This is a genomic window from Egibacteraceae bacterium (assembly GCA_035540635.1).
Lineage (GTDB): Bacteria > Actinomycetota > Nitriliruptoria > Euzebyales > Egibacteraceae > DATLGH01.
The window spans coordinates 1-57,671 of the sequence record DATLGH010000092.1 but is presented as its reverse complement, the minus strand read 5'-3'; the positions used below and the strand labels follow the sequence as shown (position 1 = coordinate 57,671).

Annotated in this window: 40 protein-coding genes and 1 tRNA gene (1 of these 41 running past the window's edge); 19 read left to right on the top strand and 22 right to left on the bottom strand. The window is 71.0% G+C overall.

Features of this window, described 5'->3' with window-relative positions:
• The 10 genes from VM324_14555 to VM324_14510 form a co-directional block, all read left to right on the top strand.
• A protein-coding gene (locus VM324_14555) for a hypothetical protein (protein HVM00511.1) crosses the window boundary here: on the top strand, nucleotides 1–771 show its 3' end. 1,029 nt of this gene lie to the left of the window's left edge; 771 of the gene's 1,800 nt are visible here — the last part of the coding sequence; the start codon falls outside the window, past its left edge; its stop codon occupies nucleotides 769–771.
• A gap of 209 nt (nucleotides 772–980) precedes the next feature.
• Nucleotides 981–1,262 (top strand): helix-turn-helix domain-containing protein, encoded by a 282-nt coding sequence (locus VM324_14550; GenBank protein ID HVM00510.1) that lies wholly within the window; start codon nucleotides 981–983, stop codon nucleotides 1,260–1,262.
• Nucleotides 1,263–1,539: 277 nt separating this feature from the next.
• A complete protein-coding gene (gene dcm / locus VM324_14545; protein ID HVM00509.1) occupies nucleotides 1,540–2,790 on the top strand; it encodes a DNA (cytosine-5-)-methyltransferase in 1,251 nt (416 codons plus the stop codon).
• Nucleotides 2,787–3,641 carry a hypothetical protein gene (locus VM324_14540; GenBank protein HVM00508.1) on the top strand — a complete coding sequence of 285 codons (855 nt, stop codon included), beginning with the start codon at nucleotides 2,787–2,789 and terminating at the stop codon, nucleotides 3,639–3,641. Before dcm ends, VM324_14540 begins: the two co-directional genes overlap by 4 nt.
• Before the next feature lie 147 nt (nucleotides 3,642–3,788).
• Complete coding sequence (locus VM324_14535; protein HVM00507.1) at nucleotides 3,789–6,203, top strand: hypothetical protein; 2,415 nt, start codon at nucleotides 3,789–3,791, stop codon at nucleotides 6,201–6,203.
• Nucleotides 6,193–7,128 carry a hypothetical protein gene (locus VM324_14530; GenBank protein HVM00506.1) on the top strand — a complete coding sequence of 312 codons (936 nt, stop codon included), beginning with the start codon at nucleotides 6,193–6,195 and terminating at the stop codon, nucleotides 7,126–7,128. Before VM324_14535 ends, VM324_14530 begins: the two co-directional genes overlap by 11 nt.
• The gene (locus VM324_14525; GenBank protein HVM00505.1) at nucleotides 7,125–12,695 is read left to right on the top strand and encodes a DEAD/DEAH box helicase; all 5,571 of its coding nucleotides are present in this window, start codon (nucleotides 7,125–7,127) and stop codon (nucleotides 12,693–12,695) included. Before VM324_14530 ends, VM324_14525 begins: the two co-directional genes overlap by 4 nt.
• A 2-nt stretch (nucleotides 12,696–12,697) precedes the next feature.
• Nucleotides 12,698–13,849: a PD-(D/E)XK nuclease family protein gene (locus tag VM324_14520; GenBank protein ID HVM00504.1), complete on the top strand. Its 1,152-nt coding sequence runs from the start codon at nucleotides 12,698–12,700 to the stop codon at nucleotides 13,847–13,849.
• 272 nt (nucleotides 13,850–14,121) lie between these two features.
• The gene (locus VM324_14515) at nucleotides 14,122–14,820 is read left to right on the top strand and encodes a hypothetical protein (protein HVM00503.1); all 699 of its coding nucleotides are present in this window, start codon (nucleotides 14,122–14,124) and stop codon (nucleotides 14,818–14,820) included.
• Between the two features lie 224 nt (nucleotides 14,821–15,044).
• Entirely contained in the window at nucleotides 15,045–16,766 is a 1,722-nt protein-coding gene (locus VM324_14510; GenBank protein HVM00502.1) for a hypothetical protein, read from the top strand.
• An 84-nt stretch (nucleotides 16,767–16,850) separates the two neighbouring features.
• Here the strand turns inward: VM324_14510 and VM324_14505 are convergent, their stop codons facing one another.
• The 4 genes from VM324_14505 to VM324_14490 are packed head-to-tail and all read right to left on the bottom strand — an operon-like array spanning nucleotide 16,851 to nucleotide 26,323.
• Entirely contained in the window at nucleotides 16,851–21,977 is a 5,127-nt protein-coding gene (locus VM324_14505) for an FtsK/SpoIIIE domain-containing protein (protein HVM00501.1), read from the bottom strand.
• Between the two features lie 43 nt (nucleotides 21,978–22,020).
• Complete coding sequence (locus VM324_14500) at nucleotides 22,021–23,676, bottom strand: hypothetical protein (protein HVM00500.1); 1,656 nt, start codon at nucleotides 23,674–23,676, stop codon at nucleotides 22,021–22,023.
• Nucleotides 23,673–25,502 (bottom strand): hypothetical protein, encoded by a 1,830-nt coding sequence (locus VM324_14495; GenBank protein ID HVM00499.1) that lies wholly within the window; start codon nucleotides 25,500–25,502, stop codon nucleotides 23,673–23,675. The genes VM324_14500 and VM324_14495 overlap by 4 nt, the downstream gene beginning before the upstream one ends.
• Entirely contained in the window at nucleotides 25,499–26,323 is an 825-nt protein-coding gene (locus VM324_14490; protein HVM00498.1) for an XRE family transcriptional regulator, read from the bottom strand. The genes VM324_14495 and VM324_14490 overlap by 4 nt, the downstream gene beginning before the upstream one ends.
• Nucleotides 26,324–27,095: 772 nt before the next feature.
• Here VM324_14490 and VM324_14485 point away from each other — a divergent pair.
• Nucleotides 27,096–27,278: a helix-turn-helix domain-containing protein gene (locus VM324_14485; protein HVM00497.1), complete on the top strand. Its 183-nt coding sequence runs from the start codon at nucleotides 27,096–27,098 to the stop codon at nucleotides 27,276–27,278.
• 94 nt (nucleotides 27,279–27,372) lie between these two features.
• On the opposite strand, the gene VM324_14480 is transcribed toward VM324_14485, so the two are convergent.
• The 9 genes from VM324_14480 to VM324_14440 all read right to left on the bottom strand — a co-directional run bounded on the left by VM324_14480 (nucleotide 27,373) and on the right by VM324_14440 (nucleotide 39,838).
• Entirely contained in the window at nucleotides 27,373–28,692 is a 1,320-nt protein-coding gene (locus VM324_14480) for a hypothetical protein (protein HVM00496.1), read from the bottom strand.
• Nucleotides 28,693–28,959: 267 nt separating this feature from the next.
• A tRNA-Met gene (locus VM324_14475) sits at nucleotides 28,960–29,033 on the bottom strand.
• Between the two features lie 48 nt (nucleotides 29,034–29,081).
• Entirely contained in the window at nucleotides 29,082–32,072 is a 2,991-nt protein-coding gene (locus tag VM324_14470) for a UPF0182 family protein (protein HVM00495.1), read from the bottom strand.
• A 58-nt stretch (nucleotides 32,073–32,130) separates the two neighbouring features.
• Entirely contained in the window at nucleotides 32,131–33,702 is a 1,572-nt protein-coding gene (locus tag VM324_14465; protein ID HVM00494.1) for a DivIVA domain-containing protein, read from the bottom strand.
• 72 nt (nucleotides 33,703–33,774) lie between these two features.
• A complete protein-coding gene (locus tag VM324_14460) occupies nucleotides 33,775–35,094 on the bottom strand; it encodes a hypothetical protein (protein HVM00493.1) in 1,320 nt (439 codons plus the stop codon).
• 103 nt (nucleotides 35,095–35,197) lie between these two features.
• On the bottom strand, nucleotides 35,198–37,909 hold the full coding sequence (locus tag VM324_14455; GenBank protein ID HVM00492.1) for an ATP-binding protein: 2,712 nt from the start codon (nucleotides 37,907–37,909) through the stop codon (nucleotides 35,198–35,200).
• Between the two features lie 84 nt (nucleotides 37,910–37,993).
• Nucleotides 37,994–38,992: a rod shape-determining protein gene (locus VM324_14450; protein HVM00491.1), complete on the bottom strand. Its 999-nt coding sequence runs from the start codon at nucleotides 38,990–38,992 to the stop codon at nucleotides 37,994–37,996.
• Between the two features lie 9 nt (nucleotides 38,993–39,001).
• Nucleotides 39,002–39,328 carry a hypothetical protein gene (locus VM324_14445; GenBank protein HVM00490.1) on the bottom strand — a complete coding sequence of 109 codons (327 nt, stop codon included), beginning with the start codon at nucleotides 39,326–39,328 and terminating at the stop codon, nucleotides 39,002–39,004.
• Nucleotides 39,329–39,409: 81 nt separating this feature from the next.
• A complete protein-coding gene (locus VM324_14440; protein ID HVM00489.1) occupies nucleotides 39,410–39,838 on the bottom strand; it encodes a molybdenum cofactor biosynthesis protein MoaE in 429 nt (142 codons plus the stop codon).
• Between the two features lie 18 nt (nucleotides 39,839–39,856).
• Between VM324_14440 and VM324_14435 the strand changes: the two genes are divergently transcribed.
• Nucleotides 39,857–40,927: an AsnC family transcriptional regulator gene (locus VM324_14435; GenBank protein ID HVM00488.1), complete on the top strand. Its 1,071-nt coding sequence runs from the start codon at nucleotides 39,857–39,859 to the stop codon at nucleotides 40,925–40,927.
• Nucleotides 40,928–40,984: 57 nt separating this feature from the next.
• On the opposite strand, the gene VM324_14430 is transcribed toward VM324_14435, so the two are convergent.
• Together VM324_14430 and VM324_14425 are read right to left on the bottom strand one after the other, a co-directional pair.
• Nucleotides 40,985–41,446, bottom strand: coding sequence for a DUF4190 domain-containing protein (locus tag VM324_14430; GenBank protein HVM00487.1), 462 nt, complete (start codon nucleotides 41,444–41,446; stop codon nucleotides 40,985–40,987).
• A 16-nt stretch (nucleotides 41,447–41,462) separates the two neighbouring features.
• Nucleotides 41,463–42,506 carry an NAD-dependent epimerase/dehydratase family protein gene (locus VM324_14425; protein ID HVM00486.1) on the bottom strand — a complete coding sequence of 348 codons (1,044 nt, stop codon included), beginning with the start codon at nucleotides 42,504–42,506 and terminating at the stop codon, nucleotides 41,463–41,465.
• A gap of 110 nt (nucleotides 42,507–42,616) precedes the next feature.
• Here VM324_14425 and VM324_14420 point away from each other — a divergent pair, with 110 nt between their 5' ends.
• The gene (locus VM324_14420; protein HVM00485.1) at nucleotides 42,617–43,861 is read left to right on the top strand and encodes a zinc-dependent metalloprotease; all 1,245 of its coding nucleotides are present in this window, start codon (nucleotides 42,617–42,619) and stop codon (nucleotides 43,859–43,861) included.
• A 333-nt stretch (nucleotides 43,862–44,194) separates the two neighbouring features.
• On the opposite strand, the gene VM324_14415 is transcribed toward VM324_14420, so the two are convergent.
• Nucleotides 44,195–45,001 carry a YhjD/YihY/BrkB family envelope integrity protein gene (locus tag VM324_14415; protein ID HVM00484.1) on the bottom strand — a complete coding sequence of 269 codons (807 nt, stop codon included), beginning with the start codon at nucleotides 44,999–45,001 and terminating at the stop codon, nucleotides 44,195–44,197.
• Nucleotides 45,002–45,141: 140 nt separating this feature from the next.
• Between VM324_14415 and ccrA the strand changes: the two genes are divergently transcribed.
• A complete protein-coding gene (ccrA, locus tag VM324_14410; GenBank protein ID HVM00483.1) occupies nucleotides 45,142–46,491 on the top strand; it encodes a crotonyl-CoA carboxylase/reductase in 1,350 nt (449 codons plus the stop codon).
• 8 nt (nucleotides 46,492–46,499) lie between these two features.
• Here ccrA and VM324_14405 read toward each other — a convergent pair whose 3' ends face one another.
• The 3 genes from VM324_14405 to VM324_14395 are packed head-to-tail and all read right to left on the bottom strand — an operon-like array spanning nucleotide 46,500 to nucleotide 49,356.
• Nucleotides 46,500–47,180, bottom strand: coding sequence for a hypothetical protein (locus VM324_14405; GenBank protein HVM00482.1), 681 nt, complete (start codon nucleotides 47,178–47,180; stop codon nucleotides 46,500–46,502).
• On the bottom strand, nucleotides 47,177–48,589 hold the full coding sequence (locus VM324_14400; GenBank protein ID HVM00481.1) for a HAMP domain-containing sensor histidine kinase: 1,413 nt from the start codon (nucleotides 48,587–48,589) through the stop codon (nucleotides 47,177–47,179). The genes VM324_14405 and VM324_14400 overlap by 4 nt, the downstream gene beginning before the upstream one ends.
• A complete protein-coding gene (locus tag VM324_14395) occupies nucleotides 48,586–49,356 on the bottom strand; it encodes a response regulator transcription factor (GenBank protein HVM00480.1) in 771 nt (256 codons plus the stop codon). Before VM324_14395 ends, VM324_14400 begins: the two co-directional genes overlap by 4 nt.
• A 95-nt stretch (nucleotides 49,357–49,451) precedes the next feature.
• On the opposite strand from VM324_14395, the gene VM324_14390 reads away from it, so the two are divergent.
• Nucleotides 49,452–50,648, top strand: a complete 1,197-nt coding sequence (locus VM324_14390; GenBank protein ID HVM00479.1) for a trypsin-like peptidase domain-containing protein — start codon at nucleotides 49,452–49,454, stop codon at nucleotides 50,646–50,648.
• Here VM324_14390 and VM324_14385 read toward each other — a convergent pair.
• Nucleotides 50,552–51,016, bottom strand: coding sequence for a hypothetical protein (locus VM324_14385; GenBank protein ID HVM00478.1), 465 nt, complete (start codon nucleotides 51,014–51,016; stop codon nucleotides 50,552–50,554). The genes VM324_14390 and VM324_14385 overlap by 97 nt on opposite strands.
• Nucleotides 51,017–51,149: 133 nt before the next feature.
• Between VM324_14385 and VM324_14380 the strand changes: the two genes are divergently transcribed.
• The 3 genes from VM324_14380 (at nucleotide 51,150) to cysS (ending at nucleotide 53,476) form a co-directional block, all read left to right on the top strand.
• Nucleotides 51,150–51,842: a ribonuclease HII gene (locus tag VM324_14380; GenBank protein HVM00477.1), complete on the top strand. Its 693-nt coding sequence runs from the start codon at nucleotides 51,150–51,152 to the stop codon at nucleotides 51,840–51,842.
• Between the two features lie 21 nt (nucleotides 51,843–51,863).
• On the top strand, nucleotides 51,864–52,133 hold the full coding sequence (locus VM324_14375; GenBank protein ID HVM00476.1) for a GlsB/YeaQ/YmgE family stress response membrane protein: 270 nt from the start codon (nucleotides 51,864–51,866) through the stop codon (nucleotides 52,131–52,133).
• 203 nt (nucleotides 52,134–52,336) lie between these two features.
• A complete protein-coding gene (gene cysS, locus VM324_14370) occupies nucleotides 52,337–53,476 on the top strand; it encodes a cysteine--tRNA ligase (GenBank protein HVM00475.1) in 1,140 nt (379 codons plus the stop codon).
• Nucleotides 53,477–53,665: 189 nt separating this feature from the next.
• Here the strand turns inward: cysS and ettA are convergent, their stop codons facing one another.
• Nucleotides 53,666–55,345 carry an energy-dependent translational throttle protein EttA gene (ettA, locus tag VM324_14365; GenBank protein ID HVM00474.1) on the bottom strand — a complete coding sequence of 560 codons (1,680 nt, stop codon included), beginning with the start codon at nucleotides 55,343–55,345 and terminating at the stop codon, nucleotides 53,666–53,668.
• A 281-nt stretch (nucleotides 55,346–55,626) separates the two neighbouring features.
• Here ettA and VM324_14360 point away from each other — a divergent pair, with 281 nt between their 5' ends.
• Nucleotides 55,627–56,706 (top strand): transglycosylase family protein, encoded by a 1,080-nt coding sequence (locus VM324_14360; GenBank protein ID HVM00473.1) that lies wholly within the window; start codon nucleotides 55,627–55,629, stop codon nucleotides 56,704–56,706.
• Nucleotides 56,707–56,737: 31 nt separating this feature from the next.
• On the opposite strand, the gene VM324_14355 is transcribed toward VM324_14360, so the two are convergent.
• Nucleotides 56,738–57,671 (bottom strand): hypothetical protein (locus VM324_14355; GenBank protein HVM00472.1); only part of this gene is annotated, 934 nt, incomplete at its 5' end.

Below are 57,671 nucleotides of genomic sequence, written 5' to 3'. Positions count from 1 at the left end.
GCGCCGAGCACCCAGGCGGCGTGGTGCGAGGTACGGCTGCTGGGGCCGATCCAGGTTGTTCGCGACGGCGTACGCGTGGAAGGGCTCACCCCCGGGACGCTGGAGATCCTCATCTACCTCGCCACCCACCCCGACGGCGTCACCAAGGAACGGCTCGACGACGTCATCTGGGCCGGCCACGCCGCCCGCCCAGGCACCCAGCGGGTCACCTCCGCGCTCACCAAACTCCGCAAGGTCCTCGGCGACGGCCCCGACGGGCAGCCGCTCGTCCCCCGCCGCAGCGGCGACGAGCCCATCGTGCTCTCCGACCATCTCGGCACCGACCTCGACCGGGCCTTCGCGCACCTCGCCGTCGCCCGCGACCTGCCCGCCAAGCTGCGCACCCGGGAGCTGACCGCCGCGCTCGAGCTCGTTCGCGGCGAGCCGCTGGAAGGCCGCGCGTACTCGTGGGCCACCGACATCTGCCAGCGGGCGATCGTCCAACTGCAGGACGCCGCTCTGGACCTGTCCCGGGCCTGCCGCGAGGCCGGGGACCTCGACGCCGCCGACAGGGCGATCGAGCAGGGGCTGAAGCTGCTGGACCCCAACGGCTGGCTGTACCTCGAACGCGCTCAACTGGAACGCCTCCGAGGACGCCCCGAGCAGCCGCCACGGATCTTCGAGCACTACCGCCGCAAACTCGCCGATGACGCCGACGAGATCGCCGGCACCGTCGCCACCCCACCACCCGAGATCGAACTCGCCTTCCGCGAGTTGATGGTCCGCGCCTGAACCTTCGGCGCACCACCCTGAACGCTCGGCGGCGCGGGCGTGTCGTAATCCCGGCGACGGCGCGCGCGCCCCGCTCGCCCGTCGTTCGTGCCGGCGCGTCGCGGCGCCTCAGGCGGGTTGTCCCCAGCTGCCGCTCCCGGACGTCACAAGCGCGGCCTCCGCAGGAGCAACTCCCTGTGCGTCAACCGAGTTGACGAGGGAGCCCGATCATGACAACCAACTTGACACAGCTGCGGGCGCACGAGCGCCGCGAGACCCTCTGGCAGATCGCGGTGCTCGACATCCTCCGCCTCCTCGTCCGCTCTGGGACCGATCACCTCGACGCCGCCGCCACCTGGTCGGCCGTCGCCGCCGAAGCCTCACGCCGCGCCGCCAAGCACGCCGCCTACGCCATCGCCGAAGGCGACTCCTACGCCGAGGTGGCCCGAGCGCTCGGCATCTCCCGCCAGGCAGCCGCCAAGCGGTACAGCAAGGGACTTGACACCGTCTGAGGTACCGGGTCCACTCGCGCCGCAGTTGTACCTGAGCCCCATTTGGAGCCCTACCGTTGAGCCAAGCCGGAGAGCGGAAGATCCACATTCGCGTCGCAGGCGAACTCCACCGCCTGCTCCGGATCCGCTGCGCCGACCTCGACGTAACCATCCAGGACTACGTCGTCCGCCTCCTTGAGCAGAATCTCCGAAGCGTCTCGCCACCCCTCGCTGGGAGGACGACTGGCGGCCCAAGAAGGCGCAACCAAGGCAAGGTCGACAGGAAAACGGGGGCGGCATGAGCCTTACAGGCGCCGCTCCCTTACGATGGCCCGCGGTAGCCCCAGAGCCCAAGCACACCGCGGTAGAGCTGTGCTGCGGTATGGGCGGCATCGGAATCGGCCTCGCCGCTGCCGGTTACCAAGTGCTCAAGGCCTACGACTCTTGGCCCGACGCGGTCGCCATCTACAATCACAACGCTCGAGAGCCGGTCGCGAGTACGTGCGACATCCTTTCCACTGAGGGTCGAGCTGCCATCTCGAGAGTTCGCCTACGTCTTGGCGAAGTTGATCTCTTTGCAGCCGGCCCGCCATGCAAGGGCTTCAGCCAGATCCGCAACGGCCACCATGACGCGCCGAACAAGCACAACCAGGTTCTGTTGGCGATGCCAGAGTACGTCGCCATCTTCCGCCCGAGGCTCGTGCTGATCGAAAACGTGCCGGACCTCGCGCGCCATCGCGGGGGTGAGACCTTGCGCAACCTGCTCGGAGCCCTAGAGCGACCGGGGCCGCGCGGGCTTCGGTACCGCGTCGAGTACGGGGGGTACGATGCCGCGCTGTTTGGGACGCCCCAGGCGCGTCGGCGCATCCTGATCCTCGCCGTCCGCATCGGGTCGGGCGAGGAGCGGCTACCAGACCAGTCTCCGGATCTTGCTCCCCTCTACGCGGCGCTCCGGCACGGGGCTGAAGTCCCGGACCGGATGAGGTTCTACGCGGATCGTCTGGCCGATCCAAGCGACCTCTCGATGACCTCGACGCACCAGGCGCTGTCCGACCTTCCACTTTTGGGCGCCGGCGAGCCCGAAGTCCTTAGGGCCTACGCCTCGGCGCCGCTCAACAGTTATCAGCGGGCAATGCGGACCGCTTCACGAGACGTTCTTACCAACACACGCACGCCAGCGGTCCGCGACGAGACCGTCCATCGCTTACAGTTGATCCCGCCGGGAGGGTGTGCTCGGGACCTGCCGGCGGACAAGCTGAACGGCCTGTCTCGTCGCTTCGACTCGGCATACAGGCGACTGCACCCCGACGCTCCATCGACCGCGCTCTCGACGAAGTACGACTGCGTCTACCACTACCAAGAGCACCGCTCGTTGTCGGTCCGCGAGTACGCGCGCCTGCAGGGTATTCCCGATCACGTCTCCTTCCCGGACGAACTGGCTTGCCGCCGGCACGCGTACGAGATGATCGGAAACTCCGTGCCACCGTTTCTGGTGTACGGGATCCTGGCGCAGTTGGGCACGCCGGGGCAGCGCAGGAAGGCCCGATGACCGCGGGATTCCGGTTCGCTCCCGGGGGCCGGCAGAGGCTGCGCCTGGTCGATGACCTCCTCGATGCCGCGTACGGGGCACCGGAGGCGGTGTTGGGTAACCAGGCGAATGCTCTCGACGAGGCCGTCTACATCATCCTGAGCTTCCAAACCGACCTGCCGCGTTTCCGGAAGACCTGGCAAAGCCTGCGCTCGGCGTTCCCTCGATGGGAGGACGCCGAAGGAGCATCGGTCGACGACATCGCGGCCGTGTTGCGCGCGGGGGGTCTTCACCGGCAGAAGGCTAGGTCGATCAAGGATCTCCTCGCAGCTGTACGCGATGGGTTCGGAAAGCTGTCGCTCGATGCCCTTCACGAACTGGGCGACGCTGAGGCGGAGCGCGTCCTCACACGGCTGCCCGGGCTCTCGTGGAAGGGGGCCCGCTGCGTGCTCCTCTACAGCCTTCGGCGCGAGGTATTCCCAGTGGACGGGAACACCTTCAGGATTCTCTGGCGGGCGGGTGTGATACCGCGATCGGCTGTCTACCGCCGCCGGTCTCTGCACGACACGCTGCAAGCGGCGGTCCCCGCGGACCGCAGGCGGCCCTACCATGTCAATCTGGTCGTGCATGGCCAACTGGTGTGTCTGCCCGCAACTCCGCGCTGCGGAATCTGCCCTGCAGTAGATGCCTGCCAGAGGCGCGGCTTGGCACCGCTGGACGGGCCTCGAGGCGATTCGCCCCCCGAGCACGCGGTGAGGGGGCCGGCGTCCGACCTGGGTGGTCCTTCTGCTGGGCAGCACGCGGAACGGCCGTCCACCGGTTCCCCTGGCTCAGCGCCGCCCGAAATCCGGCAGGTTGCAGGTAGGGGCTGATCTCGTATGCGCCTGGTCCTGCGAGCCATCGTCTCCGTACTTCGTTCGTGGTTGAGTTCCGTGCGCGGACAGCACGCCGCGGAGCGGCCTGAACGAAGGGTTGGCAGCGAGCAGGATGGGGGCGGTTCGCGGGGGACCGACTCGGGCGTGGAGACCGCCGAGACCCAAACCACCGCTGATGTACCTCCCACCGAGAACATGGGCCGGGCCGGACCGCCAGCGAAAGACGCCAGCGTCCCGAGAGCATCCGATAACGAGAGTCGGGAAGAAGTCCCGGCGACCAGCGCTCAGGACTCCGCGACCAGTATCGAGTCGAGCGAGCTGGCGGTTGACGGGCGAGGCGAACAGCATGGGGTTGATGTAGGCAGCGAACAGGTCGCGAGGGGGCCAGCCCCCGCGGATGCAGCGAGGAGGCACGGCGGAGCAGCACGCGCCGCAGAAGTCCGTGAACGCCCCGAGCCGGACAGATCGGGCGCAGGAACCCTGGGCGCCGTGGCATCCGGCACTACGGACGACGAGCAGTCGCACATCGCCGCCAACGCGGAGTCGCACGCCCCTGGAGAACCCACCGGCGAAGGCCAGGGAGGGTACCGAGCCCTGGCGGACCAAGTAGCGGACGGCCCCGGCAAGCAGATCGCCGATGCGGCGGCAAGCATCGAGGTCGAGGACGTGCCTACCGGCGAGGCACATGACGAGACCGGGACCACTGGACAGGCTGACGACGCGTCCGACGCCGCCCAGCGTGCACGTCCTGCTGGAGTGAAGGCTGGTACAAGTTTCGAGGCCGAACTTCAGCAGGCTGATGAGGAAGAAGCCGGCGACGTAGCTGAGACTGGGATCCCTGTTGGACATGTCGAGGAGACGCCAGAGAGCGACGATCCGATTGATAACGTCGACAGGCTGCCCGATGCGACGGGGAACGAGGAGATAGCGGTATCGGGCGGCGAGGCTAGACGCGAAGTCGACTCCGAAGTCGGCTCGCATGTCGCGAATGGCGCGGAGACTGCCGCTACAGAAGAGCCGGGTCTGCCTGCAACCGATGAGGCGAGAAGGGAAATCATCGCAGAGGAGCGGATCTCGGCGGAGCCCGCTCGTCGAGCTACACCAGACACGGATGGCTTGAGTGAAGAACCCGAGGTCGATGGCGGGTTCGCACAGCTTCCCACGGGAGAGGCGCAGCGGCGCACGACGCAGTACCGCCCCCCAACGGGAGGACCGCCACGGGGGCGACCGCCCACGGAAGCCCGGTCCAGATCGGAGGGCCCCCGCAAGGTAGCAAATCGTGGCTGGGTTGCGGACGTCGACGTACGCGTCATCTTCCAGCGCGGTGGGTACTGCAGCGTCTCGTTGTTGCCGAAGCGGTTGCCTGGGCTCCCCGAGGAACTTACCGTCTCCGGCGCGGCGGGCGACGTGGAGTTCCAGGCGTTGCAGGATGAGTGGTATCAGGACGTTATTCCGGACGACCTCGGCGACCTCCTTCGCACTGGGTTTGTCTGGCGGCACGGGGACACGGGCCAGGAGTGGCTGCTGTCAGGCCGCCAGGTGTTTGTGCTCGCTCATGGAACAACGCACCGCGGTTACGTCTCCTGTCCACGGCTGGCCCTCGGTCGCGATCACGTTGTTCTTTGTACAGCGACACACCTCGGCGTGGTCGAGGGTGCGCTCCGCGCGGCTGGGTGTGCCGGCTGGACTCAGTTGGGACAGCAGGATGGTGCTCCGTCTGGGTGGCTGGTCCTCCGGGGCGTCGTACCGCATAACCCAATTCCGCCGAGCGGCGATTCCGACATTCTCAACGTTCTGCGGCCCCTCCCTGAGATCGAGATAGCGCTCGAAGGGGGAATCCGCCTCGCCTACAACTCATGGCTGCTCGGCTACCCGCCGGCCATCCGCATCTATGGAAATCTAGAGCACACGGCGTCGGTGCTGATCGACGGCCAGGAGGCTACGGAATCCAAACAGGGAGGTCTCAGCGCCCAGGGATGGGACGCTGAGGGGGACCACCACATCTGGTGTAGCGGGTTGAATAGGACCTACTCGCTGGTGCGCTCTGAAGCCCAATGGACCTATTGGCCAGCCCATTCATTCAAGCTGCGCGGCGGCGAGAACCAGGAGTTCGAGTTCTGTGGGCCGCTCGTGCGTCCTGTGGTGATGAATGCTCAGCCGGCTTACCGGCAAGCCGTCCAGGTTCCGCCGACCAATCCCGTGCTCCTCGGAGCGAGTCCGGGCCACGTCTTCCTTCTGCACCGACGGCCGGAGCTGCGAGGAGCGGTGTGCCTTGGACTGGCTCCGTTCGATCCCGTCTGGGCCTTACCCGCCCAACCCCTGCAATGCGAGAAGCGCACGAGCAGAATCCTTCTCGTCGGAGAGCCAGTGGCGCCTCCTCGAGTTGTGAACCGAAGGTCCGCCAGGGGCGGCCGTGACATCGAGATGTGGTGTCGATTCGTCCTCGACGCTAACCGCAAGGGCTTGGCGGTTGAGCCTGCATCTCCAGAGACGAACGACCTCTGGCGGGAGTACAAGCGGGTCGCGCGGAACCTTTGGAGGCGTCGAGGTGAGCCTTGAACACCTTCTGCTCTGGCTCTCAGCGAAGGGACAAGGCTCCTGGTCACAGTTCCGCGGGGCTGTTGAGGAGTTGGGCGTCGAGCAGGACTACGAGCAGTCTAATGCAGGTGACGGCCAGGACGGGCCTGCCCTGGCCAGCTCAGACTTGCCGGTCTACCAGCGCGCCCGCTTCGCCCTGCAGCGCCTCAGTCACGTCGAGTTCTTCTCGACCACGGCAGGCCACGACTGGCGCGTTGTCCCGCCTGCGGTCGCGATGCTTCCGAGCAACCCATACGGGGGCCTTCTCTGCGGAGCTCGGTCCCCGGAGCTCATGCAAAGACTGGATCGCTGCGCCGATCTCGACGTCGTCGCGGTGGATGTGCCGGGCATGCCCCAGCGGATCGTGCTTCGCGGGGCCGCCGAGGCGCTCTCCGCGGAGTGGCTGGGCATCCTCGTCCAGGCAGATGCAGCGACTGCCATCCTGTCCGCAGTACCCGACGTGCGCGATCCGGCCACCTGGTTCAGGATGGCAATTCCAGAGACCCCCGGTTGGGCGGTCCACCGCTTCTCGTCCTCGCGACTTGGATGGGTTGAGTGCACGACCACTGACGCGATGCGCGAGCGAACCGGGCTCTTCCGGTTCGTCATGAAGCATCAACGCTTCTACTACCTGCGCTGGCACGGGTGCTCCTACCGCGTCCCAGTCCAGGTCGGCAAGTACGCGGTCATGCGGAAGAGGCGCGGCCTCCTGGCCTACGATGCGGCCACCGAGACGCTGTCCGTCCCCGCGATCTGCAGGCCACCACTTCTCATCGAGCGGGCACTGGTTCTCTGCTCTGGCTATCTCCCCGACTTCGATCCACGGTCAGGCCGCCTGGGGTACCGCAGCGTTCCCTCAGAAGTAGCGCGTCTCGCCGCCCAACTACTCCGGCAGCAGGTGCAATGAGCAATCCGATCCGCTTCTTCGAGAACCTGCGGGACATGTACCTGCGGTACCTCGACAGCCCGTTCGACATCCGCTACGGCGACCTCACCGCGGAGCGGCGGCAGCTTCTCGACCAAGACGGCCGGATTTACCGGTACCCGCTGATCGAGCCCGTGCCCGCGTACCGGTCGTCGAATCAGTCGTTCGGGCAGGCGGCCCAAGCCCTCCTGGGAACGAGCTGGCAGCAGGCGGAGATCACCGAGGCTGCCGATTTCGTATCTCAAGGCCTCTTCCCCCCCAACCTCACGCTGTACCAGCACCAGAGGGACGTGTTCGAACAGGTCGTCGTCAACGGCATGGACACCGTGGTGACTACGGGGACGGGCTCTGGAAAGACGGAGTGCTTCCTGCTGCCCGTAGTGGCTAACATCGTGCGTGAATCCGCGGCGTGGCCAGCGCCGGGCCAGCGGCCGCCCCAGTGGGACTGGTGGAACCATTTCACGATGCAGGGCACACGGCGGCGGTGGGCTCGTCGCGTTTCTCAACGGGGTCATGAGGGCCGAACAGCTGCAGTTCGAGCCCTCATCCTGTACCCCCTCAACGCGCTGGTCGAAGACCAGCTCGCCCGCCTGCGGGAAGCCCTCGATAGTCCCGGCGCCCGCTCCTGGCTGCAGGCTCACCGGCACGGGAACCAGATCTACTTCGGCCGGTACACCGGTCGCACTCCGGTGTCAGGCGAACGCACCTCGTCCAACACCGGGCGCCTTCGTGACGAGATGCGAAGCATTCACCAGGACGCGCAGGCCGTTGCCGGGAGCGCGGCCCAGCGCTTCTTCCAGAGCATGGATGGCGCGGAGATGTGGTCCCGGTGGGACATGCAGGACGCACCACCCGACATTCTCATCACGAACTACTCGATGCTCAACATCATGCTTATGCGTGCGATCGAAACGAGCATCTTCGATCAGACGCGCGCCTGGCTGGAGGAGTCGCCAGAGCGAGTCTTCCATCTCGTAGTCGACGAGCTTCACACGTATAGGGGCACGCCGGGGACCGAGGTCGCATACCTGTTGCGTGTTCTCCTCGACCGACTCGGCCTTGCTCCGGATTCTGATCAACTCAGGATCATTTCTTCGAGTGCTTCGCTCGAGAGCGGCACCTCGGGGCTCCAGTATCTTGAGCAGTTCTTCGGGCGGGATAGGAATCGATTCCGGGTCATCGGCGGCTCAACGTACGTAGTCCCGCCGAGTCCCGGCGCGCGGGCGACTCTTGCTCCACACGCCCCGGCGTTTGAGACCTTCGGGCAGAGCGTAGCCACCACAGGCCCAGCAGGGCTGCCTCAATCGACAAGCGCCCTGCTCGCGGCCATCGGAGCACCTGTGCAACCCGCTGGGGCAACGCCGCAAGCAGGGCTCAACGCTGCCCTTATTCACGTCGGTGCACCTGATGCCCTCCGGCTTGCATCCACGGTCAACCAACAGATCGTGCCGCGGCCACCTCAGGATCTCGCGCCGGTTCTATTCCCTGGTGCCCCGGCGCAGCAGGCGGCTGATGCAGTCGACGGCCTGTTTACCGCGCTGTCCCATGCGCGCAACGCATCCGATCAGGCGCCGCTTCCGATGCGCGTGCACCTCATGCTGCGCAACCTCCAGGGCCTTTGGATCTGCACCTCTCCCGCATGCAGCCAGTCCCCCGCTCGCTCCAACCCCTGCCCAGCAGGTGCCCTGCATTACGTCCCCACGCTGACGTGCCAGTGCGGCTCACGCGTCCTCGAGCTCCTCTACTGCGAGCCTTGCGGTGAGGTCTTCTTCGGGGGCTATCGTCGCGGTACAGGGAACCCGAATGAGTGGTATCTGAGCCCTGACCGACCGAACCTTGAGGCCGCGCCGGATCTTTCGTCGTTCGACCGGGACTACGATCGCTACGCCGTCTTCTGGCCTGCCTCGGGTAACCAGGCTCCTGGTACTCCTCAGTGGATCCAGGATGGAATCCCCCGGCGCTGGCGGCAGGCAAGCTTCGACCCGGCGGACGGGAGCGTAGGGCTCGGTTTCAAGGCCGGGAACATCGCAGGCTACCTCTACTATGTGCCCGCCGTTCATGGCGCGAACCCACCGGATCCGCCCGCAGGACGTGAAGGCTACCCTTCCATCTGCCCGAGGTGCGATGCCGACTGGCGCGGCCGCGATGTCCTCACGTCCCCGATCCGTACTCAGAGAACGGGCTTTCAGAAAATTGCGCAGGTGCTGTCTGACACGCTTCTCAGGGACCTGGCTCAGCCCCCGCTCTCCAGCGATCGGAAGCTCGTGGTGTTCTCTGACAGCCGGCAGGATGCGGCGAAGCTGTCCGCGGGGATGCGCTTCTCCCACTACCGTGATGCGCTCCGCCAAGCCTTGGTGGCTTCCATCGCCCAGCAAGGAGTCGGCCCGCAAACCTTCGCAGCGCAGTGCCAAGGGCAGCAACTGTCACCACAAGACCAGGCTGCCGCGGCAGCTTTCGCGAGCGCCCACCCGGCCGACGCGACGGTGCTAGCGATGGGACTCAACCCGACAACGGCAGCGATCCCGTGCGCCACGTATCCCGGCCTGTCAAACCAGCAGGCGGCACAGCAGATCATTCAAAGGGCCACCTCGGGCCCCTTCCGGCTGACCCAGATCGCTGCTGACGTCGCAGAGCGAATGCTCGCTGAGGGAATGAACCCGGCCGGCTACACCCAGGCAGTCATGTGGACCGACCCACAGAATCGCCGGGGCAGTTGGAGGGACTTGCATCTTTGGCCATCCGGTGCTGCACCGACACCCAAGCCGCCAGGCCACCTGACGCAGCCGCAGCAGGTTCACCTGACCCGGCTGCAGGACGGGGCCCTCGTGGAGCTGATGGACATCATCTTCGCATCTGGGCGCAGGAGCATCGAGTCCCTCCTGCTGGCGCTGCCAACAGTCGATCGCCTCGCGACTCCCGCGCCCGCCCAGTTGGTCCAAGAAGGCGCCGACGGTGCGATCTTCCTCTTCGGGGCGCGCAAGCGTCTCTCGACGCATTCCTGCACGTCTCTGAACTCGGCACCGGGTTATGTCGCGGCATACCTCACGACGATCGCGCAGCGGGCCGGGCTGAATGCAATCAACTACATGAGCGACGTCTTCGACTTCCTCACGGCGGCGGGCGTTCTCGACACCGCTCACTTCTACCTGAACGTTCCCTCAATTTGCCTGGCGGGTCCTGCCTCCACCTACTTCGAGTGCACTCAATGCCGGCGCACGCACATCAACCCCTCCGGCGGCGTGTGCGCTGACTGCTTGGCTCAGTTGGGTCCGGCGCAGGCGACTGCAGGTGCCCAGCTGTCACCGGACTACTACTCCTATCTGGCGACTTTGGCAGGGGGCCTCTTCCGATTGAACTGCGAGGAACTCACGGGCCAAACGAACAAGTCGGATGCACGGCGCCGGCAGCGGCTGTTCCAGGACATCTGCTTGCCTGCACCGCAAGAGAATCCCCTGGCCGACCCAGTGGACCTCTTGAGCGTCACCACGACCATGGAGGCGGGCGTCGACATCGGCACGCTCGTCGCGGTGATGATGGCGAACATGCCGCCCATGCGCTTCAACTACCAGCAGCGAGTTGGTCGAGCCGGCCGCCGAGGTTCGGGCATGTCGGTGGCGCTGACCCTTTGCCGGGGCCGTAGTCACGATGACTACTACTTCCAGCGCCCCCAGCGCATCACGTCGGATCCGCCTCCGCAGCCGTACGTGGACATGCGACGCGAGAGCATCATCAAGCGGGTCTTAACAAAGGAAATGCTGCGGCAGGGATTCGCGGCGCTGAACCTGTTCGCGGGCGGTGGTGGGGAGAGCGTGCATGGTGAGTTCGGCGCTGCTTCGGCATGGACCCAGCCGCCGCCGCAGCCTCCGCCGGGCAGTCCTCCCGGAGCGACGACCGCGCAACTTGTCTCGGCCTGGCTCCAGCAGAACGCGGTCGAGGTCGGCAGGGTCACGGACGTCCTGCTGTCCTACAGCGACCCCGTGCTCCAGGCACAGCGCCAGGCACTGATCAACTACTGCACGCAGCAGCTGGCGCAGGACGTCACGGCGGTCTCAACTGATCCGCGCTACCCGCAGGCTGCCCTCAGCGAGCGGCTCGCGAACGCCGGCGTCCTACCGATGTTCGGCTTTCCCACCCGGACGCGATACCTGTTCCATGACCGCCCGACGCGCGCGTATCCCTGGCCACCAGATGATGTGGTCGATCGAGAACTGGATATCGCGATCAGCCAGTTCGCGCCCGGCTCGGAAACCGTGAAGGACGGGCTGATCCACACCGCGGTGGGCGTTGTGGACTACCGACCGCAGGGCAATCAGCCCGCGGAGGCTGCCGATCCGCTGGGTCCACCACTTGATGTCGGCGTCTGCTCGGCTTGCCAAGCCGTCGATGGCACTCAACCCCCGCCTGCGAACTGCTCCGTCTGTGGGGCGACGCCGCAGCAGGACCCCGGGTACAGGATCACCAGCCTCTCGCAACCGGCTGGATTCCGAACCTGGTACGGCCGGAGCCGCGACTTCGACGGCACGTTCGAGTGGACCCCGCGCGCTTCGCGACCGAAGATGGGCGTGACGCCGCTGCCCGTGACGCAGCAGGCGAACTTCGAGGTGTGGGCAGACCAGGAGACGGTCTACGTCATCAACGACAACGACGGCCACCTGTTCGACTTTGAGAAGCTCGCGCAGGGTGAAACGTGGGTGACGCGACTGTCGCTGGCGAACATCGGAGTGAACAACCCGCCGATTGATCCCGGCGCCGGCGTAGATCAGCGAGCCTTGGGTTCGGTCAAGACGACGGACGTGATGGTCCTCGGAATTTCCAATTGGCCGGCGGGAGTTCGGAGGTCCCCCGCCGGCGATGACGGCCTCGCTACCCGCGCTGCGCTGTACTCGTTCGGCTTCTTGGCTCGGCGAGCCGCGGCTGACCGCCTCGACGTGCACGAGCGCGAGATCAACGTCGGCCTGCGGGTCCTTCGGGACGCGGGTGGCGACATCATCGGGCAGATCTTTCTCTCCGACAGTTTGGAAAATGGGGCTGGGTACGCCTCGCTGCTGGGCGATCCCCCCGAGACCGAGGCCCTGCTCCACTACATGGTGGGGCAAGGAAGCCCCGCCTTCCACGGCTTCCTCGTGGGCCAACAGCACGCAGGGCCTGGGCCAAATGCTTGCACGACATCCTGTCCTGACTGTCTTCGAGACTTCAGCAACCTGCCGTATCACAGTATTCTCGACTGGCGGCTCGGGCTTGATCTCGCTCGGCTGGCGCTGGACCCCACGGCTTCGATCGACTTCACTGTTCCGTACTGGCAAGGCCTAGATGTCGCGGCGGCAGCCCCCTATTTCGCGGCGATGCCGGGCTGGCAGCAGGTCACGTTCGGCGGGTTGCAGGCAGGCCGCCGAGCTAACCAAGCCGAGATAATCACGCATCCCTTGTGGGACTCCAACCCCATCAGCTTCGGACCGCAGCTCGCCGCCGCCTATGCGCAGGCCGTGGCAGCTGGGTGCCAGCAGGTGCAGTTCAAGTCGGTGTTCGAGGTGCTGCGGAGGCCATTCTGATCATGCCGGCTCCGCCGCCGCTTGAGCTGACGACGATCTGGACCGTAAGCCCCAGCCTTGCAGAGCTGCTTCGGCTCTGCCCTCTTCGGGCTGGCCTGTCCCGCTTGGAGAACGCCACTGCACTGGTACTCGGGAATCCGAAGGCGTGGCTCGGTACGGCGTATCACGAGGTCCTCGCGGCCGCGGGTGCGCACGCGAGCGACGCCAGCGCAGCCGACGTATGGGAGCAAGCGGTCCGCGAACAGCACGAGCGCGCGGAGGCGCACCCACTCAACCGCCGGTTCGGCGTTCCAGACCGCTGGCCCGGCTACCACCTCATCCGGGCCATGGCGCTGATGCGGGCGCATGAGATCGGGGGTGACGGAGGTGCTGAGGTGGCCAACGCAGGTATGCCACCGGTTGTTGGCGACAGCCGCCCTACGAATCGTCACGAACGATGGCTCACAGCCGCTGGCGGCCGACTTGTGGGGCGTCCAGATCTGCTGCGGGGCGACGCCGTCATCGATTACAAGACCGGCGACGTGATTGAGCACCGAGAGGACCATGTCGTGAAGGCGACGTACGTCCGGCAGCTTCAGCTCTACGCGTTCCTGGTCAGAGACTCGACTGGGCGCTGGCCCGCCCGCGGCGTGCTCCTTCCGATGGAGGGCCTTCCTGTCGAGATCGAGTTCGACGCGGGGGACTGCGAGCGAGTGGCGGCGGAGACCCTTGAGTTGCTCGACAAGTACAACGACGCAGTCTCGGGTGGTGCGGGCGTTCTTGACCTTGCGAGCCCGTCGCCCGAAACGTGCCGGTGGTGTCCATTTCAGTTGGTCTGCCCGGCGTTCTGGGCAGCCGCCGGCAGCTCGTGGCGTGAGCACCTCGGGACAGCGGCAGTGGGCGGCCTGGCGTCCTCGGTGCCGGAACCGATTCACAGCGGATCAGCTCTCGCGCTTCAGTTGCGAGTTGACGAGGGAACCGAAGAGGCGGGAGACGTTGCCGCGCTCTCCCCACTCTCACCAGCGACCTATCCCGTGCTTCGTCAGGTACAGCAAGGAACGCGCATCCGTGTCGTAGGCCTCGCCAGACGGGCGGGCGGCACCCTAATGCCCACCAATCGCACGGTCATTGCCAGGGTGGACGATCTTCCTCAGATCGTCAGCACAGCTCCCTGATCAGGGCGTTCGCGCATTTGACGTTTCAGTCCGTACTCACCGCTCACCAGCCCGTACCGCCCGTGGCGAAAGGAAGGTGTAGATGGACTCCGGCCGGGTCGACAGGCGGACGGCGGCAGGGTCCGAGTAGGCCGATGACGCCCGACGCCAGCGTTGGCGCGGTCGGTGTTTGTCAACATCTGCCGACACGCGGTCGTGCGGTTGCCAAGCCGGCGAGCCCGGGGGCCCGGAATCCCGACTCGGCGTCACGGCCCGCCGCGTACTCTCGACGCGTGAGGGCCATCACACCGAACTCCGACGAGCGCCATGCGGCGTTCTGTGCGCAGTGCGGCGGCTTGCCGCGGACGCGTGACCACGTCCCGCCCAAAGCATTCCTTGACGAACCCTTCCCCACCAACTTACCGGTGGTCGGGACGTGTGGGCCCTGCAACTCAAGCGCGTCAGTCGATGAGGAGTACGTCGCCTGCTTGATTGAGGTGGCCGCATGCGGAAGTGCCGTACCGGAGGACCTCGAGCGGCCACGCGTGCGCCGCGCGCTCGGACGGAGCGCCGCGCTCGCCGCCAGGTTCCGAGCGGCCCTAGACCCGGAAGCCGTCACCGTTGAGGCTGAGGCCGGTCGCGTCCGCCGGGTGGTCGAGAAGATGGCGCGCGGGTTGTGGGCCTACGAACTCGCTGAGCCTGCGCTTGGGATGTCGGCGCGCGTCGGCTTCCGGCCGCTGCACACCATGGATGGCAGCACGCGCAATGCGTTCGAACACTCCCCGCCACCAGCGGTCTTCGCCGAGGTAGGGAGCCGCATGATCACACGACAGGCTCTCGGCCTTTGCGAAGGGAACGTCGGGGCAGCTCTCGGCTGGCTGCTTGTCCAGCCAAACCGGTTTCGGTACGCGGTCGAATTCGACGAGAGGAGCATCGTCAAACTTGTGCTGCGTGAGTACCTTGCCGTCGAAGTCCGGTTCACTGAGCGATGAGCGCACTGCCCGCCACCGCGCGCAAACGGCTGGTGTCTTCGGCTCTGAACGCGTTGCGTGCCGTGCCGACCCCGCCCGCACCGGTCGTTCCCGTGACTCGGGTGCAGTGGGATCAAGCGCTTCGGGACGCCGGACTAGTGAGAATAGCTGAGCGAGCCGAGTCGACTGTTCTCGCACCCGCGCGTGCGGTAATCGGCGCTGCGCTGGCGGACGATGCTGCCGGATTGAGCACCGCCGCTTCAGCGCTCGCCGAGCAAGTGACAGGTTTCACGCTCGATCTCTGGTGCCTTTCAGCGCTCGGTCCCGGGAACACCGCCGTTCCGATCCGTGACGCTGCTTTCGAGATCGGGATGGCAGCCCTTCAAGGAGTCACTCAACCAGCCAGCATCGACATCCGGAGCTGGGACGAAAGGATGCGAGCCGCATTCGACAGCCTGCTCGGGTGCAATCCGCCCACCGTGGTTAATCCAGTTGAGGCTCTCTTCGGCGTCTCACGCGCCGCAGTGTGTGACGCCCGCGGGGTGTTCTCGCCGGCTCGGGTCGTCGCCTACTTCCACGGCCGCGAGGCGGACCTGACGCGCATCGTTGATGGCGTGCTGGCGCTCATCACTTCGAGCCCACCGAACCCGATTGACGGGCTCCGCGCCGCCGGCGCGCTGTTCTTGGGACCGCGGCCACTCCTCTCTTTGCGTGCGGCGGTCCAGGTGAGGTCACTTATCGCAGATCTACTTCTCACCGATCCTGAGGTGGCCGCGACGCCACTGCGCGATCTGAAGTATCGCGTAGATCGCAGCGCGGCCAACCACGCCGCGATGCTGAGGGTCACAGCGCAGCTGGAGGAGGCTCGGACCCTTGCCGAGCAGGCGCCGTTGCGCCTCGACCTGTATCGCAGGATGGTCGAAGGTCAGCTTCGGCCATGGGCATGGACGATCCTCCGGCTTCGCGGGCGTGACCTCGACAGGATGCCCGAGCTCGCATCCCTGCGCGATCAACTTTTGGCGGACGGCCACCCACTGAGCCGTGAGGCGGCAGGCGTGATCCTCACGTCAGCGCGGAACGCGTCCGCCCACGAGGACTTCGAATGGGACGGCAGACGCGGGGTGCTATTGGTGGGGGAGGCCGAGGTGGCCGTCGACGAGCTAGTCGAGGCAACCGAGCGCGCGTACGCCCTCATGTCGGGCGCCGAATGCGGTTGGACATGTGCTCGTTCCGAATCCGACCTTCTCGGCCGATTGCTCGACATCCATCGACCGCCCAACACCGGAAAGGTCATCGATCTTCATGGCGCTTTGGCGCGCTTCGGGACGAACGGACTGCACGTTCACGATTGGGAATTCGACAACGGCGTCCTAACTGTGACGGTCGATGATGTCCCGTTCAGCGCGATCGAACCTTGCTTCCAAGCCGTTCTCGAGGCGTCAGGCCGCATCAGCCCCGACCGCGTCGTCGTGATGACCCAAAAAGCGCCTGAGCCGGTGATTGACCTGTCGCGCGCAGCGATCGAGATCGCCGACAAGGTCTGGCGCAAAGCCGTGAACTCGTTCCGTCCGCTCCCTCTCTGCACGTTTCTGCCCGCTAACGCAGCGAATCGCCTCGCAGTCGAGACCCCGGCATCCGCTGCGGCGGCGGTCGCCTGGCTCGCCCTAAACGATGCAGCGCACGCCTTCAACGAGGCATACGACGGCTGGGGAAGCGAGCGCCGGGCCGCTCGGCTAGCCGCTCGCCTCGAACTCGTCGCGGACGCGATCGATGGCGCACGAGCAGTCCTGCCCGCCGACGCTGCTGCGCCGTTGTCACACGCTGCGCGCCTGGTCTCCAACGCTGCGCTGGCGATCGCATCGCGGAGTACCGCCGGACTCGACGTTGCGGAGGGTTCGATCAGGACTTACTTGGATGCGTTCGCGATGCCGTCACCGATGCCGATGATCGGTGAAGCTGGCGGGTGATCAGGCGCGATGCGTTCGGTGCTCGGCATACTGCTTCCGAACGCAGTCGGCCAGGATCACGGACCGAGCCATGCCGGCTAGCCGTCATCGTCCCGGGTTGAGCCACCTCCCGATCGCGCGGCGGGCGTCCTCGGCCGTGGCAAGGAACCCCTGCAGTCGCTCTGCGTTGCCGCCATGATCGAAGATCAGGTCGCCACGGTCTCGCAGGCGCTCCGCGCCGCCGCGGCCCAGGATCGTGACGGAGTCCTGCGGCGCCTGGACCTTCAGCGCGACGCGGGCCGTCAGGTTCGCCTTGATGTCACCCGTGATCACATTGACGCTCGGTCGCTGCGTGGCGAGCACAAGGTAGATCCCGAACGCGCGGGTGATCTGGCCGTAGCGCTGGATGAGCCCCATGAAGCGGGCCCTGTTCTCGCGGTCGAGTGAGGTCGCGAGGTCGGCGAACTCGTCGACCACGACGACAATCTGAGGGAGTTCTTCCGGCGCGTGCCCGGCTTCGTAGTACTCGATGACGTTCGTGACGCCGGCGCCGCGGAGGATGGGGAGGCGGTGCTGGCGCTCGTGGTCGATGGTGTCGACGAGGGCGATGAGAGCTTCCGCGGGATCCGTCAGCACGCCGCCGAGCATGAGGTGTGGGAGGTCCTCGAACTGCAGGAAGTCCACCTGCTTGGGGTCGACCACCATGAGACGGAGCTGCTCGGGCGTGCGGGTCCGTACCAGGCTCGCGAGCAGGGCGCGGAGGAAGACACTCTTGCCGCTGCCTGTCGCGCCCGCGACGAGGAGGTGTGGAAGCCGCGCGAGATCCGCGATGCGCACGTCCCCGGAGGGGGCCATACCGACGAGGAAGTCGAGAGACCCTGGCGCGGTCGCTCGATCGAGGAGGTGCTCGTAGTCCGCGTAGGGAACGGTCTCACGCTGCGCCCTGGGCACATCGACGGTGATGAAGTACGCCTCCTGATCGACGAGGACGCCCCCGCCGGCCCCAATCTCGCGACCGAGATCAAGCGCGAGGCGCTGGACACCAGCGAGCGCCTGCCGGCCGAGCGGTCGGGTGCGGAAGCGAATCACTGAGGGGCCGACCTGCGCGAGGTGGGGCTGGAACGGCTCGAGGTCGAGCCCGTACTTGGCAGCCGCGCGCGTGAGCTCGCCGGCGAGCCGCTCGGCCTCCTCGTCGCCATGACCGGTGCGGCGAGGGGGCGGCTCTGGCACGCCAGCCGCAGCGCTCCCCGCGTCGCGCCCGCCGCCGGCGGTTGCATCGCCGGCCGGGTCCGCGTGGCCCGCCGCCCCCGCGGGCGCCGCGCCTGGCGCGGGACCACCAGCAGCCGGCGGTCCACCCGTAGAGCCACCGGTACCCCCGCCACCAAACGTCGCTGGTTCCCAGCCGCGTGGCCGGGCGATTGACCGGCCCGCAGCGATGCTGTCCAGCGCGGTGCGGCCGACACGGATCATTCCGAACGCCGATCCAACTCCCGGAAGCATCACGCGCGCGGGCTCGGCGGTGCTCTGTGCCTCGACCGAGATGACGTCACCGCAGACCGGCTCGGACCCGACTGTGTACTGGAGCTCGAGGCGGAATCGGCCCGCGGCGATGTCTGCGAGCGCGGACTCGAACCAGGCTGCGTCGCCGCCGGTATGGAGACCGAAGGCGCGGCCGCGAGTCCACCCCGCCCGGATCACCTCGGCAAGATCCCGGCCGCGGAAGAGTCGCGCTGGGCCTGAGGTGTCGAACAGAGCTCGGAGGCGGGAGGTTCCGGTCTCGAGCTCCGCGCGTGCTTCGGCAGCGCTGGGCTGCCCGGCGCTGCGGAACTTCACCTCGACGAGCCGGGCCGTCACGGTGACGCTCGCGAGGTCGTCCCTGGCGAGATGGAGGTAGACGAGGTCATCGCACGACGGGTGCTGACCGGCAGCGGCGGCGCGGCGCTCGACGGCGTCCCACACTTCCTCGAGCGGCACGATGACTCCGGCGCCGGGGCAGATCTCGAAGCAGCGCTCCAGGTCGCGCAGCACGGCGATCGCGGTAACCGTCCCGACGCGTTCACGCACCTGGTGCGGCGCCTGCCGCAACAGCTGGAGTGCCCACCGGCCCGATACCCCGTTGAGAACCTGGAGGATGCCATCGCGGCCGGCTGGCGTGAGGGTCCCGAAGTCAGCGAGCGCGACGGATAGCGCGTGGTGATATGGGGTGACCTTGCCGGTCACGGTGATGGCGTCGAGGCCGGGATCGCCCGGGTCATCGCTCTCGCTGTAGTCAACGATGTAGAGCGGGTGCGCGGCCGCCGGTGTGAACGCTTCGAGGCCCAGGAGGCGGTCGAGGTGGACGATCCAGACCGAGGAGTCGTAGATGGCGGCACCATCTCCGGAGTGCACGACGGTCGTGGGCATCCGGGTGAGGCCGTCCTGTACGAGTTCGCGCGGTTGGCCGCCGACGAGCTCGAGGAGCCCGCGCGTGACTGACGCGAGAACCGAACCGGGCCGGCCGGCGCCGGAGTCGCCACACGCGGCTGGGGCGAAGGCGCCCCATGCGAACGCGGACTCGCCCCCCCCGGAGAGCATGGCCCGCCCGGGCGCGGTCGCGAGCCCGCCGACGTAGGACGTCGGCGCGCGCTCTCCCATATCCACCGGCCAGGGCGTCCGCTCGCCGCGGGAGCGGAAGAGGAACGTGACGTGGTGGAATCCGCCAGCGTCCGGTGACCCTGCCTCGGTAACCCGGAACCGTACGCGCTCGCGGAGCACGCGGTCAGCGAGGTCGTCGCTGATGCCGTCCAGGAGTGTGCGGATGGCGCGTGGGATCTCGCCGTCCCCGACGATGCTGACGTCGAGGACAGGCCTGGTCAGCGCGGGCCCGCCGCGCATCGTGCGGGCGTGGGTGATGTCGGGGCGGTAGAAGGCGCGCAGGGCTTGGAGGACCGTGGTCCCATCGCCGGGGTCGTGGAACGCGACCGCGATGCGCTGGCGCGGGTCGTTGTACGCCGGGTACACGTCGAGGAAGAAGCGGAGCCGGTTCGAGATGAGCCGCGGGTCGTGCTCGGACAGGGATCCCGGCTGGTACATCGGCCGGTATGCGCGCCAGAGGAACGCCGGTGAGGGGGCGCTGTCGAACCACCGCCCGTCGAGGTTGAACATCGGCAGGAGGTGGCGAGGTGTGATCGCCGCGCTGTCGCCGCGGGATGGGAGCTGCTGGCTGGTGACCCACCCTTCGGCCGCCTCGGCGAACGCGAGGTAGAAGGCGACCGTCTGCGGGTGGGTCGGCGCGATGAAGATCTCGCCTGTTGGCGTGTACGTGATGGTGTCCGCCAGCAGGATCGAGTCGTACTCCGGCCGGTAGCGCTCGCCGCGGGGTACAGCCGCCAGGAGGTCGCCGTAGGTTTCGCAGTACGCGAGCGCCTCCGTCCGTGGCAGGTCAGCGCCCAGGGCGAGAACGGTGCCGCGCGTCGCCGCGACGGCGAAGAACGACGCGCGCGCGTCAAGGAACGCCCTAGCCTGCGGGGCGAGGGGGCCCGCGTCGCGCAGCGTGAGGTCGTCGAGCTGCTCGATCACGCCGGTGGTGCTGAGGGCGAACGCCGTGGCAGCGGGAGACGCGAGGACCTGCCGCTCGAGATCGAGCCCGTCGTGACTGCGGACCAGCTGCCCCGCGAGCTCGTACGCCCAGCCGCCGACGAGAATCGGGGTAGCCGCGGTGAAGGTGACCGCTCCGACGTCCGGGGATTCTGATTCGCGCGCCGCGTCGATGCGTGCGTGGACTGGGGACGGCTGCGCCGGGCGCGTCTTGGCCCCGCCGCCGTCACCGCCGTCATCGATGTCGTCGCCGTCATCGTCGCCGTCATCGCCGGTGCCGCCGCCGTCGTCGCCGTCGTCGCCATCACCGGGCTCGCCCGCGAGCAGCAGTGGGACGGTTGCGTCCTCACCGAAGGACGTTGCGGTGGCGGTGATCATGCCGGTGGCCTGTCCGGGGAGGGTGACGGTTGCGGGGCCCAGGAACTGGCCGGCCGCGCCGACGGCGAGGATTTCGGGTTCGCCGCCAGCGACGACGAACGCGGCGGCCGCGGTGTCGATGTCCAGGCGGCGCTCGACGGGGAACCAGCTCCCGCTTCCGAAGTACGCGAGGAAACTCAGGCGGGACCGCCCTGCCGCGGAATGCAGCTCCGCCGAGCCGGCCGCCCAGCCAGACCCGGCGATGGTGATCGCCAGCTCGCGGCCGGTGATCTCGGCGCGCGCCGCGCCGGCTTGCCAGCTCACGGCCGCCGTCTCGGTGCCGTCGGCGGTGCCGGCGAGCCGCACACGGAAGGTCCCCGACCCTCCCGGCAGCCAGATCGCAGCTACCGGTTCGCCGGCGACGACCGTGGAGACCGCTGGTGCGATCGTGATGTGGAGCGGCGACGCGATCTCCAGCCCGGGGGCGGGCGCGGTGCCCTCGACTTCCGACAGCGTGAAGCTGGCGAAGTCCGGGCCGTGGGGTCCGAGGGAGGAGGAGATCTTCGCTGCGACGGCCTCGCTGATCGTCGGCTGCGTTGCGAGGGCGTGATCTAGGTCGCTGCCCGGGGCGGCCCAGGCGGTGATGCGCTCGCGCCATCGCGCGCCGCGGGAAAGCCTTGCGGCCCAGTCGCCAGCCACGTGAGGGTCGGACAGGTGGGCGCCTAGCCGGTGCAGCGCTCTACCGGCGGCCTCCTCGGAGGCCCAGTCGTCCGAGACGAAGGCGAGCAGCTGGTCCAGCAGGGTCGCGCTACCGCGCCGCTGCGCGATGTCGGAGACGACAGCGTCGAGCAGCCCGCTTGCGGGACCGGGTCGGATCGAGACCCTGGCACGGTTGGCGAGCTCGGTCCAGGTGAGCTCGGGAAGTGAGTCCGCGCCCTCGGAAGCGGTGAGCACCGTCTCCACAGGCGCCGGGTCGAGCGTGATGAGCACGCGGGTGTCCGCGGGCTGCCGCGGCCCGGCCTGGAAGGCGGAGCGCAGTGCCGCCGCGAAGCCCTGCGACCCCCGGTTGGCGCTGACGGCGAGCGGACTGACCAGGTACGGGACGACGGTCGCCGCGCCGGCCGTGATGGCGCGGAGCGTGTACCCGGCTCGTGGTTGGAGCTCATGCTCGGGCTTGCCGAGCACGACCGAGAAGCCGGGCACGAGATCGACGTCGCGGTCGGACCGAGCGAGGAGGGCGCCGTGGATAGAGTCGAGGTCGAGGCCGAGGTGGCTGCTCAGGACGATCCTGCGATCCACGCTGCTGGCGGCTGCGGCGTCTAGGAGCGCCTCCGCGGCGAGGTCAGAAGATGTGGCGGACATAGTTTGATTCCCCGGCGTCGGAGTAGCGGGTGAGCATCCCGAGTTCCTCGAGACGCGATGCGAGGAGGTCCGTCTCGGCGCGGTCTTGCGGTGCGAGGCCGTACTCGGCCAGCCGCGTCAGGAATGTGTCGAGCGCGATCGTCTCGTCCTGGCAGATGAGCTTGACAAGAAGGAAGAGCATGTCCTCGTCGAGCTCGAAGTAGTAGAGGCTCCCGTTCTTGCGGAGGATCGCGCCTTCTCCGGGCCGGTGCGCGAGCTGGTGTACGACGTCGCGCGACGTGTGCTTTAGCCGCGAGCGGCGGATCTGGATGACCGCGGATTGCAGCGCGAACGGACCGGGCTCGCGCGCCGCGATGTGAGCGATGGTGCTATCTGCAGCGTCTGCGTCGCCGGCGTAGAGGACGCTGAGCGCGGCCGCAGCGGCGTCGAACTCCCGGAGGAGTTCCTGCCGGAGGCCGAGCTCGGCGGTGATCGCAGCGGGGCGGGGGGTGCCCTCGCGGCTGGCGGTGCCGCCGACCGCGGCCCACGCGCGCTCGAGGAGGTTGGCGGCGATGATGTTCGCTGGCATTGCCAGGAGGCGGTCGCGGTCGAGTGCCAGGTAGGACTCGCGGCTCGGTGACGACAGCGAGATCGCGCGGAAGCCGCGTGTGGGCGCCCGCATCTTGATGGCTCCGGCGAGGGGGCACGCGGCGAGACCAGTGCAGGGGCATGCCGGGGTCGCTGCCTCCCCCGTTGTGGCGGCGGCGAGTGTTTCGAGCTCGATGCCGAGCACGAGCGCGACGCGGTAGTAGTAGGTGGCGAGGTGGAGGCTGATCACCTGCGTGATCGCGGCGATCCGGTCGGCGCGTGGCAGGGCCATCCGGATGACGGTGGCGAGGTCGCGCTGGAAGAGGGCGAGCGAGTGCTGGCAGAACGGCCCCCCGCTGCTGTTTTCGAGCGGGCCCAGCATGCTCCCGGCGCGGTCGATGAGCCTTTCACTTGAGAGTTCGCCGGTGTCCCCGGCGAGCGCGCGGGCGGCCTCCAGGAAGAGCGTGTCGAGGAGCGTGAGCCCATCCTGGCTTGCCACGACCTGGAGCAGCTCGTCGATGAGCGGTGTGTTGACAGCGGTGCCGTCCCAGCAAAGGAACGGGAGGATGTAGCCGGCGAACATGCGGTACTGGGCGGCGTTGAACGTCTTGCCGTCCCGAGCGAGGCGCTCGTTCCCGCGGGGGGTCTTCACAAGCACCGAGTGGGTGTACGCCAGGGGAAGGTCGGCGTGGTACGGCAGGAGGAACGGGCGCTTGGATGGCTCGGTCCAGTACTCGCCGCGCATCGCGTCAGCCACCGTGCCGACGGTCCGCGCCCCGGGGAGGCTGATGTAGTCCTCGAGGTCCGACCGAAGCTCCTCGTCGAGCCGGTGTGGCGTCGTGCGCTCGGGACCCGCGTCCTGGATCGCCGTGAAAAGAAGCTTCTCGCGCTGGTCACCGCGGGCGGCGTAGGGGAAGGCATGCCGCATGCGGAGGTTGTCCCAGGCACTGCGCGCGGGGAGAGGCACGCGGTGCCCGCCGACGTCGAGCGTCGCGCCGTCGATCTCGAGCGCGACGCCAGTGCGCTGCGTGATACGGGTGAGAGCGGTAGAGACAGCGGGGCGGGTCACAGCACCTCCTGGTCGCGGTAGCGCCGGTTGCCGCGACGCTCGTGGAGTTCGAGGCGCACCCGCCGGCCCGTGCGCCGGTCTGCGAGCAGGAGAGGCTGCGAGTGGTCGCGCGCGGCGTGTGCGCCAAGGGCGGCCGCGGCGCGGCGCAAGCTGTAGAAGCGCTCGAGCGCGGCAGCCGACGGCAGTACCCCTCTCGTGGCGTCCCTCAGTACGCGGTAGAGCGAGTAATTGACCGTGAGCGAGATGTCCTTGCGCTCGGTGTCCGCGGCGATTCCGAGTTCGATGGCGAGTGGGCGGTAGCCGACAACGCGCGCGCCACGCGGGTTCCGCTGGACGACCGGGTCGTCGAGCACTTCGTGGGTTTCGCCCGCCCGCATATCGACTCGGACGTGGACCGCGACGTCCCGGTCGGCCTCGTTCCCTGTCCGGAAGTAGGTTTCGGAGCGGACCTCCTCGCCGAAGCTCCGCGCGAGCGCCTCTCCCGCGAGTTCCTCGAGCGCCGCCACGCGCTCACCGAAGTCGCCTGACGCGTACTCCTCGAGCAGCTCAGCGAACCCTGCAAGCTCTGGGTCCGCCGGGGCGAGGTCGCCTGCCAGGACCGCCGCGCGCGCGAGGGCGCGGCAGATAGATCGTCGCCAGCCCGAACGGAGCGCCGCGGCGAGCTCTCCCGAGCGCACTGCCGCCGCGATGAGCGCGATCGCGTCTCGCGAGGGGCCACCAAGGTGGCGCTCGAGCGCTGCAGCATCGGCGCCGGCATCGATACCGGCCTCGGCGACCACGTCGTGCGTGGCGCCGTCAGCCGCGAACGTCGTGTCGCGGTCTCGCAGGAGGCTCGCGAGCCCGTGGTCGACGGGTGCCTCGAACACGGAGTTCGGGAGCACGCGCAGCCAGACCTCGCTGAGCGCTTCGGGCCCGGGGAGCATCGCCACCTTGGCGATGCGGTCGCAGGGGTCCGGCTCGGAGAACTCGGCCCCGCCGAGGGTGATCGCGGCGGCGGCGTCCCACAGGGCCCTTGGCGCCAGTGGGCGGCCGCGCTCGAGAGCGAGCCGGTCAACCATCGTGTCGAGCGCGGCCGAAGGCTGTTCGGCGCTGAGGATCTCGGCATTGGTGCGGACCCAGCACCACGGCCGGACGCGGCACGTATCGCAGCGGGGCGCACCCTCGAGGAGGCCCGCGGGATCACCCGGGTCAAAGGAGCGGAGGATCCCGCGGAACAGGGTCGCGGACGCGCCGGTCGTGGGCCGCTCGTCGAGGTTTGCCACGAGGATCGACGCCGCATAGGCCGGGTCCGGGGTTCTCACTGAACGGTGCGGGACACCGAGCGCGCCCAGGAGCACCTCTGCGAGGTCCGCGAGCCTGGTGTACGCGCCCGGGTCGGTCTCGCGCAGGTCCGCGACGAAGCGGATCACCATGCCGGTGTTCATGGCGATGAGCAGGGGCGGCCCGCCAGCCGGCGCGGCGCCTCGCTCCAGTGGCGCGAAGAACTCGCGGAGGCGGGTGACCTGCTGCTGGTCGGGCCGCTCGCTATGGGTGGCGTCCTCGATGACCCGTTCCGGCCGCCCCTCCCAGGGGTTGCCTGGCCTCGCGAGGAGGTTGCCGATCGTGAAGGACTTGCCATCGCCGGCCGATCCGGAGATGAGCACCAGGCGGAGGGCGCCACCCTCCATCTCGGACAGGATGGCGTCCTCGACGCCGGTGGGCACCGCGACTCGCTGCTGGCGGTCGCTGAGCTGCCCCGCGATCACGACGGAGTCCGCGGCCGATGACCGCACGGCGAGGACCGCCCCGATCGGGGAAGGCAGCGACCGGTCAAAGGGTTGAGTCATCGCTCGTCGACCTCCGCGATCTCCGCGAGCCGCCCATCCTCTCCGAGGCGGCGCGCGATCATCCACAGCGGAACGGCGAATCGGACCGCGGCAGCGGCGAGGAACTCCGAACCGTCGGGATCCCAAAGGTCGTGCCGCCGGCCCTCCTCGCGGGCGAAGTTCCGCAGCTCGGCCCGCGGCACCAGCAGGAAGCCGGCGAGGGCGGTGGCGTCGAGCTCGGCGTCGGAAGCGCTCTGGAGGTCACACGCCGGCGCGTCGCTCAGGGCGAGGTGGCCCACCGCGTGCGCTAGCAAGAAGCGGTGGCGAATGGCGTCGGCGGCATGAGGGACGGAGACCCGGTGACCGGCCAGGAACTCCACCGCAGCCGACATGCCGGGCTCCATCCGCCAGCCCAGCGCTGCGAGCACGCGGCGTGGGTCGACCGGCCCGCGTGGCGGCCCCGCCAGCCGCGCGCGGACGCGCTCGGCGATGTGGGCGATGTGGAGCCGCCTGAGCAGGTGACGGGTGTCGGATGGCAGCTCGCCAGGGCCGAGCGCGAGCCGGATGTCGCGATCTGCGAGCGCCGCGATCACGCTACCGGGGAGGGCGTCGGTCAGCTCGAGCAGGGGACCGGCATCAACCTGGAGCGCGCCCGCGATGCGCTCGATCAGGTCTGGTGGTGCGCCACGCTCGCCGGCCTCAATGCGCGAGAGGTGCGCCTGCGAGACGCCCGCCTCCCGCGCGACCGACCGCATGCTGCGGTCACCGCGGGCGGCGCGCAACGCTGTCGCGAGCGGGCCGCGTTCAGGGCTGCTCGCGGGCGCCTGTCGTGGTGCTGTCACCAATAAACCTCCCGGAGGCATGATGCACTCCAAGAAGGTGAGGGTGTGATGCCTGATGCCGCAATAGGCATCGAACGCCCTGCAGCGTGAGAAGGGACGCTGAGGCAGAGCCTAAGGTCAACCCTGGACCAGCTTGAGGCGTGAAGCGCTCAGGCGGCGCCTTCCGACCGGTACGGCACGGGCGGGGGGCGCAGCCGCGTCAAGGACTTACCTTGTCGCGACCGCGCGGGCGAGAGCAGGGGGCACGGCATTGGCGACCTGTAGCGGCTGGTTCGCCCGAGGCCCGCAGAAGAAGTAGGTGTCGGGGAAGCCCTGAATCGTCGCCGCCTCACGCACGGTGATCGAGCGGGTGCTGGGTAGGGTAGGCGCCGCCTGACCGGCGACCTTGATCGACGTCACATCGCCGCCGTGCCGATGGCAACTCCCTTCGGACATCGCGGCCAGACGTGGGCGCGTCGCAAGAGTGATGGAAGAGGTGACAACCGTGGCGGAGGAACACGGCCTTCTCACGGCAACCGGTCAGCCTGCGAGGTGAACCGATGGCAGACACTGCAGTAGCCCTGGGCGACGCCCTCCTGTCGCCAGAGCACCTCGCCGATCCACCTGGCCGTCCCGCTAGCGACGGTGTATCGCTGGCGAGCCGAGAACGCCAGGCCGCGAGGCGCGTGGTGAGCAGGTCTGCTACCGACGATGGGACCCGTGAAGCCCTCGCGCAGCTCGATGGGATCAAGAGCCCTGCTGCCGCATGAGCCCCGGCAAAACGGGAGGACCTGTGAACGAAACCCTGCTGTCCGTCGCGGAAGCCTCGGAGCTGTTGGGCGTCAGCCAGATGACCGCCAGGCGGCTCCTTGACAACCGTGAGATCGAGTACCTGAGGATCTCCAACATTATCAGGATCCCGCAGGAAGCGCTGGTGTCTTACATGGACGCCGCCACGGTGAAGCCTCTCCGATGAGCGAGTCCCCGAGCGGCTCCTGGCGACATCGACCGGGTGCCCCGCGGGCGATGGAGGGTGATGCGTCCGGCCGAAAGCCCATGCTCGGCCTCTCCTACCTGGCCCGCGGGGAGGAGTCGGGCCGGTAGCGGCGGATCGCCTCGTCCACGCTCATCTCCTCCAGGGAGTGGGAGTTGGCCTTCATGCCCGTCAGGCGCTCGGGGCGGAAGCGGTAGTAGATCTGCTGGGTCATCCGCAGGTCGTGGTCAACGTGATGCGCCACCGCGGGCTGGTCCCACGGCTCACCCGTCATGTCGCCGTCGATGAGGTGGACGATGCAGGTGTTCCTCAGATCCTTGGCGAGGAACCCGGTCAGTCCGGCGTCCTCGAGCGCGGGCACCCACACCTGCTGGCGGAAGTAGTCCTTCGTCGCGGGCTCGTCAGGGAAGGACAATGGTCCCTGCGAGGCCTCCCAGAGCCGCTTGGCCCAGACGTTGGATACCCCCAACTCCTGTCCGATGGCAACCCAGGTCCAACCCTCCGCGCGCATCAGAGCCGCCTTCTCGACCTTCGCCGGGTCCAGCTGCCGCCTTCCGAGTCGCGGCCACAGGTAGCCGGTGATGCCGTGGGAGTCCACGTACTCCCGCAGCAACGGTCCCAGCGGACCGAGCAGGTACCTGGGCCCGGGGACACCGTCGGTCTTGATCGAGCGGCGCATCAGAGTGCCGCGGGTCCAGTTCAAGTCGGCGGCTCGAACCTGGAGGACCTCGCTGATGCGCATGCCCTGGTAGTAGGCCGTCAGCCATGCCAGCGCGAAGTCCGGGAAGGCGGTCCCGCGGCGGCGGCGGATCGCGTCGAAGACGTTCCAGATGTCGGCCACCTCGTAGATCTCGGGGGTCCGGCGACGTCGGATGCGTGGCTTGTTGGCTGCCGTCATCGCGTCAAAGGGGCTGCGCTCGATGTACCGCATGTCCACGGCATAGGCCATCACCAGCCGGAGGGTGGTGTAGGTGTTGGCGATGGTCGACTCGGCTCGTCCCTGCTCGCGCATGGTGACCATCAGCCGGGTGATCTCCTCGCGGGTCACGCTCTCGACGCGGTGGTTGACGAACCCCCACTCACCGTGTGCCGGGACGATCCAGGCGTTGAGCGCGCCCTTGTGTCCGACGATGGTCGCGCTGGCGATGTCGGCGATGGAGAAGTACCAGTCCTGCCACGCCTCGGCGATCTCGACGAAAGGCGTCCTCGGCCCAGTCGGACGCACGCCGGCCTCGTCCAGCTTCTTCAGCCGGGCCAGCTCCTGCCGGGCGGCCTTCTCCGTCGGCCAGCGGGTCTTCGACGTGCCGAAGCCCTTGCGCCGCACCTCGAGCGTCCACTTGCGCTCCCCGCCCCGCTTGTAGATCGAGTGCGACGTGATGCGCTGTGTCTCACCCACGGCTTGCCCGTCCCTGTGCTCGGGTCATGCAGGGAGTTGCCCCCGCGGGACGCGGCGGTGTGACGCCGAGCGCGGGACGGATCCTCGAACCAGGGGCACCGGAACGGTCGGTGCTACAGGTCCTCCACGGAACGTGGTTCTCGGGGAGCCCCAACGACCCCATCGGCCCCGGCGGCCCCGGCGCCGTACTCCCGATGGTACTCCCGAGGGTGATGTGGTGGCCGGACGAGCTTCGAGCGAATGCCCGCTGACCTGGCCGTTTAGTAGTTGCGAGGGCGGGATTTGAACCCGCGACCTCCGGGTTATGAGCCCGGCGAGCTACCGAACTGCTCCACCTCGCGTCCTCGACGGTAGCAGCGCCCCGAAAGCATCGCAACCTGGTCGCACGGTCAGGCGGCCGGGGCCTCCGGGTCCTCGTCCGCGGCGTCCGTCGGCTCGTCCATGTCCGTGGCGGCGGGCGCGGCGCCGTCCATGAGGTCCTGAGCCCGCTCGAGCAGGTCGTTGGCGGCCCGGGTCTCGTCGCGGTAGGTGCCGAGGTCGCCGTCGCGCAGGGCCTCCTCGGCGGCGGAGAACCGCTCGAGCGCCTGGCGGATCAGGGTCGCGACCTGCGGGTCGAACGTGCCGGTTTCGCCGTCAGGCGCGGTTCTCGGCTCTCGCTGCACGGGCAGTTCGTCCGCGGCCACGCCCTCGGGCAGGTCGATGCCGCCGGCACCCTCGCCGAACATGACCACGAGCGCGTCGCTCAACGTGTTCTCGAAGACGACCTCCTGGCCGAAGACGAGCGCCACCGCCCGCAGCTCGGGGATCTCGCCCCGCTCGGCGCGCAGGAAGAACGGCTGGGCGTAGAGCAGCGAGTCCTCGATGGGGATGACGAGCAGGTTGCCGTAGATCACCCGCGACCCCGACTGGCTCCAGAGGGCGATCTGGCGGGCGATCTCGGCGTCCTGGTCGATCTGCGACTGCGCCTGGTTCGGCCCGAACACCGTGCGGTCGGGCGGCATGATGTAGGCCTTGAGCTGGCCGTAGTTCTCGCCGTCGCTGCGCCCCGCTAGCCAGCCGATGAGGTTCGGCCGGTCGAAAGGCGTGAACGGCTGGATGAGGGCGAACTCCTCGTCCTCCTCGCCGGGCAGCCGCATGAGCAGGTAGTACGGCCGCATCTCCCGCGGCCGCTGCTGCTGGGCCGCCGGCAGCGCCTGCTGGTTGGCGGTGAACGCCTCGTCGAGCGGCGTCGTCCAAACGTCCTCGCCGTAGAAGAACTGCTCGGCGTCGATGATGTGGTAGCGCTCGAACATGGAGGCCTGCACCCGGAACATGTCCTCGGGGTAGCGGAAGTGGCGCTGGAGATCCTCGCTCGCCTCCGCGACCGACGTGAAGCTGTCGGGGAAGACGTTCATCCAGGCCCGGATGACCGGGTCGTCCTCCTCGACGACGAACAGCTCGACGGTCCCGTCGTAGGCGTCGATGACGGCCTTGACGCTGTTGCGGATGTAGTTCGCCTGACCGGTCAGCCCAGGCAGCTGGCGGGTCTGCTCGACGAGGACGAGCTCGCCGTCCGGCCCCTGAGTCGGCACGAGCTGGCGCTGCTCGGCCAGCGTGTGCTCCGCGAGCTCGATGCGCTCGGAGTACGGCACCATGTCGGTGGTCGTGTAGGCGTCCTGCACCCATTTCACCCGCCCGTCGACGGCGACCGGGTAGGGGTCGTGGTCGTACTTGAGGAACGGCGCAACCGCCTCGACACGCTGGCGGATGTGGCGGGTGAACAGCACCCGCGAGTCGGGGTTGATGAGGTCGCTCAAGAGGAAGTTCGGCTCGGCGAAGCGCAGTGCGAAGGCGAGGCGCCCGAGCGGCCCCCCGATCCGCACCCCGTCCTGCCCGGTGTACTCGTAGGTCGCCGGGTCCTGCCCCTCGACGGGGTAGTCGAGCTCGCGCTGGTCGGTGTTGATGATCGAGTACTCGGGCGGGTTCTCGCCGAAGTAGATCCGCGGGTTCTCGATCTGCAGCTTCTCCACGCCCTCCGGTGGGATGTTGCGCACGAAGAAAACCGGCTGGCCGCCCCGGTCGGCGATGCTCACGTCGCTCGCCACCAGCCCGAAGCCGTGCGTGAACACCAGCCGGCGGTTCTGCCAGTTCTGCACGGCGGCGGGCAGGTCCGTCTCGCTCAGCTCACGGACGCTGATCATCACCTGCTGGAGGTCGTCGTCGATCACGTAGCGGTCGACGTCGACGTCGCGGAAGTCGTAGTAGGTCCGCAGCTCCTGCAGCTGCTTGTAGGTGGTCTGCAGCGTTGCGGGGTCCCACATCCGGATCGACTGCATCGTCCGCTGGTTGTCGGCCACCTGCTGGGGCGTCAGCGACGAGGCGGCGGGGAAGCGCTCGAACTCGACGTCGTCGTCGATCACGAGACCGAAGGCGTAGCGGGTCATCTGCAGGTTGCGGTCGATGAACGGCCGTTCGCGCGGGAGCTCCTGGGGCACCACCTGCAGGCGCTGGATGACCGCCGGGTACACCCCGGCGAGCACGACCGCGGCGACGACAAGGATGCCCACACCGGCCGAGGGCAGCAGCCACCCGCGGAAACGGATGTTGACGAGGAACAGCACGACCGTCACCGCGGCGATGACCGCGAGCAGCTGCAGCGCGATGAGCTGGGCGTTGACGTCGGTGTAGGACAGGCCCGTGACGGTCCCGCGCTGCGAGTAGCTCAGCATGTACCGGTCGAGCCAGAAGCCCCAGGCGCGCACGGCGACGAGGCCGGCGAGCAGGATCGACAAGTGGACGGCGACCTGCGGGGCGATCTTCTGCCCCGGCGACTGGGGGCGGATGCCGCCGAACAGGTAGTGAGCGACCGCCGACAGCACGGTGGTGAGCGCGAGCGCGGTGAACAGCCACGAGTTCACCAGCGCGTGGAACGGCAGCACGAAGACGAAGTAGCCGACGTCGCGGCCGAACTGCGGGTCCGCGATGCGGAACTCGGTCGCGTTCGCCCACAGCAGGTAGGTGTCCCACTCCCCCACCATCGACAGCCCCGACAGCACACCGATGAGCAGCGCAACGCCGAGCAGCAGCGGCCGGGCGAACGGCTCGACGGCCTCCCGGTAACGCTCGACGCTCTCCTCCTGCGCCGATGGGATGCGGTAGGGCGGCGCGAGGCGCCGCGCGAGCATGAGGTTGCCCGCGAGCAGGCCCGCCATGAGCAGCCCGGTGACGAGACCCAGGCCGACACGCGTCGTGAGCAACGTCCAGAACACCTGGCTGAAGCCGAGGCTGTCGTACCACAGGACGTCGGTGTAGAAGGTGGCGACCCGGGTCCCGAACACCAGCAGGAGGACGACGAGCCCGAGGAGGAGCAGCCACCAGCGGCGGCGGAGTTCGTGGATCACCGGCAGGTTCCGAGGATGCGGCGGTCGCCGCGACGGCCGCGACGCGGCTCGGCGTTGCTCATGGAGAGGACTCCGATACGGGGACGGTTGTGCAGCTGCAGCCGACGTGGACGGGGGGGACCTCGTGGCCGCTCGGATAGGTGGCGCCCATCGCCACCACGCCGGCCTGGTCGTTATGGCGACAACGCGCCTCAGGGCACCGGGGTTCCCGCCCGAGCACCCACCGCCGGTGCGTGATGCCGCCTGCGGCCCACGCGTCGATCAGGCCGAGCTCGTAGGCGCGCATGAGGTGCGTCGTGGCGAGCTCCTCGGCGACGCTGCTGCGCAGCTCGGCGAACACCGCGGCCACCCGGTCGAACAGCGCGGGCGGCGGCTCGTTCGTGGAGCGGCCCATGCGCAGCGTCGCGGCCAGCGGGCTGCGAACCCGTTCGGCGGCGTCCGAGCGGAAGTCGGCCACGAGGTCGCGGTCGGCGGACGGATCGGGCAGCTCGCGGTCGGCGATCAGCGAAGCCACATCGGTGCCCGCACGGTAGGCGCCCGCCAGTGGATCCGCGGCCGCCGCGGCGATCGTGCTCAGCTCGTCGTCGCCGGGCAGGAGCATCGTCGGCTCGGCCTCGCCGCCCGCCCGGCGCAACCGGTCGAGGGTCACGTTCTGCACCTCCTGCAACGCGCGCTTGATGGCCCGCAGCATGGTGGGGCGCAGGGGGGTGAGCGCCGACCCGCGCAGGCCGTGGGGGTCGGACGGGTCGTCCGCCGCCTCGTCGAGGGGGATGACGTCGGCGAGCTCGTCGACCGGGGGCTCGCTGACGTCCTCGGCCGCAGCCTCCGGGGCGGAGGAGGTCTCCACCGGTCGTGCCGCGTCACGGGGCTCCCCCGCTCCGCCCGCCTCGCCCCGCGCCTCCACCGGCGTGACCGGCGCCTCGTGGCCCGCGGCGGCGCCGTCACCGGTCGCGCGCGCGTCTGCCGACCCCGGCGCGTCGACGGTTGGTCCCTCGTCGATGTCGACAGGGTCGGCAAGGGCACCCGGGGGCGGCTCCGCCGGACCCTCTCGCGCCTCGTCGGCGCCCCCCGCGCCGCTGTCGGTGCTTTCGGGCACCGCCGCGCGCAGCTCGGCCGTCAACGCTTCGCGCACGGTGGCCGCAACGGGTTCGGCGAGCTCGGCGAGCACCCGGTCGAGCGTGCGCCCGACCTCGCGCAGGTGCTCGGAGAGCTCCGCCCGCGCGGCCTCGAGACCGGCGACAACCGCCTCGACGGCCTCCCGGCGCTGCTCGCCCTCCGCGATGATGCGCACGGCTTCCCGCCGCGCCGCCTGCACCTCGCGGTCGGCGTCGACACGGCCCTGGCGGATGATCCCCTCGGCGGCCTCCTTCGCCGCCTCGAGGATGCGCTCCGTCTCCCGGCCGATCCCGGCGAACGTCCCGGTCTCCTTCGGCGGCTCGTCCGGGATGTCGGCAGTAGGCGGCTCGACGTCGCGTTGCGCCCGATAGGCGGCTTCGGCGTCCTCGAGGCGCCCCTGCAGCTCGCCGACCTGGGCGGCGACCTCCGCGAGGAACGAGCGCACCTCGGCGCGGTCGAATCCTCGCAACGAGACGAGGAAGTCCCGCCCTTCGATCTCCTCGGGGCTCAGCACGCCGATCCCTTCGTTTCCGGACGGACCTGCGCAGTCTAGTTGACGGTGCCGAGAAGCCTCCCGGCACCCGCCTCAGGGGATGGCGAGGAGGAGGTCGACAACCGACTCGACGAGGCCCTTCGACGGCTGCCGGCCGAGCAGGTCGGTGGGGTTCGGCGCGGGGCCCGGTGCGCCGCCGGGCGGGTCGTCGGCCTGCCCACCACCGGGTGGGCCGGGGGCCGGGGCGCCCGGCGCCGGCTCCTGCCCGGTCGGCGGGGGCGGTGGCCGCTCCTGAGCGGGAGCGGGCGGCGCAGGAGGCGCGGGGTTCGCAGGCTCGGTCGCCCCTCCGGGGGCCGGCGCCCCCGGCTGCGGTCGGGGAGCGGCGCCGGGCGCGGTCGCGGCGGCCGGGGGTGACGCGCCCTCGACCCGGGCGACCCGTGCGCTGTAGCGAAGCTGAGCGGCGTCGACCACCTCGGCGAGCCGGCGCGCGGTGATCCCGAGCTCGGTGGCGACGAGCCCCCACCGCGCGCCCGCGGACCGCAGCTCGACCACCCGCTCGAGCGCTGCGGCGATTGCCTCGGGCGTGTCCGCGTCCGCCGCCGACTGGGCGACGAACAGCAGCAGGAGCGCCTCGCCGGGCGGGCCCACGCCGGCCGGCGTCGCGCCTCCGCGCACCGCCCGGGCGACCAGCGGGACGGTGCGCTCGGGGGCGACCGCAAAACCCGCGTAGAAGTCCTCGGACCGCGGCTCGGTGCCGTACTCGTTCGTCAGTCCGCGGACGAGCCGCTCCGCCTCGCCGTCGAAGGCGATCGCGTCGGCCAGCAGCAGCCGGTCCCATGGGTCGTCGTGGCGGTAGGCGAGCGGCTGCCCGGAGGGCGGCAGGCGCCGCGAGGACAGCGCCGCCTCCCGCAGCGCGCGCACCGTGCGGGTCTCGGGAGGCCGGTGCACGCGGATCTCGCCGCGGTAGACCCCGATCCGGGGGGCGATGCCCGGCGTGAGGCGGTACACGCCCGAGCCGTCGACCTCCACGTCGGTCCAGCGGGTGTCGAGGTCGCCCTTGCTCTGCACGAGGGCCTCGCCGCGCAGCAGGTCGAGCCGGTTGTCCTCGAGCACCGCCGCCGCCTGCGGGGCGAGCCACACCTCGCCGCCCCGGAACGCCAGACGCGCCTCGCTCTCACCGGTGCGCACCCGGGCGCCGCCGGGCACCTCGTCGCCGACCGACAGGGGCTGCCAACTCGTGCCGATGGCCACCTCGACCGCCTCACCGGAGCTGAGGCGCGCGACCGCCTGCCCGCCGAGATCGTCACCGCCGCTGCAGGCGCCGACGAAGAGGACGGCCGCGAGCGGCACCAGCAGCGCCCGGTTGCGGCGCACGGAGCAGGTGTTGGTGCCGCTGCGGCGGGGGAGGACCATGGACAGGCAACGCTCCGGGTAGAGGCAAGGACGTCGTCGGACAGCCCGCGTTCGAGCGCCATGGTAAGTCGCTCCGCCCCTGCCGAACAGCCGCCCTATTTGACTAGCCCGCGCCCCGAGCCGGCTCCGACGCCTTGTCGTCGACCTCCTCCTCCTTCGCCGCGGAGTGGTCCGCGACCGGCAGCAGGAGGTTCACCGTCGAGCCGCAGTCGGCCTGCGACTCGACGGAGGCGTCCCCGCCGAGCCCGTCGACGATGCGCCGAACGAGCGCGAGCCCGAGTCCGAGGCCGCCGTAGTGGCGCGTCTCGCTCGCGTCGACCTGGTAGAAGTCGGAGAAGATCCGCGCCGCGGTCTTCGGCTCGATGCCGACACCGCGGTCGCGGACGGACAGGCGCACCATCGGCGTCGGCAGGTCCGTGTCGAGCTTCGCGGTGACGGTCACCGGCTCGCCCCCCGGCGAGAACTTCACCGCGTTGTCGAGCAGCTCGTCGAGGCAGCGGCGCAGCATGCCGGCGTCGACGAGCACCGGCGGCAGGGCCCGCGCCACCCAGCGGTGGAAGTCACGCTCGGGGTGGCGGGCGCGCCACTCGTCGAGCGCCTCACCGACGAGGTCGGACAGCGCCACCGGTTCCCGCTTCAGGCGCAGTCGCCCGCTGTCGAGCGCCGCGAAGTCGACGACCATCTGCACGATCCGCTCGAGGCGGGCGGAAGAGGCGAGGATCTGCTCGGCGAACCGGCGGGTCGCGTCGAGGCCGACGTCGCGCCGGGCGAGCACGTCGGCGTAGCCCTTGATCGGCGTGAGGGGCGTGCGCAGCTCGTGGCTGACGTTGGCGAGGAACTCCGTCTTCATGCGCTCGATCTCGGCTTCGCGCGTGACGTCGCGCAGCACGAGCACCCGCCCGAGCACCTGCCCGTCGGGGTCGCGCACGGGAGCGGCCGTGGCGGCGGTCGGGACCGGCTCGCGCCCCTCGCGCTCGAGCAGCAGCTGCACGGCGACGGCCTCCTCGCTGTCGGGGGCGCCGAGGGCCGCGGTCGCCGCGGTGTCGCCCGGGCCCCTGCCCCGCAGGACCTCCTCGAGCGGCAGCCCGAGGACGTCGTCGACCGCGCGGCCCACGAGGCGCTCGGCGGCGGGGTTGAACGTGATGATCCTGCCGTCGGCGTCGACGGCGACGAGCGCGTCGCCCATCGACGCCGTCAGCGCCTCCATGCGGGCGCGCAGGCGGGACTGGACGGTCGCGGCCTCCCGCAGCTGCGCGGACTGGGCGGCGAGCGACACGGTCATCTCGTTGAACGTGCGCCCGAGCTCGCCGACCTCGTCGGGGCTGTCGATGGCGGCCTCCGCCTCGAGGTCGCCCTCCCGGACGGCGGCCGCCGCGGTGGTGAGCCGGCGGATGGGCGCCACGAGCCGCCGGGTGACGAGCGCCGCGACCGCCCCGGCGAACAGCGCGCCGAGCAGGGCGAGCAGGAACAGCCGCTGCGCCATGTCGTGCTCGAGCTGGGCGATGACGTCGGAGGTCGAGACGGCCACGACCCGCCCGACCGGGTCGCCACCCGGGTCGCGGATGGGCTGCGCCGCCGCGTACCACACGCGCCCGTCGGCGGTCAGCGCCTGGCGGGTCGCCCCGTCGGCGAGCTGCGCGACGATGCGCGGCGACGCGCTCTCGACCCCCTCGGAGGCCGCGGTGAAGTTCTCGCCGGTCTCGACGATGACGTGCACGTCGGGCACCGCCGCGCTCTCGACCCACACGTCGTCGGCCACCCGGCCGGTGAGCAGGACGCCGAGCACCTCCTCGGGGGTGTCCTCGAGGCGCACCGCACCGACCGCGACGATCTGGCCGGCGACGGTGATAAGGTCGCCCGCCGCGGCCTCGCCGCCGAGGACCCGCTCGACCGTGGGGGTGCCCGCGACACCGAGGACGAACGAGTCGACGGCGAGGTCCTCCGTCGGCGAGTAGGCCGACAGCTTCTCCCCCCGGGGACCGAGCAGCACGAAGAAGTCCTGCGTCGAGAAGAACGCGTTGTACGCGACGGCGAGGAGGTTCTCGTCCTCGGGGCCGATGCGGAGGAACCCCTCGCCGGCGGCCGCGAACGGGCCCCCCGCGCTGACCGCGTCCTCCGGCCAGCGTGCGATCTCCTGCGCGAGGCGCTCCGCGGAGCCCTCCAGCCGGCGCAGCTCCTCGGCGACGAGGTCCGCCGAGCCGAGGCCCGACAGGGTCCCGGCCATCAGCACCACGACGACGAGCAGGCTGCCGACGAACGCCGTCACGAACTTCGCCTGCAGCCGCCGGGCGCTCGCCTGCCACACCCACGCCCCGAGCGCGAGCGAGCCGGCCAGCACGAGCCAGCTCGCGGCCGTCGCGGAGGTATGCGCCACCCACTCCGCGGCCCCCCAGGCGAGCAGGGCGAGCCCGACGAGCGCGGTGCGCCGCCCGCCGACGAGGGCCCGCAGCCCCGCCAGGCCGCCGGCCACGGCGCTCACCACGGCGGCGGGCAGCGGCGCGACGGGGATGAGCACGGCCGGGCTGCTCAGCCGCGCGACGTCGCGGGTGGAGAGCCCGACCGCGACGAGGACGAGCCCGGCGGCGCGCAGCCAGGCGACGGTGTCACCCAGGCCGGTGACGAGCGCCCCCGACAGGCCGTGGCTGACCGCGATCGCCACGGCGCCCACGGCCGCGAGCGTCGCCGGTCCCCGGCCGCCCGAACCGGCCGTGGGCCGTCCGGGGCGCGTGAGCACGATGATCGCCAGCCCCGCGGCGGCGAAGAGCGCGAGCAGGCTGGCGGCCAGGTGCAGGGGCGTCAAAAGGCTGGCGGCCATACCGACCCAGTGTACGGGTGGACACGACGGTTGGACCCAGTGGAACCTGCGGCGCCCGCGGGCGATCCCGCCACGTCGGCCGCGTCAGCTGTTGACGAACAGGTCCTTGAGGTTGTCGAAGGACTCGATCGTCGCGCCGGCGCCCTTCACGACCGCTTCGAGCGGGGCGTCGATGAGGTTCACCTTGAGCTGGGTCTCCTGGGCGATGCGGGCGTCGAGCCCGCGCAGGAGCGCACCGCCGCCGACGAGCCACATTCCCCGCTCCAGGAGGTCCTGGGTGAGCTCGGGGGGGCATTCACCGAGCGTGTCGACGACCGCGTTGACGATCTGGCTGATCTCGTCCTCGATGGCCTCGCGGACCTCCTCCGCCCCAACCACCACCACCTTGGGCAGCCCGGTGGCGAGCTCGCGGCCGCGGATCTCCGCCTTCGGCTCCTCGGCCTGGGGGTAGGCGGAGCCGATGGCGATCTTCAGCTCCTCGGCGGTGCGCTCGCCGATTGCCACCGCGTACTCGCGGCGGACGAAGCCCTGCAGCGCCGCGTCGATGTCGAAGCCGCCGACGCGCACCGCCCGGCACGCCACGACCCCGCCGAGGGAGACGACGGCGACCTCCGACGTTCCGCCGCCGACGTCGATCACCATCGAGCCCTCGGGCTCGTGCACCGGCAGGCCCGCGCCGATGGCCGCGGCCATCGGCTCCTCCATGAGGTAGGCGGCGGTCGCGCCCGCCTGGAGGGCGGCCTCCTGGACGGCGCGGCGCTCGACCTCGGTGATCGCGCTCGGCACGCAGATGACCGCGCGCGCCCGCGTGAAGCGGGTCACCCCGACCTGCTGCATGAGCAGCTTCAGCAGGCGGGCGGTGGTGTCGAAGTCGGTGACCGCACCGCCGCGCAGCGGGCGGTCGGCGGTGATGTGGCCCGGCGTCCGGCCGATCATCGCGTACGCCTCGTGGCCCATGGCGAGCACGTCGCCGTTGCGCTGGTTGACCGCGATGACCGTCGGTTCGTTCAGCACGATGCCCCGGCCCTTGCTCCACACGAGCGTGTTCGCCGTTCCGAGGTCTATGGCGATGTCGCGGGACATGTAGGGACGTTACCGCCCGCGGCCCCCCGCATCAGCAGACCTCCGCACACGCAGGGGCTGCCCGCGCGGGCGGGGCCTGCGGGCCCGTGCGGACGGCGGGGCGTGACCACCCGGGGTGTGCCCGGCCGGGGTGCGCCCCCGCGGGGCGGGACCACGCGGGGGCGGGGTGTGCAGCGGTCGGGCCCTGCTCGTCGCCGGGTCGAGCGCGCCGAGCGCGCGGGCGAACCCCTCGACCGACTGCCCCGTCGTGGAGCGCCTGCGCCGGTACGAGCCGGCGGCGCTCGCGGCGAGCCACACGGCAGCCGCGGCGGTGCAGAGCAGGAGGAGGATGGACACGGGGCGAGCCTAGGCACCGCCCGCCGGTCGACGCAACTCCTGTTCCGGCCGGACGGGCAGGGTCGTTCCGGGGGGCCCGGCTCAGGGGGAGCCGGGGAAGTGGCTGCCCCCGTCGGCCCAGTGCTCCTCTTTCCAGACGGCCACGGTCTTCTTCAGCGTGTCGATGCCGTGGCGGGCCGCCTCGAACGCCTCGGCCCGGTGGGCCGCCGAGACGGCCACGACGACGGAGGGCTCGCCGATCGCGAGCGTGCCGACCCGGTGCTCGAGCCACACGGCCTGCACGGCCGGCCACTTCTCGGCCACCTCGGCGGCGAGCGCGGCGAGCTGCCGCTCCGCCTGCTCGGCGTAGGCCTCGTAGGACAGGGCTGTCACCCGCCGGCCCTCCGACTCCTCGCGGACCGTGCCGGTGAACACGACGACCGCTCCGCAAGCCGGGTCGGTGACGAAGGCGTGCGCGGCCTCGACCGACAGGGGGTGATCGGTCAGGCTGGCGTGCAGGCGGGCCGGCATCGCCCGTACGATAGCCACATGCCTGCCAAGACCGTCGGTCGCGTCACCCTCGACGAGACCGACCAGCGCCTCCTCAACATCATCCAGACGGAGTTCCCGCTCGTGACGCGCCCGTTCGCGGCGCTCGGGGAGCGCCTTGGCGAGTCCGAGGACGCGGTGATGGCCCGCTACGAGCGCCTGAAGGACCAGCGCATCATCCGGCAGGTCTCGGCGATCTTCGACACCCGCAAGCTTGGCTACCGCTCGTCTCTGGTGGCCACCGCCGTCGACGAGACCCGCATCGACGAGGCGGCCGCCGTCATCTCCGCGCATCCCGGCGTCAGCCACAACTACCGGCGCAACCACGAGTTCAACATCTGGTGGACGGTCGCCGTGCCCCCCCACATGGACCTGCAGACGCACGTGAACGCGCTGCACCGGCTGTCGGGGGCGACGTCGACGCGGGTGCTGCCGACGCTCAAGCTCTACAAGATCGGTGTGGACCTCGACGTCTCCGACGCCCGGGCCATGGACGCCCAGTCGACGCTGCCGGCGTACCGGGAGACGCCCCGCACCGCCGAGGACCTCACACCCGAGGAGGTCACCTTCGTCAAGGAGCTCCAGGAGGACCTCACGGTCGAGCGCACGCCGTTCGCGTCGATGGCCGAGCGCCTCGGCACGAGCGAGGACGCGGTCGTGAAGGCCGCCGAGGCGTTCATCGACGAGGGCCTCATGCGCCGCTTCGCCGCGGTCCTCCACCACCGCCGCGCCGGGTTCGGGGCGAACGCCATGAGCGTGTGGGCGGTGCCCGAGGAGCGCACCGACGAGTACGGCTACCAGCTCGCCGGCTACGCCGCCGTGAGCCACTGCTACCGGCGCCCCACCTACCCGGACTGGCCCTACGCGCTGTTCGGGATGATCCACGCGACGTCGAAGGCCAAGGTCGAGGAGGCCGTCGCCTCCATCCAGCGGCGCACCGGTCTGTCCGACTACCGCCTGCTCTACTCGACGGCGGAGTTCAAGAAGATCCGGGTCCGCTACTTCGACCCCGCCTACGACGCGTGGGCCGCAGCCCACATCGTGCCGGAGGACGTCCCGGCGGCCGGCTAGCACGGCTTCGCAACAGGCGGGCTCGGCGAGCCGGCGTGAACAAGCCCCGGCGCAGACCTACCGCTGCTCGTCCTCCAGCTGGCGCTCGAGGTCCTCGATGACCCGCTCCGGGTCCTCCCCCTCCATGAGACGCTCGAACGGCTCGCGGAACTGCGGATCGGAGAAGGCCGCGAAGACGGCGAGGAGGATGGCCACCGACAGGAGGGCCCCGAGGATCCCGGTGACGAGACCTCCGATCGCCAGCCCCTTCTGACCGACGCCGGGCTGGTTCGCACGGCGGATGCCCATGACGCCGGTGACCACGGCGACGATGGCGAGGATGAGCGCGAGCACGTTGATGAGCGGGATCCAGCTGAGCAGCAGCGCGATGATCCCGCACACGAGCGAGGCGATGGCCACCCCGTTGGAACCCCGCTGGGGCGGGGGCGCGGAGGGGGCGTCCCAGGTCGCCTGCCCGCCGGGCGAGGAGCCGCCTCCGTCCCAGGGCGGAGGTGGGGGGGTCTGCGGCGGCTGGGACATGGGGTCCTCCTTTGCGCTACAGGGAGCGGCGGGACCGACGGAAGGTGAGCAGCCCACCGAGCAGTGCCAGGATCGCGACGAGCCCGAACCCTAGCTGACGGCGGCGGAGCCTGACCCGCCCGAGGGTGAGGTAGGGGCGGTGGGCGTCGGCGAACTCGCGGATGATCTCCCGGTTCGACCGCGTGGGCGCCCAACCCTGCTCGTGCAGCCGGTCGGTGTCGAGCACGACCGGATGCATGACGTAGTGGACCGCTCCCGCAGGCAGCTCGGACAGGCCGCGGGCCCACAGCTGCTCGGCCGTGGTGAACGCGACCGCCTCGGGCACGACGACCGGTTTGCGGCCGAGCAGCCCGAGCAGCTCCTCCGCGGCCAGCCAGCCGTCGGCCGCGACGTTGTAGGGCCCCGGCAGGTCGGCGGTGACCGCGAGCGCGAGCGCGGCGGCGACGTCCTCGACGTGGACGAACTGGCGGGGCGGGGCGTGGCCGCGCACGAGCGGCAGCCGCAGGCACTCGAGCTGCCGCGCGAGGAAGCCGTCGACGCCGGGTCCGAGCATGGGCGCCGGGCGGAGCACGGTCACCGTCGCGTCGGGGTGCCCCGCGGCCCACTCCGCCACCAGCTCCTCGGCGAGCAGCTGCTGGTAGCCGTACCCGAAGTCGGGGTTGGCCCGCAGCGGTGCGGACTCCGGCAAGGGCACGAGGTTGTCCGGATGCGCGCCGTAGATGGCAGCGCTCGACAGGTGCACGACCTTCGTGGCCCCGACCTTGGCGGCCGCCGCGAGCATGTTGCGCGTGCCGTTGACCGTGCGCGCGAACATCGTGTCCTCGTCGCGCGTCGAGCCCGCCCGTCCCGCGAGGTTCACCACGACGTCGGCGCCCGCCAGCGCGTTCGGCAGGAGCGGGTCACGCACGTCGGCGGTGCGGAACTCGAGCTTGGCGGCGGGCATGTCGGGCTCGTCGAGGTCGACGGCCACCACGCGGGTCACCGACCGCGCCGCGTCGAGACGGGCGACGAGGGCCCGACCGACCGGGCTGTTCGCGCCGGTGACGGCGACCGTGCTCATGGAGACTCGGGACCTCCTGACCACTCTGAACGGTACACGTCTACCATGGCAGCGTCCCCGAGCACCCACCGAGTCGGCGGGTGTGCGCCCACGCCACAGGCAGGACCGTGATGACGGACCCCTTCTCCGGCGGTTTCGATCCGCGCATGTTCGAGAACGTGCCGCTGTTCCGGGAGCTCGCCAAGGTGATGTCCTGGCGCGGCGGGCCGGTCAACTGGGACCTCGCGAGCCAGACGGCCCTCGCGGTCGCCGAGCCGAGCGGCGGCGCCCCGGCCGGGCGGCTGCCCTCCGGCGCCGGCGCGACCGGCGGCGCGGCGCACGAGGGGGAGGAGCTCCGGCGCGCCGCCGACGTCGCCGAGCTGTGGCTCGACCAGGTCACCGACCTGCCGCAGGTCGACGGCCCGGTGCGCGCGCTGAGCCGGGGAGAGTGGGTGCGGCTGGCCTGCTCCAGCGCGGGCCTGGGGGTGTACGTCGAGCCCTTGGCGGCCGGCATGGGCAGCGCCCTCACGAAGTCGCTCCCCGAGGAGTTCGACGCCATGGCCGGGGCCATGGGCCAGGCCCTGGGCTCCATGGGCGCGATGCTCTACGGCGTGCAGATCGGCACGGTGGCCGGCCATCTCGCGGCTCAGCTGCTCGGCACGTACGACCTCGGCGTGCCGACCCTCGACCCCCGCACCATCGGCACCGTCGGCGACACGGCCGACCGCTTCGCCCGCGACTACGGGTTCGACCGAACCGAGTTCACCTACTGGCTCGCGCTCCGCGAGTCCGCCCACCGCCGCCAGTTCGCCGGCGTGCGGTGGCTGCGCGGGCACGTCGCCGAGCTCATCAAGCGGTTCGCCTCCGAAGCCGACCTCGACCCCGGGCGGCTCATGGACCAGCTCGGCCAGCTCGGCATGGCGCCCGGCGCGGCCAACCCGCTCGACCCCGAGGCGTTGCGGGAGGCGCTCGGGCGCCCCGACGCCTTCGCGGTCGAGCCCACCTCTGCGCAGCGCGCCACCCTCGAACGGCTCCAGGCACTCGTGGCGTTCACCGAGGGATGGGTCTCGACGGTCGTGGCGGCGGCAGCCGGCGACAAGCTCACGGCCCTGCCCCGCATCGAGGAGGCGATCAGCCGCAGGCGGGCAGCCAAGGGCCCCGGCGAGCGCTTCCTCGAGCAGCTCATCGGGCTCGACCTGCAGCCCCGCGACCTGCGGCTCGGCCGGGGGTTCTGCGAGGCCGTCCTCGCGGCGCGGGGCCAGGAGGGGCTCGACCGGGCCTGGCGCGAACCCGCCCACCTGCCCACCGGCGAGGAGCTGCGCGACCCCAGCCGCTGGCTCGTCCGCATGGCGGCGGCCGAGCTCGACGTGGACTGACCGGCGCGCCCACGGCCCGTCGAGAAAAATCTGCGATCCACAGCCTCTCCTCGGTGTCCGCGCTGGTCAGCCCGCTTTCCCGACGAGAAAATCTTCCCCGTCCCGCGCGTGTCCACAGGCCTCTCCCCAACCCGTCCACCGTTTTCGCAGGCTGTCGTGCCTGCGTCCACAAGGTGGGGAAAAGCCTGTGGACGACGCGGTTGACGGTGCTTTCCCGGCGACCGTATCGTCGCCGTCGTCAAGCGGCCCTCACGACGACCACGGACCGTCTTCCAAGGGGAAGGGAAGACGGGGACCGGGTACGGGTGAGGGCCGTTTGGCGCACCGGCTCACCTAGCGCTGGCGGGCGGTGTTGAGCTCCGCGCCCAGCAGGAGGCTGAGGTTGGCCCCGTACAGCCAAAGGCCGAGCACGACGGCGGTCGACAGCGTCGGCGGGTACTGCTGCGCGAACTGCTCGGCGGCCGTGAGCGCGACCGCCAGCGCGACGGTCACGATGCAGACCCCGAGCGTCGACCAGGCCGCTCCCGGCCGCAACGCCGACCAGGCCGGCGCCTCGGGTGGCAGCACCCGGTAGACGAGCAGCGCGAAGCCGAACTGCAGGACCACCGCCGCCACGGCGACCATGGCGAACACCGCCGCGCGGTTGCCGAGGAACGTCGTCCCGGCGACCGCGACGCCGAGCAGGACGAGCATCCCGGCGAGCAGCACGAAGCCGATCGCGACGCCCTTCAGCCGGCCGAGCACCCCCCGCACGGCCGGCTCCGTGGCGTGCTCGCAGACCGCGTCGAGCGCCCGCTTCCAACCGCTCGCGAGCGTGGTGGCCGGCCAGAGCATCACGAGCAGCCCGACGCCGGCGTAGCGGCCGGCGCGTTCGTCCATCTGCTCGAGGAGGACACCGAGCCCGAGGGTGTCGGGGAAGCTCTGCCGCAACCCGTCGACGAGCGCGCTGATCATCGCGTCGGGTGCGAGCAGCCGCAGCAGCCCGAGACCGACGCCGACGGCCGGGGCGAGGGAGAGCAGCCCGAAGAAGGCCAGCCCGCCCGCGAGGACGGGGACCTGGTGGCGGGCAGCCCCCTCGATGACGTCACGCAGGGTCGGTGGCAGGCGGGAGCGGACGTCCGCGGCACGGTCCGACACCACCTCTGTGCGATCGGTCCCGGCCACTGCCGTAGAGGTACCCGCGAGGGCGGCGGCGAACCGGCGCGCGGGTTGGCCGTCCGGCCGCGTGCGAATACCCTGCCCCCTCGACCGGCCCGCCGCCGAGACGAAGGAGGGAGAGCATGGCCGAGCCCCTGGGCGCCCTGCTCGACGCGGCACTTGCACCCGACGTCGACCCGGCCGAGGTCGCCGCCCTGCCCCTGCCCGGGCAGATGCGAGCGGCGGTGGTCCGCAAGAGCGAAGTCGAGCGGTTCGCCGGCCTCGCGACGCACGACAAGGACCCGCGCGAGTCTCTGCACGTCGACGTCGTCCCGATCCCTCCCCTCGGGCCGAACGAGGTGCTCATCGCCCCGATGGCCTCGGCGCTGAACTTCAACACCGTGTGGACGTCGATCTTCGAACCCCTGCCGACGTTCGTGTTCCTCGAGCGCTTCGGACGCGAGTCCGACCTCGGCCGCCGTCACGACCTCGACCACCACATCGTCGGGTCCGACGCCGCCGGCGTCGTCGTGCGCACCGGCCCGGGGGTGACCCGCTGGAGACCCGGTGACCGCGTCACCGTGCACTGCAACGCCGTCGACATGGAGGGCCCCGAGGGCCACGACGACTCGATGCTCGACGCCCGGCAGCGGATCTGGGGCTTCGAGACGAACTTCGGCGGCATGGCCGAGCTCGCCCTCGTGAAGGGCAACCAGCTCATGCCGATGCCCACGCACCTCACCTGGGAGGAGGCGGCCTGCCTGTCGCTCACGCTCGCGACGAGCTACCGCATGCTCGTGGGACGCAACGCCGCCCGCATGAAGCAGGGCGACATCGTCCTCATCTGGGGCGCGACCGGGGGACTGGGCGGCTTCGCCACGCAGCTCGTCCAGAACGGCGGCGCCATCCCCGTGTGCGTCGTGTCGAGTCCCGAGAAGGTCGAGCTCCTCCGGTCGCTCGGCGTCGAGCGCGTGATCGACCGCCAGGCCGAGGGCTATGCCTTCTGGGACGGGGACCGCCAGGAGCCCCGCGAGTGGCGACGGTTCGGCAAGAGGATCCGGGAGCTGACCGGCGGCGAGGACCCCGACATCGTCTTCGAGCACCCCGGCCGGGCGACCTTCGGCGCGAGCGTCTTCGTCACCCGCCGCGGGGGCACGATCGTCACCTGCGCGTCGACCTCGGGGTACGTCCACGAGTACGACAACCGCTACCTCTGGATGAACCTCAAGCGGGTGGTCGCGAGCCACTTCGCGAACTACAAGGAGGCGTGGGAGGCCAACCGGCTCGTCGACCTCGGCATGATCCACCCGATCCTCACGAGGACCTACCCCCTCGAGGGTGCCGCCGAGGCCGCGCAGGTGATCCACCGCAACGCCCACGCGGGCAAGCTCGGCGTTCTCGTCAACGCCACCGCCGAAGGCCAGGGGGTGCAGGACCCGGCCAAGCGGGAGCGCTTCGCGGCAGCGCTCGACACCTGGAAGCGGCTGGCCTGACGCCGCGCTCAGCCCGGCCCGGCCAGGCAGTCGATGACCGTGGCGTGCACCGGGTCAAGGACGGCCCCCGCGCCCTCCTCGGTGGTGACGGTGGCGGTCCACTCGAGCGGCGTGGCCCACCGCCCCGTGTCGGCGTTCCAGGCGACGGGGGCGCCGGTCGCGTAGTAGACGGTGGCCGGGCGACCCTCCACGCCGCACTCCGCGAACGCCTCGGCGGCGGCGGCGGCGAGGTCGGCCGGCTCACGCGTCGCCGCCGGCAGCTGCGGCAGGTCCTCGACGGCGGGCCCGGGGATCGGGGGCAGCCCGAGCGTCTCGAGGGTCGGGCGGTCCCGCCTGACACCCTCCCGCGTGATGCTCACCGTGAGGATCCGGTCGGCGTCGGGTGCGAGGTAGATGAGGCGGCCCTCGGCGAGACCGCCGTCGTCGGTCACGTCGACGACGACCTCCGCCAGCCGGGCGCCGTTCTGCCATTGCACGGCCTCGTCCTCGCCCCGCTCGAGCGTCTCGGCGAGGGTCGTGGGCAGCGCGACGTGAGGCGCCCCCCGGCGGTCGGGCTCCTCGGCGGGCGCTTCGCTGTCGGGGGCGTCACCGAGGTCGTCGAAGTCCTCCACCGGCTGGCACGCCGCCGCCACCGTGCCGAGCACCGCGACGAGCACCGTGGCAGGCATCCTCCAGCGGCGGAGCCTCATGGGTCGGATTGTAGGGGAGCGCCGGCGTAACCCCCGGCTTCCCCGACCGGCGCGTCGGCGGGCTCGGCGGGCAGCAGCAGACACACCATCGTCGTGCCGCCCGCCCGGTGGAAGCGCAGCCTCCCGCCCTCGGCCTCCACGAGCGAGCGGGCGAGGGCGAGCCCGCGCCCCGACGTGCCGCCACCCCCCTCGAGCTGCGCGGCTATCCGCGGGGCCGGTCCCGGTCCCTCGTCGACCACGCACAGCCGCGCCCCGGCCCACTCCTCGCCCCCTCCACCCTCACCGGCGCCGCGCCCCACCGCGTCGACGACCACGGTGATCGTGCCCCGCCCGTGGGCGAGCGCGTTGTCGAGCAGGACCTGCAGGCACTGGCCGATCGCCGCCTCACGCGCCCGCACCGCCGGCGCCGGTCCCTGCTCGACGACCACCCCGCGGCCCTGAGCCCGGGCGAGGGCCTGCCAGGCGTCGAGCCGGTCGGCGACGAGCCTGCCGAGGTCGAGGCGCTCGCCGCCGGCCGGCGCGGCCGCCAGCGCGAGCAGCTCCTCGATCGTCGCCTCCAGACGGTCCGCCTCGGCGATCGCCGCCGTGACGAGCCGAGCGGCGCCGTCCCCCGCGGCGGCGCCATCGCGCGCAGCGACGCCGACGAGCGCCTCGAGCGCTTCGAGGTGGAGGCGCAGCGCGGTCAGCGGGGTGCGCAGCTGGTGGGAGGCGTCGGCGCTGAAGGACCGGCTGCGCTCGAGCATCGCCGCCAGCCGGTCGGCCGTCCGGTCGAGTGCGCTCGCCACGTCGTCGGGCTCCGGCAGTCCGCTGCGGGGCGCGCGGGCGGAGAAGTCCCCCTCGCCGAGCCGGCGGGCTGATGCGGCGAGGTCCTCGAGCGGCACGGCCAGGCGCCGCCCCTGCCAGATGGCGAGCAGCGCCCCGACCGCGAGGGCGGTCGCGGCCAGGCCGGCGATCTGCAGCCAGGACCGGCGCACCGCCCGCCGCAGCGGCGCGTCGTCGGCGGTGGCCCGCAGGATGAGCGCCTGACCGGCACGCTCGACCGGGACGGCGACGCTGAGGAGCCCCGCGCCGCGCGCCCGGCCGACCCGGCCCTGCGCCGCCCGGGCGACGTCGGGGCCGGAGGCGATCGCGCCCCGCGGCGCCCCCCCGCTGTCGACGAGCACCCGCCCGTCACCCGTGAGCAGGGCAAGGCGGGTCCCGGTGCTCTCGGCGAGGACGAGCAGCCCGAGGTCGGCCGGAAGCGCGGCCTGCTCGTCGAGAACGACCCCGGCGCTCTGCGCGAGCTGCTCGAGCTCGTCGAGGGCCTGACCGATGAGAAGGCCGCGCACTGCTCCCGCGAGGGGCGCGCCGAGGAGCAGCACCGCCGCGACGACGGCGGTAAGCGTCGACAGCAGCAGCCGCCGCCTCATGCCCGGGGTGGCTGCGCCTCGAAGCGGAACCCCACCCCGCGGACCGTCGTGAGGTAGCGGGGCCGGCCCGCCGAGTCACCGAGCTTGCGCCGCAGCCACGACACGTGCATGTCGAGCGTCTTCGTGGAGCCGTACCAGTCGGTCTCCCAGACCTCGGTCATGATGCGCTCGCGGGTCACGGCCGCGCCGGCCTCCGCGACGAGCAGCGCGAGGAGGTCGAACTCCTTCGGCGCCAGGGTGAGCTCCGTGTCGCCGCGCCAGGCCCGGCGCGCGGCGGTGTCGACGCGGACGTCCTGAGCGACGAGCGGGACGGGCCGCGGCGCGGTGAGCGGCGAGGACCGCGGGACCACGGGGGGCGCGGCGACCGGCGCGGGGTCGTCGGGTGCGGCGGAGCGGCGCAGCAGCGCCCGCAGCCGGGCGAGCAGCTCCGCGAGGCGGAACGGCTTGGCGACGTAGTCGTCGGCGCCGGCGTCGAGCCCCACGACGACGTCGGCCTCGGTGCTCCGCGCGGTCAGCATGAGCACCGGCACGCCCGGGGCCACCTGCCGCAGCCGGCGGCACACCTCCACGCCGTCGATGTCGGGCAGGCCGAGGTCGAGCACGACCGCGGCGACCCCCTCGGCCGCCCGGGCGAGCGCCGCCTCGCCGGTCGCGGTCCGCACCACGGGGTAACCCGCTCCGCGCAGGGCGGCGGCCAGTGGCGTGGCGATCCCGTCGTCGTCCTCGACGAGGAGGACCGGCGCGTCGAGGCCGACACCTTTTGCCACTTCTTTACCCCGTCTCACCGCGCTCTTTGCCCTCCGGCTCATAAGGTGGGCCACCGAAGCCGTTGGACCCAGTCTCGCCTTCTTCGGAGCAGGACATGAACCGCGAAACCTCCCTCCCGGGACAGTCTCCCCTCACCGACACGTCCCGGCTCGTGCTGCCACCGCCGCCGGTGTCTCCCCCCCAGGCACCGGCCGGCGGGCCGGCAGCGGAGCGCCGCCGCGGGTCGGGCGGGCTGCGCTCCGCGCTCCTCGCCGCGCTCGTGGCCGCCGCCGTGGCGGTTGCGGTGACGGTCCCCGTGGTCCGCGCGATGGTGCCCGAGGCGGCCGCACCCGCCGTCGAGTCGGGGGAGACGCCACGCGGCGAGCTGCCCGAGGTCCCCGCGGAGGGCGCCTCGCTCGCCGAGGTGGCCGAGGCGGTGCTGCCCACGGTCGCCCGGGTGGACGTCCTCGGCGCGCCCGGTCCGGGATCGGGCTCGGCCGTCATCTTCCGGGCGGACGGCTACCTGCTGACGAACAACCACGTCGTCGAGGGCGCGCAGCAGGTGCGGGTGACCCTGCCCGACGGCACCCCGCGGGACGCCGAGGTCGTCGGCACCGACCCCGCGAGCGACCTCGCCGTCCTTCGTGCCGAGGGTGCGACCGACCTGCCCGTGCCCGACTTCGCCGAGTCCCCACCGCGGGTCGGCGAGACCACGGTGGCGATCGGCTCGCCGTTCGGGCTCGAGGGAACGGTGACCGCCGGCGTCGTGAGCGCCCTCAACCGTAGTGTGCCGACGTCGCGGGCCCCCCTCGTCGACCTCATCCAGACGGACGCCGCGATCAACCCCGGCAACTCCGGCGGGCCGCTCGTGAACGACCGCGGCCAGGTGATCGGCATCAACACGGCGATCATCTCCGGCACGGGCACGAACGTGGGGCTCGGGTTCGCGATCCCGTCCACGACCGCCGTGCCGATCGCCGAGCAGCTCGTCGAGCAGGGCTTCGTCGAGCACGCCCGTCTCGGGGTGCGCGGGCAGGACGTCGACCCGGTCGTCGCCGAGCTCTACGGCCTGCGGGTGACCGAGGGCGCGCTGGTCGTCGAGGTGGAGCCGGGTGGGCCCGCCGAGCGCGCGGGCGTGACCGCCGGTGACATCATCACCGCGGTCGACGGCGACCCGGTCGACTCGATGGCGAGCCTCGTGGGGCTGATCCGCCGCTACTCCCCCGGTGACGAGGTGGCGCTCACCGTCGTCCGCGGCGAGGACGAGCGCACGGTCGACGTCGAGCTCGGCGCCGCGCCGACGGGTTCCTGAGCCGCCATCCCCGCGCGGTCGAGCGCCACGCGCAGGAGGCGGCGCAGGGCGGCGTCGTCGCTGCGGCCCTCGTGCAGCGCCGCCTCGTCCCAGGCGACGATCAGCCGGTTGAGGTCCCTGCTGCCCAGCTCGGGGATGAGCTCGAGCACCCGCAGGTCGAGCGTCTGCTCGGCGGCGCCGGGCGTGTCGAGCGTCGCGACGACGTTCGCGACGAGGCAGCCGCCTGCCGACCCGGTCCAGACACCGGCGACCAGCGGCAGGTCCTGGCGTTCGGCAACCGCCCCCAGGGCCTCGCGCGCCGGCGGGGGCAGCTGCGCGATGGCCCGTGCGAGCCGGTCGCGGGCGTTGACCGAACTGTGCGCGCGCACCGTCCTGCGCATCGTCTGCTCCCTGGTCGTGCGGATGACGCGTCCAGGGTACGCCGAGCGGTGACCGCCCGTGGCGGCGAAGCGACCGCCTCCCGCGGGGCAGCGGGCTCGTGGGGTAGCGTTGCGCCCCGACATGGGCAAGCCCGTGAACCAGCGCAAGAACGTCGTCTACCGCGGCGGCCGGCGGCGACGGCTGCCCGACGTGCCGGGCCTCACCCACGAGCGCCGCTGGTGGGCCGAGGGCGCGGTCGTGGCGGGCATCGACGAGGTGGGACGCGGCGCCTGGGCAGGCCCGGTCACCTACGCGGCCGTGGCGCTGCCGAGCGACCGGCGCATGTACAAGCTGCGGGACTCGAAGATGCTCGACCCGCAACGCCGCGAGGAGCTCGCCGCCCGCATCGAGGACTTCGCCCTCGCCGTCTCGGTCGGCCACGCGACGAACGACGAGCTCGACCGGCTCGGCATGAGCGACGGGATCCGTCTCGCCGCCCGCCGCGCCGTCGACGGGCTGGCCCTGCGTCCCGACGTCTGCCTGCTCGACGGCAACTGGGACTTCCTCGCCGGCTACGGCACCGTGAACGAGCGCATCGTGCACGGCGACGCCTGGTCGGCCTCCATCGCCGCCGCCTCCATCATCGCGAAGGTCGTGCGGGACGGCCTCATGACCGACGCGTGCCCCGAGCACCCGCCGTACGCCTTCTCCCGCAACAAGGGCTACCCCTCCCCCGGGCACCGGGCGGGCCTCGCCGCACACGGCCCCTGCGCGCTGCACCGGCGCAGCTGGGCGCCGGTGGCCGTGCTCGCGCAGCAGCGTCTCGCGCTGTGACGGCTGGGTAGAGTCCCTCCCATGGTTGTCGAAGGCATCATCGGGACCCTGTTCGTCGGCCTCATCATCGGCGCGCTCGCTCGTCTGGTGACCCCCGGCACCGCCGGCATGGGCTGCCTGCCGACGGTCGCGGTCGGCGTCGGCGGCGCGTTCCTCGGCCAGCTGCTCGCGGGCGCGTTCGGCGTGGGGGTCCAGCAGCAGGGGCTGCTCGGGCTGCTGTTCAGCGTGCTCGGTGCGGTGCTCATCCTCCTGTTGCTCCAGGCGGTCGCGGGCCGGCGCACACGGGTGTGACCCGTCGCCCGGGCGCGGCGCACCGGCACGGCGCGCACTAGCCCCGCCGCGCCTGCGAAATGCTCCGCGATGACCATGGTCACCGGCGCTCGGGGGCAGCATCATGAGACGACAGCGCGAGACGTCAGGCCCCCCGGGCCCGGCCGCTTGGTCCACTCCACCACGCGGCCGGGCTCTCCCCCGCCGGCGCTAGGCTGGCGTCCATGAGACTGTTCGATACGAGCGCCCGCGCGGTCCGCCCGTTCCAGCCGGGCCCCGTGGTCGGCGTCTACGTGTGTGGCATCACGCCGTACGACGCGACCCACCTCGGTCACGCGTTCACCTACGTCGCCTTCGACGTGCTCGTGCGGGTTCTCGAGCGCCGTGGCCACGCCGTGCGCTACGTGCGCAACATCACCGACGTCGACGACGACATCCTCGCCAAGGCGCGCGAGCTCGGCGTGGACTTCCGCGACCTCGCGCGCGCGGAGGTCGAGCGCTTCGCCCGCGACAACGAGTCGCTGGGGCTGCGCCCACCCGACGTGGAGCCCCGCGTGACGGAGACTATGCCGGCGATCATCGAGGCGGTCCGGGGGCTCGTCCACGCGGGGATCGCCTACCCGACCCGGGACGGGCGCGTCTACGTCGACACGCGTGCCGCCGGGCAGTTCGGGCGCCTGTCGCGCCTCGAACGCGAGGAGGCGCTCCGCCAGTTCGCCGAGAAGGGCGGGGATCCCGGCGCCCCCGGCAAGCGCGACGCCCTCGACTTCCTCCTCTGGCAGCCGAGCGCCCCCGGGGAGCCGCGCTGGGACAGCGACTTCGGTCCCGGCCGTCCCGGCTGGCACATCGAGTGCTCGGTGATGGCCCAGCGGCACATCGGCGCGACGATCGACGTCCACGGCGGTGGCAACGACCTCGTCTTCCCCCACCACGAGGCCGAGATCGTGCAGGCGGAGCATCTCACCGGGCAGGCGCCCTTCGCCCGCTTCTGGATGCACACCGGGATGGTGTCGCTCGACGGGCAGAAGATGTCGAAGTCCCTCGGCAACCTCGTCTTCGTGAGCGACCTCCTCGAGCGCTTCGAGCCGGGCGCGGTCCGCCGCTACCTCATCGAGCACCACTACCGCCGCGACTGGGCGTTCACCGACGAGGGGCTCGAGGAGGCCGCGGCCGGGTTCAAGCAGTGGCGCGACGCCGCGGGGGGCGACGGGACACGGCCCGAGCTCGCCGCCGGCTTCCATGCGGCACTCGACGACGATCTTGACACGCCGGGCGCCCTGCGGGTCCTCGACGAGGCGGCAGCCGCCGGTGCCGGCGCCACTCTGCGGGAGCTCGCGGAGGTCCTCGGCTTCACCTTCGCCTGACGGGATTGAAAAACTTCTGCATTTGGGTGTGACGCCCCCGGGGAGGGGGCAGAGTAGAGCCAACGCGAAGCGCCAGGTGGTCCAGCCCGCAGCCCGCCGACGAGCGCTCGAGGCCCCCGCCCGACCACGGGGGCCTCGTTTTTTTTCGGCTCCTGTGAATGATCCTTGGCCGGGGGCCCGCCGGGATCGCTACGAGCGCACGAGCGGCTTGTACTTGATGCGGTGGGGCTGGTCGGCCTCCGCGCCGAGGCGCGCCCGACGGTCGGCCTCGTAGTCGGTGTAGCTGCCCTCGTGCCAGTGGACCTGGCTGCCGCCCTCGAAGGCCAGCATGTGCGTCGCGATGCGGTCGAGGAACCAGCGGTCGTGACTGATCACCACGGCGCAGCCGGCGAACTCGAGCAGCGCCTCCTCGAGCGCGCGCAGGGTGTCGACGTCGAGGTCGTTCGTCGGCTCGTCGAGCAGCAGCAGGTTGCCGCCGCGGCGCAGGAGCTTCGCGAGGTGCACCCGGTTGCGCTCGCCGCCCGAGGCGTGACCCACCTTCTTCTGCTGGTCGGGGCCCCGGAAGTTGAACGAGGCGACGTAGGCGCGGCTCGCGACCTCCCGCCTGCCGAGCTGGAGGGTGTCGAGGCCGTCGGTGATCTCCTCGAAGATCGTCTTGTCGGGGTCGAGCGCGTCGCGCGACTGGTCGACGTAGGCGAGCTGGACGGTCTCGCCCAACCGCAGGTGCCCGGCGTCGGGGGACTCCTGCCCGACGATCATGCGGAACAGGGTCGTCTTGCCGGCGCCGTTCGGGCCGATGACGCCGACGAGGCCGCCGGGCGGTAGCCGGAAGCTCAGGTCGTCGATCAGCAGCCGGTCCCCGAAGCCCTTCGTCAGCCCCTCGGCCTCGACGACGACGTCACCGAGGCGCTGCCCGTGGGGGATGGTGATCTCGGCGCTGCCCTCCCGATCGGCGGGGCCGCCGGCGAGCAGGGACTCGTAGGCCTGGATGCGCGCCTTGGACTTGGCCTGGCGGGCGCGCGGGGACGCCCGCACCCACTCGAGCTCGCGGGCGAGCGTCTTCTGCCGCGCCGACTCGTGCTTCTCCTCCTGGACGAGGCGAGCCTGCTTCTGCTCGAGCCACCCCGTGTAGTTGCCCTCGAACGGCACGCCCCGGCCCCGGTCGAGCTCGAGGATCCAGCCGGCGACGTTGTCGAGGAAGTAGCGGTCGTGCGTCACGGCCACGACCGTGCCGGGGTACTCCTCGAGGTGGCGCTCCAGCCAGGCGACGCTCTCGGCGTCGAGGTGGTTCGTCGGCTCGTCGAGCAGGAGCAGGTCGGGGCGCGACAGGAGCAGGCGGCACAGCGCCACCCGGCGTACCTCGCCGCCGGACATGGTCGCGACGTCGGCGTCGCCGGGAGGCACGCGCAGCGCGTCCATGGCGATCTCGAGCGTGCGGTCGAGGTCCCAGGCGTTCGCCGCCTCGATGGCGTCGGAGACCTCCGCGAACTCCTCGTAGACCTTCGCCATCGCGTCGTCGTCGAGGGGCTCCGCCATCTGCGCCGACAGGACGTTGAACCGCTCGAGCAGGCCGGCCGCCTCCCCGACGCCCTCCATGATGTTGCCCCGGACGTCCTTGGCGGGGTCGAGCCGCGGCTCCTGCGGCAGGTAGCCGACGCGCACGCCGGACGCGGCCCACGCCTCCCCCTCGAACTCCGTGTCGACCCCCGCCATGATCCGCAGCAGGGTCGACTTGCCCGCGCCGTTCGGGCCGATGACGCCGATCTTCGCCCCCGGCAGGAACGACAGCCAGATGCCCGCCAGGATCTCCTTGTTCGGGGGGACGACCTTCGTGAGACCCTTCATCACGTAGACGTACTCGCGTGCCACGGCAGGTCTTTCCTGGGGATGGGTGAGCCCGTAACTCTAGCGGCGCCAGAATCGAAGGGCGCCAGCGCTTCGCGCGGCAGCGACGCGCCCGGTCGCTCGGGCTTGCGCAGGAGCCCTGCGCCGTGTGGGCGTCCGACCGGCGTGACCGCGGGCCGCCGGTCCGTTAACCTTGCGCGCGGCTTCCCCACGCCCCTGTTGCCTTCCTGGAAGGACGTACCGTTCCTGCTTTCAGCGACGTGGGAGACGCACGCGGGCGCGCCCAGCCGAGCCAACGACTGCTCGTGGTGGTCTTGGTTGTGGCTCTTGCCCTACTCCTCCTCGGCACGCGCACGGCTGTGGAGCACCGGTCGGCGGAGCTCGCCTCGTCGGCTACCGCCAGCGGAGCGGTCGCGCCCCGCTCGACCGGCGAGGACACCGCGCGCCCCGCGCGCGGTCGTGCGCCGGCACCGCCCGGCACGCCGGAGGGCGCGCCGCCTCCCGCATCGGAGGCCATCACCCCCGTCGAGCGCCCTCCCGCCCCGGCGGACCTCCCGCCGCCCGAGGACTTCGGTGCGGTCGTCGTGCAGCGTCCGGCCGTGCGCGTGGACGGGGTGACCGCCGAGGACCCGTTGTCGATCGCCCTGGGGCACCCGGCGGTGCGCTTCGCCACGGTCGTGGGCATCGCGCACCTCCCCGTCCCGGGAGCCGACGGCCAGGCCCACGAGGTCCGCGTCGCCGTGGTCGACCCGCGGGGGTTCCGCGTCTTCACGCCCCAGGTCACCGCGGACGCGGTGGGCGTCTGGCAGCACCTCGTCGACGGCGCCGCGGTCGTCGAGCACGCCGCCGCCGGGCGGCTCGGCGTTGGCCTCGGGGGTGCGATCGCCCTCCCCGACCGACGCCCGCTGCCCGTCGGCGCCATCGCCGCGATCGGCCACGACCCCGTGGCCGACGTCGTCATGAGCGCCGCCACCGCGCTCGACCTCGGCATCGCCACGCACCCCTCGCTGCTCGTCTCCCTCACCGACGGGTCACGCCCGTCCCGGGTCGCCTCCGAGCTCGGCTCGCAGGTCGGGGGCCACGGCGCCTCCCTCGTACCCGACCGGGTCATCGAGCTCGGCGTCACCTCCGTGTCCCCCGAGCAGTGGGACGACGTGTGGGACCGCCTGGCCTGGTGCGAGTCGAGCGGCCGCTGGCACCTCGACTCCGGCAACGGCTACTACGGCGGGCTCCAGTTCCTCCCGTCGAGCTGGTGGTGGGTCGGCGGCGCCGGCATGCCCCACGAGGCCAGCCGGGAGGAGCAGATCGCCCGCGCGAAGATCCTCCTCGCCTACCAGGGCTGGGAGGCCTGGCCGGTCTGCTCGCGCCTCCTCGGCTTCCGGTAGCCGGGGCGCGGCGGGCGGGGGCGGGGCGCGGCTACTCCGCGCGGAGGGCCCGCAGGCGCGGCCAGGCGCTGGGGAGCGTCGTGTGGAGGTCGTAGAGGCCGCCGCCGAGGACCTTGCCTTCGCGGAGCGCGTGGACGAAGGCGTCGACGTGGGGAAGGCGGTCGGCGATGCCGCCGGCCATGTGGATCGGCAGGTTCGGGTCGCCGGTGCGCAGACGGGTCTCGACGATGTTCTGGAAGTTCCAGTTGAACGTCGTCCCGGGGTCGGTGCCCCGGAAGGAGCTGTAGCTCATGGGGATGAACACGTCGTAGTGCGGCCGCAGCTCCGCCCACGGGAAGCCCGGCCACCAGCTCATCCGCAGGTCGAGCTGGAGCGGGGGCAGCACGATGGCCGCCATCGGGTACGTCGGGCCGGCCCAGGCCCGCAGCTCGGACGACAGCTGGAGGAGGCGGTGGTTGCGCTCGGCGATGTCGCGGACGCTCTCCATCTCGATGTCGAGCCCGAAGGCGTCGGCGCGGTCCCCGCGCGGGGTGGCGAACGTGATCGCCGCCTGCGAGCGGCGCAGGTCCTTCGCGTGGTCGAGGTGATCGGGGATGTACCAGGTCATCACGAGCAGGCCGAGGTCGTGGGCCGCTTCGATGAGCCGCGCGAGCCGGTCGGGGTCGTGGATGTCGGTCGGCGAGTTGAACCGCGCGGTCTGCACGAAGATCGCCTGCGCGCCACCGGCCGCGGCGGCGAGCGCCTGCGCCTCCGGGGCGAGGTCGACGTCGTAGAGGTCAACCCACGTCGACAGCCCGGAGAAGGCGGCCAGGCGCGGCTCCACGGGCACAAGCGGGATGCGCTCGACCTCACCGGGTGGCAACGCCGGCGGTGCGGGTGGCGGTGGAGGCGGCGGCGGGGGCGCGGGGGGCACCACCTCGACAGGGGCGACCTCGGCTGCCGCCGGCACCGGCGCGGGGAGTGGC

What these genes read in the sequence shown, in the direction of transcription:
- VM324_14550 (HVM00510.1), top strand. Translation starts at nt 981, where the DNA reads ATGACAACCAACTTGACACAGCTGCGGGCGCACGAGCGCCGCGAGACC.
- dcm (HVM00509.1), top strand. Translation starts at nt 1,540, where the DNA reads ATGAGCCTTACAGGCGCCGCTCCCTTACGATGGCCCGCGGTAGCCCCA.
- VM324_14540 (HVM00508.1), top strand. Translation starts at nt 2,787, where the DNA reads ATGACCGCGGGATTCCGGTTCGCTCCCGGGGGCCGGCAGAGGCTGCGC.
- VM324_14525 (HVM00505.1), top strand. Translation starts at nt 7,125, where the DNA reads ATGAGCAATCCGATCCGCTTCTTCGAGAACCTGCGGGACATGTACCTG.
- VM324_14520 (HVM00504.1), top strand. Translation starts at nt 12,698, where the DNA reads ATGCCGGCTCCGCCGCCGCTTGAGCTGACGACGATCTGGACCGTAAGC.
- VM324_14495 (HVM00499.1), bottom strand. Translation starts at nt 25,502, where the DNA reads ATGACTCAACCCTTTGACCGGTCGCTGCCTTCCCCGATCGGGGCGGTC.
- VM324_14460 (HVM00493.1), bottom strand. Translation starts at nt 35,094, where the DNA reads ATGGTCCTCCCCCGCCGCAGCGGCACCAACACCTGCTCCGTGCGCCGC.
- VM324_14455 (HVM00492.1), bottom strand. Translation starts at nt 37,909, where the DNA reads ATGGCCGCCAGCCTTTTGACGCCCCTGCACCTGGCCGCCAGCCTGCTC.
- VM324_14450 (HVM00491.1), bottom strand. Translation starts at nt 38,992, where the DNA reads ATGTCCCGCGACATCGCCATAGACCTCGGAACGGCGAACACGCTCGTG.
- VM324_14440 (HVM00489.1), bottom strand. Translation starts at nt 39,838, where the DNA reads ATGCCGGCCCGCCTGCACGCCAGCCTGACCGATCACCCCCTGTCGGTC.
- VM324_14435 (HVM00488.1), top strand. Translation starts at nt 39,857, where the DNA reads ATGCCTGCCAAGACCGTCGGTCGCGTCACCCTCGACGAGACCGACCAG.
- VM324_14430 (HVM00487.1), bottom strand. Translation starts at nt 41,446, where the DNA reads ATGTCCCAGCCGCCGCAGACCCCCCCACCTCCGCCCTGGGACGGAGGC.
- VM324_14425 (HVM00486.1), bottom strand. Translation starts at nt 42,506, where the DNA reads ATGAGCACGGTCGCCGTCACCGGCGCGAACAGCCCGGTCGGTCGGGCC.
- VM324_14420 (HVM00485.1), top strand. Translation starts at nt 42,617, where the DNA reads ATGACGGACCCCTTCTCCGGCGGTTTCGATCCGCGCATGTTCGAGAAC.
- ccrA (HVM00483.1), top strand. Translation starts at nt 45,142, where the DNA reads ATGGCCGAGCCCCTGGGCGCCCTGCTCGACGCGGCACTTGCACCCGAC.
- VM324_14405 (HVM00482.1), bottom strand. Translation starts at nt 47,180, where the DNA reads ATGAGGCTCCGCCGCTGGAGGATGCCTGCCACGGTGCTCGTCGCGGTG.
- VM324_14400 (HVM00481.1), bottom strand. Translation starts at nt 48,589, where the DNA reads ATGAGGCGGCGGCTGCTGCTGTCGACGCTTACCGCCGTCGTCGCGGCG.
- VM324_14390 (HVM00479.1), top strand. Translation starts at nt 49,452, where the DNA reads ATGAACCGCGAAACCTCCCTCCCGGGACAGTCTCCCCTCACCGACACG.
- VM324_14380 (HVM00477.1), top strand. Translation starts at nt 51,150, where the DNA reads ATGGGCAAGCCCGTGAACCAGCGCAAGAACGTCGTCTACCGCGGCGGC.
- VM324_14375 (HVM00476.1), top strand. Translation starts at nt 51,864, where the DNA reads ATGGTTGTCGAAGGCATCATCGGGACCCTGTTCGTCGGCCTCATCATC.
- cysS (HVM00475.1), top strand. Translation starts at nt 52,337, where the DNA reads ATGAGACTGTTCGATACGAGCGCCCGCGCGGTCCGCCCGTTCCAGCCG.